General features: G+C 69.4%; 51 protein-coding genes (2 of these 51 cut by a window edge). 13 read left to right on the forward strand and 38 right to left on the reverse strand.

Features of this window, described 5'->3' with window-relative positions:
- A protein-coding gene (locus tag IEZ15_RS23705; RefSeq protein WP_189279260.1) for an alpha/beta fold hydrolase crosses the window boundary here: on the reverse strand, positions 1-117 show its 5' end (the start). 723 nt of this gene lie to the left of the window's left edge; 117 of the gene's 840 nt are visible here — the first part of the coding sequence; the start codon lies at positions 115-117; its stop codon lies off the left edge, out of view.
- Positions 118-174: 57 nt separating this feature from the next.
- Between IEZ15_RS23705 and IEZ15_RS23710 the strand changes: the two genes are divergently transcribed.
- The 3 genes from IEZ15_RS23710 (at position 175) to glpK (ending at position 3,219) form a co-directional block, all read left to right on the forward strand.
- Positions 175-648, forward strand: coding sequence for a MarR family winged helix-turn-helix transcriptional regulator (locus IEZ15_RS23710; RefSeq protein ID WP_189279261.1), 474 nt, complete (start codon positions 175-177; stop codon positions 646-648).
- A 162-nt stretch (positions 649-810) separates the two neighbouring features.
- Positions 811-1,656, forward strand: a complete 846-nt coding sequence (locus IEZ15_RS23715) for an MIP/aquaporin family protein (RefSeq protein WP_189279262.1) — start codon at positions 811-813, stop codon at positions 1,654-1,656.
- Positions 1,657-1,701: 45 nt separating this feature from the next.
- Complete coding sequence (gene glpK / locus IEZ15_RS23720; protein ID WP_189279263.1) at positions 1,702-3,219, forward strand: glycerol kinase GlpK; 1,518 nt, start codon at positions 1,702-1,704, stop codon at positions 3,217-3,219.
- A 64-nt stretch (positions 3,220-3,283) separates the two neighbouring features.
- Here glpK and IEZ15_RS23725 read toward each other — a convergent pair whose 3' ends face one another.
- The 22 genes from IEZ15_RS23725 to IEZ15_RS23825 form a co-directional block, all read right to left on the reverse strand.
- The gene (locus IEZ15_RS23725; protein WP_189279264.1) at positions 3,284-5,557 is read right to left on the reverse strand and encodes a M20/M25/M40 family metallo-hydrolase; all 2,274 of its coding nucleotides are present in this window, start codon (positions 5,555-5,557) and stop codon (positions 3,284-3,286) included.
- Entirely contained in the window at positions 5,554-7,308 is a 1,755-nt protein-coding gene (locus tag IEZ15_RS23730; protein ID WP_189279265.1) for a non-ribosomal peptide synthetase, read from the reverse strand. Before IEZ15_RS23730 ends, IEZ15_RS23725 begins: the two co-directional genes overlap by 4 nt.
- Entirely contained in the window at positions 7,305-10,601 is a 3,297-nt protein-coding gene (locus IEZ15_RS23735; protein WP_189279266.1) for a non-ribosomal peptide synthetase, read from the reverse strand. Before IEZ15_RS23735 ends, IEZ15_RS23730 begins: the two co-directional genes overlap by 4 nt.
- Complete coding sequence (locus tag IEZ15_RS23740) at positions 10,601-11,413, reverse strand: class I SAM-dependent methyltransferase (RefSeq protein ID WP_189279267.1); 813 nt, start codon at positions 11,411-11,413, stop codon at positions 10,601-10,603. The genes IEZ15_RS23735 and IEZ15_RS23740 overlap by 1 nt, the downstream gene beginning before the upstream one ends.
- An 11-nt stretch (positions 11,414-11,424) precedes the next feature.
- Positions 11,425-12,498, reverse strand: coding sequence for an ornithine cyclodeaminase family protein (locus tag IEZ15_RS23745; RefSeq protein ID WP_189279268.1), 1,074 nt, complete (start codon positions 12,496-12,498; stop codon positions 11,425-11,427).
- Positions 12,499-12,553: 55 nt separating this feature from the next.
- Positions 12,554-13,780, reverse strand: coding sequence for an MFS transporter (locus tag IEZ15_RS23750; RefSeq protein ID WP_189279269.1), 1,227 nt, complete (start codon positions 13,778-13,780; stop codon positions 12,554-12,556).
- Between the two features lie 2 nt (positions 13,781-13,782).
- Positions 13,783-14,817, reverse strand: a complete 1,035-nt coding sequence (locus IEZ15_RS23755) for a pyridoxal-phosphate dependent enzyme (protein WP_189279270.1) — start codon at positions 14,815-14,817, stop codon at positions 13,783-13,785.
- A 487-nt stretch (positions 14,818-15,304) separates the two neighbouring features.
- A complete protein-coding gene (gene hypE, locus IEZ15_RS23760; protein WP_114249459.1) occupies positions 15,305-16,360 on the reverse strand; it encodes a hydrogenase expression/formation protein HypE in 1,056 nt (351 codons plus the stop codon).
- 58 nt (positions 16,361-16,418) lie between these two features.
- The gene (hypD, locus tag IEZ15_RS23765) at positions 16,419-17,546 is read right to left on the reverse strand and encodes a hydrogenase formation protein HypD (RefSeq protein WP_189279271.1); all 1,128 of its coding nucleotides are present in this window, start codon (positions 17,544-17,546) and stop codon (positions 16,419-16,421) included.
- The gene (locus IEZ15_RS23770; protein WP_114248118.1) at positions 17,543-17,863 is read right to left on the reverse strand and encodes a HypC/HybG/HupF family hydrogenase formation chaperone; all 321 of its coding nucleotides are present in this window, start codon (positions 17,861-17,863) and stop codon (positions 17,543-17,545) included. The genes hypD and IEZ15_RS23770 overlap by 4 nt, the downstream gene beginning before the upstream one ends.
- A 53-nt stretch (positions 17,864-17,916) precedes the next feature.
- A complete protein-coding gene (hypF, locus tag IEZ15_RS23775; RefSeq protein WP_189279272.1) occupies positions 17,917-20,328 on the reverse strand; it encodes a carbamoyltransferase HypF in 2,412 nt (803 codons plus the stop codon).
- Between the two features lie 23 nt (positions 20,329-20,351).
- On the reverse strand, positions 20,352-21,173 hold the full coding sequence (gene hypB, locus IEZ15_RS23780) for a hydrogenase nickel incorporation protein HypB (protein WP_114248117.1): 822 nt from the start codon (positions 21,171-21,173) through the stop codon (positions 20,352-20,354).
- Between the two features lie 3 nt (positions 21,174-21,176).
- On the reverse strand, positions 21,177-21,569 hold the full coding sequence (hypA, locus tag IEZ15_RS23785) for a hydrogenase maturation nickel metallochaperone HypA (RefSeq protein WP_114248116.1): 393 nt from the start codon (positions 21,567-21,569) through the stop codon (positions 21,177-21,179).
- 122 nt (positions 21,570-21,691) lie between these two features.
- Positions 21,692-21,796 carry a DUF6893 family small protein gene (locus IEZ15_RS47130; protein WP_373302606.1) on the reverse strand — a complete coding sequence of 35 codons (105 nt, stop codon included), beginning with the start codon at positions 21,794-21,796 and terminating at the stop codon, positions 21,692-21,694.
- A gap of 16 nt (positions 21,797-21,812) precedes the next feature.
- Entirely contained in the window at positions 21,813-22,361 is a 549-nt protein-coding gene (locus IEZ15_RS23790) for a hydrogenase maturation protease (protein ID WP_114248115.1), read from the reverse strand.
- Entirely contained in the window at positions 22,358-23,806 is a 1,449-nt protein-coding gene (locus IEZ15_RS23795; protein ID WP_189279273.1) for a hypothetical protein, read from the reverse strand. The genes IEZ15_RS23790 and IEZ15_RS23795 overlap by 4 nt, the downstream gene beginning before the upstream one ends.
- Positions 23,803-24,504, reverse strand: a complete 702-nt coding sequence (locus IEZ15_RS23800; protein ID WP_189279274.1) for a DUF6084 family protein — start codon at positions 24,502-24,504, stop codon at positions 23,803-23,805. The genes IEZ15_RS23795 and IEZ15_RS23800 overlap by 4 nt, the downstream gene beginning before the upstream one ends.
- Complete coding sequence (locus IEZ15_RS23805) at positions 24,501-25,169, reverse strand: DUF5947 family protein (RefSeq protein WP_114248112.1); 669 nt, start codon at positions 25,167-25,169, stop codon at positions 24,501-24,503. Before IEZ15_RS23805 ends, IEZ15_RS23800 begins: the two co-directional genes overlap by 4 nt.
- On the reverse strand, positions 25,166-25,756 hold the full coding sequence (locus IEZ15_RS23810; protein WP_189279275.1) for a NifU-related iron-sulfur-binding protein: 591 nt from the start codon (positions 25,754-25,756) through the stop codon (positions 25,166-25,168). Before IEZ15_RS23810 ends, IEZ15_RS23805 begins: the two co-directional genes overlap by 4 nt.
- A complete protein-coding gene (locus IEZ15_RS23815) occupies positions 25,753-27,537 on the reverse strand; it encodes a nickel-dependent hydrogenase large subunit (protein WP_189279276.1) in 1,785 nt (594 codons plus the stop codon). Before IEZ15_RS23815 ends, IEZ15_RS23810 begins: the two co-directional genes overlap by 4 nt.
- An 83-nt stretch (positions 27,538-27,620) precedes the next feature.
- Positions 27,621-28,700 (reverse strand): NADH-quinone oxidoreductase subunit B family protein, encoded by a 1,080-nt coding sequence (locus IEZ15_RS23820; RefSeq protein ID WP_189279277.1) that lies wholly within the window; start codon positions 28,698-28,700, stop codon positions 27,621-27,623.
- Between the two features lie 48 nt (positions 28,701-28,748).
- A complete protein-coding gene (locus IEZ15_RS23825) occupies positions 28,749-30,563 on the reverse strand; it encodes a hydrogenase maturation protein (RefSeq protein WP_189279278.1) in 1,815 nt (604 codons plus the stop codon).
- Between the two features lie 590 nt (positions 30,564-31,153).
- On the opposite strand from IEZ15_RS23825, the gene IEZ15_RS23830 reads away from it, so the two are divergent.
- Together IEZ15_RS23830 and IEZ15_RS23835 are read left to right on the forward strand one after the other, a co-directional pair.
- Positions 31,154-33,187 (forward strand): transglycosylase domain-containing protein, encoded by a 2,034-nt coding sequence (locus tag IEZ15_RS23830; protein ID WP_189279279.1) that lies wholly within the window; start codon positions 31,154-31,156, stop codon positions 33,185-33,187.
- Between the two features lie 44 nt (positions 33,188-33,231).
- The gene (locus IEZ15_RS23835) at positions 33,232-34,488 is read left to right on the forward strand and encodes a polysaccharide deacetylase family protein (protein WP_229846069.1); all 1,257 of its coding nucleotides are present in this window, start codon (positions 33,232-33,234) and stop codon (positions 34,486-34,488) included.
- A 111-nt stretch (positions 34,489-34,599) separates the two neighbouring features.
- Here IEZ15_RS23835 and IEZ15_RS23840 read toward each other — a convergent pair whose 3' ends face one another.
- From IEZ15_RS23840 to IEZ15_RS23850, 3 genes are read right to left on the reverse strand one after another with little or no spacing between them, the layout of a single operon-like run.
- Positions 34,600-35,637 (reverse strand): ABC transporter substrate-binding protein, encoded by a 1,038-nt coding sequence (locus tag IEZ15_RS23840; RefSeq protein WP_114248106.1) that lies wholly within the window; start codon positions 35,635-35,637, stop codon positions 34,600-34,602.
- A 52-nt stretch (positions 35,638-35,689) separates the two neighbouring features.
- Positions 35,690-36,553 (reverse strand): ABC transporter permease, encoded by an 864-nt coding sequence (locus tag IEZ15_RS23845; protein WP_189279280.1) that lies wholly within the window; start codon positions 36,551-36,553, stop codon positions 35,690-35,692.
- Positions 36,543-37,358 (reverse strand): ABC transporter ATP-binding protein, encoded by an 816-nt coding sequence (locus IEZ15_RS23850; RefSeq protein ID WP_114248104.1) that lies wholly within the window; start codon positions 37,356-37,358, stop codon positions 36,543-36,545. Before IEZ15_RS23850 ends, IEZ15_RS23845 begins: the two co-directional genes overlap by 11 nt.
- A 218-nt stretch (positions 37,359-37,576) precedes the next feature.
- Between IEZ15_RS23850 and IEZ15_RS23855 the strand changes: the two genes are divergently transcribed.
- From IEZ15_RS23855 to IEZ15_RS23875, 5 genes are all read left to right on the forward strand, one after another.
- Positions 37,577-39,175, forward strand: coding sequence for an ATP-binding protein (locus tag IEZ15_RS23855; protein ID WP_189279281.1), 1,599 nt, complete (start codon positions 37,577-37,579; stop codon positions 39,173-39,175).
- Positions 39,172-39,870, forward strand: a complete 699-nt coding sequence (locus IEZ15_RS23860) for a response regulator (RefSeq protein WP_189279282.1) — start codon at positions 39,172-39,174, stop codon at positions 39,868-39,870. Before IEZ15_RS23855 ends, IEZ15_RS23860 begins: the two co-directional genes overlap by 4 nt.
- 96 nt (positions 39,871-39,966) lie before the next feature.
- Entirely contained in the window at positions 39,967-40,437 is a 471-nt protein-coding gene (locus tag IEZ15_RS23865) for a polysaccharide deacetylase family protein (RefSeq protein WP_373302611.1), read from the forward strand.
- Between the two features lie 82 nt (positions 40,438-40,519).
- Positions 40,520-40,858, forward strand: coding sequence for a DUF779 domain-containing protein (locus IEZ15_RS23870; RefSeq protein WP_229846070.1), 339 nt, complete (start codon positions 40,520-40,522; stop codon positions 40,856-40,858).
- A gap of 131 nt (positions 40,859-40,989) precedes the next feature.
- Positions 40,990-41,964, forward strand: coding sequence for an alpha/beta hydrolase (locus tag IEZ15_RS23875; RefSeq protein ID WP_189279285.1), 975 nt, complete (start codon positions 40,990-40,992; stop codon positions 41,962-41,964).
- A gap of 119 nt (positions 41,965-42,083) precedes the next feature.
- On the opposite strand, the gene IEZ15_RS23880 is transcribed toward IEZ15_RS23875, so the two are convergent.
- The 3 genes from IEZ15_RS23880 to IEZ15_RS23890 all read right to left on the reverse strand — a co-directional run bounded on the left by IEZ15_RS23880 (position 42,084) and on the right by IEZ15_RS23890 (position 44,066).
- Positions 42,084-42,278: a hypothetical protein gene (locus tag IEZ15_RS23880; protein WP_114248098.1), complete on the reverse strand. Its 195-nt coding sequence runs from the start codon at positions 42,276-42,278 to the stop codon at positions 42,084-42,086.
- 139 nt (positions 42,279-42,417) lie between these two features.
- The gene (locus tag IEZ15_RS23885) at positions 42,418-43,335 is read right to left on the reverse strand and encodes a phosphatidylinositol-specific phospholipase C/glycerophosphodiester phosphodiesterase family protein (RefSeq protein WP_189279286.1); all 918 of its coding nucleotides are present in this window, start codon (positions 43,333-43,335) and stop codon (positions 42,418-42,420) included.
- Between the two features lie 380 nt (positions 43,336-43,715).
- On the reverse strand, positions 43,716-44,066 hold the full coding sequence (locus tag IEZ15_RS23890) for a transposase (protein ID WP_189279287.1): 351 nt from the start codon (positions 44,064-44,066) through the stop codon (positions 43,716-43,718).
- Between the two features lie 138 nt (positions 44,067-44,204).
- Here IEZ15_RS23890 and IEZ15_RS23895 point away from each other — a divergent pair, with 138 nt between their 5' ends.
- The 3 genes from IEZ15_RS23895 (at position 44,205) to IEZ15_RS47135 (ending at position 48,158) form a co-directional block, all read left to right on the forward strand.
- Entirely contained in the window at positions 44,205-45,434 is a 1,230-nt protein-coding gene (locus IEZ15_RS23895; RefSeq protein ID WP_229846071.1) for a glycosyltransferase, read from the forward strand.
- Positions 45,435-45,624: 190 nt separating this feature from the next.
- The gene (gene helR, locus IEZ15_RS23900; RefSeq protein ID WP_189279289.1) at positions 45,625-47,772 is read left to right on the forward strand and encodes an RNA polymerase recycling motor ATPase HelR; all 2,148 of its coding nucleotides are present in this window, start codon (positions 45,625-45,627) and stop codon (positions 47,770-47,772) included.
- Between the two features lie 50 nt (positions 47,773-47,822).
- On the forward strand, positions 47,823-48,158 hold the full coding sequence (locus IEZ15_RS47135) for a helix-turn-helix domain-containing protein (protein ID WP_373302607.1): 336 nt from the start codon (positions 47,823-47,825) through the stop codon (positions 48,156-48,158).
- 58 nt (positions 48,159-48,216) lie between these two features.
- On the opposite strand, the gene IEZ15_RS23910 is transcribed toward IEZ15_RS47135, so the two are convergent.
- The 9 genes from IEZ15_RS23910 to IEZ15_RS23950 all read right to left on the reverse strand — a co-directional run.
- Positions 48,217-48,729 carry a GNAT family N-acetyltransferase gene (locus IEZ15_RS23910; protein ID WP_189279290.1) on the reverse strand — a complete coding sequence of 171 codons (513 nt, stop codon included), beginning with the start codon at positions 48,727-48,729 and terminating at the stop codon, positions 48,217-48,219.
- A gap of 79 nt (positions 48,730-48,808) precedes the next feature.
- Positions 48,809-49,501, reverse strand: a complete 693-nt coding sequence (locus IEZ15_RS23915) for an ABC transporter ATP-binding protein (RefSeq protein ID WP_189279291.1) — start codon at positions 49,499-49,501, stop codon at positions 48,809-48,811.
- On the reverse strand, positions 49,494-50,411 hold the full coding sequence (locus IEZ15_RS23920) for an ABC transporter ATP-binding protein (RefSeq protein WP_189279336.1): 918 nt from the start codon (positions 50,409-50,411) through the stop codon (positions 49,494-49,496). The genes IEZ15_RS23915 and IEZ15_RS23920 overlap by 8 nt, the downstream gene beginning before the upstream one ends.
- 92 nt (positions 50,412-50,503) lie before the next feature.
- Positions 50,504-51,361 carry an ABC transporter permease gene (locus tag IEZ15_RS23925; RefSeq protein WP_189279292.1) on the reverse strand — a complete coding sequence of 286 codons (858 nt, stop codon included), beginning with the start codon at positions 51,359-51,361 and terminating at the stop codon, positions 50,504-50,506.
- A complete protein-coding gene (locus IEZ15_RS23930; RefSeq protein ID WP_189279337.1) occupies positions 51,354-52,319 on the reverse strand; it encodes an ABC transporter permease in 966 nt (321 codons plus the stop codon). The genes IEZ15_RS23925 and IEZ15_RS23930 overlap by 8 nt, the downstream gene beginning before the upstream one ends.
- A gap of 23 nt (positions 52,320-52,342) precedes the next feature.
- Positions 52,343-53,947 carry an ABC transporter substrate-binding protein gene (locus tag IEZ15_RS23935; protein ID WP_189279293.1) on the reverse strand — a complete coding sequence of 535 codons (1,605 nt, stop codon included), beginning with the start codon at positions 53,945-53,947 and terminating at the stop codon, positions 52,343-52,345.
- 174 nt (positions 53,948-54,121) lie between these two features.
- The gene (locus IEZ15_RS23940) at positions 54,122-55,252 is read right to left on the reverse strand and encodes an acyl-CoA dehydrogenase family protein (RefSeq protein ID WP_189279294.1); all 1,131 of its coding nucleotides are present in this window, start codon (positions 55,250-55,252) and stop codon (positions 54,122-54,124) included.
- The gene (locus tag IEZ15_RS23945) at positions 55,249-56,436 is read right to left on the reverse strand and encodes an acyl-CoA dehydrogenase family protein (protein ID WP_189279295.1); all 1,188 of its coding nucleotides are present in this window, start codon (positions 56,434-56,436) and stop codon (positions 55,249-55,251) included. The genes IEZ15_RS23940 and IEZ15_RS23945 overlap by 4 nt, the downstream gene beginning before the upstream one ends.
- Positions 56,433-57,239: the 3' portion of an NADPH:quinone oxidoreductase family protein gene (locus IEZ15_RS23950; RefSeq protein WP_189279296.1), read on the reverse strand. 162 nt of this gene lie beyond the right edge of the window; the window shows 807 of its 969 coding nt (coding positions 163-969); its start codon lies off the right edge, out of view; its stop codon occupies positions 56,433-56,435. Before IEZ15_RS23950 ends, IEZ15_RS23945 begins: the two co-directional genes overlap by 4 nt.

The following is a 57,239-nucleotide window of genomic DNA, read 5'->3' on the forward strand; positions in this document are numbered from 1 at the left end:
GCCGTGGTCGAGGAAGCCGCCGTGCAGCAGCACCAGCGGTGGGCCCGCCCCGGCGTCGCGGTAGACGAGGTGGCCGTCCCGGGTCTCGAAGGAGAGCAGGTCTGAAACAGCAGTCATGACAACCAAGGTGCCATTTTTCTCCAAAGTTGGCAACCAAGGTGTCATGATGGCGAGATGACCGATACCGATCCGCCCCTGGCTCCCGAGGACCTGGCCGACCGACTCACGGAGGTCTTCGCCCTGGTCGGGCCGCTGTACAGGCGCGTGCAACGCAAGGTGGAACAGGCCGCACCGATCGAGGGCCTGTCCGTCGGCGTGCGCGCCGTCCTGGATCTGCTGCACGAGCACGGACCCATGACGGTCCCCCAGATGGGCCGCGCACAGGCGCTGAGCCGACAGTTCGTGCAGCGCATGGTCAACGACGCCGCGGCGGGGCAGTTGGTCGAGGTCATCCCGAACCCCGCTCACCAGCGGTCTTCGTTGATCCGGCTGACCGACGGCGGCAGGGCGGCGATCACTGCCGCCCTCGACCGCGAGCAGGCCCTGCTGCGCCAGGTGGACGGGAACCTGACCGACGCCGACGTGACGGCCTGCGTGCGGGTGCTCAGCAGCATGCTCGAACTCTTCGACAACGTCGACGTGGACTGACACCAGGCCCTGGTTCGGGCCCCTTCGCGAGGCGAGCCCCGCGCCGACTGCGTGGCTTCCGCCACCACATGGCCACCAAATGCGGAACCAATTCTCTGCGTCTACGCTCATATCTGGATCTATGCCGCCAACGGTGGTGACTCGACAGGAAGCGAGATCCCCATGGAGCGGCTCAAGATGTCGGGAATCGTCGGGGAGCTCTCGGCGGAGTTCCTCGGCACGATGGTTCTCATCCTCTTCGGCTGTGGTGTGGTGGCCCAGGTCGTAGCCGGCGGAGCACTCACCGACCCGCCGGGAGGGCTCGGAAATCACGACAGCATCGCCTGGGCATGGGGTCTCGGAGTCACCCTGGGTGTCTATGTGGCGGGCAGGCTGAGCGGAGCGCACCTCAATCCCGCTGTAACTCTTTCGCTTGCCGCTTTCAAGGATTTTCCCTGGAAGAAGGTGGCACCCTACGCACTCGCACAGCTCGCAGGAGCGTTCGTCGGAGCACTCGTGGTGCGTTGGAATTACACCGAGGCCCTCGCGAGGGCGGACCCGGGGCACACGATCAAGACGCAAATCGTTTTCTCGACGCTGCCCGCCAACGGGAACCCCGCGCTTCCGGTTCACGAATGGGGGGCGCTGCGGGACCAGGTCATCGGAACCGCCATTCTTGTGCTGCTGATCTTCGCGGTCACGGATCTTCTGAATAAGCCGCCGGGCGCCAATCTCGGGCCGTTCATCGTGGGCCTCATCGTGGTGGGCATCGGTATGGCATGGGGCACCAATGCCGGGTACGCGATCAATCCGGCCCGTGACTTCGGGCCCCGGCTCGCGAGTTTCCTCACCGGCTACGGAGGAGCGTGGCGGGACCAGTACGGGAACTTCTACTACTGGGTGCCCATTGTGGGCCCATTCGCGGGTGGCCTGGTCGGTGCGTTCCTCTACAAGACCCTTGTCGGCCGGTTCCTGCCCACCGCGGAGGCGGAGCCGGAGGGCAGCATCCCCACGCCACAGGTGGAGTGACGCCCGGTACTTCGTCGAGCGGGGATTCAGGAGAGGCAGCACGCCATGGCGGACTTCATCGGCGCGGTGGATCAAGGCACCACCAGCAGCCGCTTCATGATCTTCGATCACGACGGGAACGAAGTGGCCAAGCACCAGTTGGAACACGAGCAGATCCTGCCCCGCCCCGGCTGGGTGGAGCACGACCCGGTGGAGATCTGGGAGCGCACCAACTCGGTGATGCAGAACGCTCTGCGCACCTCAGGCCTGAGCGCCACCGATCTCGATGCCATCGGGATCACGAACCAGCGCGAGACCACCGTCGTCTGGGACCCCCGCACCGGTCGTCCGTACTGCAACGCCATCGTGTGGCAGGACACCCGGACCGACTCGATCGCCAAGGCCCTGGAGAACGAGGGCCATGGCGAGGTCATTCGCCGCAAGTCGGGTCTGCCTCCGGCCACTTATTTCTCCGGCGGGAAGATCAAGTGGATCCTCGACAATGTCGAGGGGGTCCGCGAGGCTGCGGAACAGGGCCATGCGGTGTTCGGGAACACGGACTGCTGGGTGTTGTGGAACCTCACCGGCGGCCCCGACGGCGGCATCCACGCCACCGACGTGACCAATGCCAGCCGGACAATGCTGATGAACCTGGAGACGCTCGACTGGGACGACGAGTTGCTGGGCATCTTCGACATCCCCAGGGCGATGCTCCCGGCCATCAACCCGTCCTCCGACGCGGAGGCGTACGGCCGCACGCGCACGTCCCGGCCCCTGCGGGCCGCGATCCCGATCACCGGGGTGCTCGGCGACCAGCATGCGGCCACCGTGGGGCAGGTGTGCTTCGATCCGGGCCAGGCGAAGAACACGTACGGCACCGGAAACTTCCTCGTGCTCAATACCGGTACGAAGCTGATCCGGTCACGGCACGGCCTGCTCACCACCGTCGCCTACCAGTTCGGCAAGAGCCCGGCTGTCTACGCTCTGGAGGGCTCCATCGCGGTCACGGGGTCCGCCGTGCAGTGGCTGCGCGACCAGATGAAGATCATCAGCGAAGCCGCCGAGAGCGAACGGCTCGCCAGAACCGTCGAGGACAACGGCGGAATGTATTTCGTGCCGGCGTTCTCGGGCCTCTTCGCTCCCTACTGGCGCTCGGACGCCCGCGGCGCCATCGTCGGTCTCGCCCGCTACAACACCAACGCCCATCTGGCGCGGGCCACTCTGGAAGCCATCTGCTACCAGAGCCGGGATGTGGTGGAGGCGATGGAACAGGACTCAGGTGTCCATCTCGATGTGCTCAAGGTCGACGGCGGGGTCACGGCCAACGACCTGTGCATGCAGATCCAGGCAGATGTCCTGGGGGTGCAGGTGAGCCGCCCGGTCGTCGCCGAGACCACCGCGCTGGGCGCCGCGTACGCGGCGGGTCTCGCCACCGGTTTCTGGCGCAGTCAGGGCGAGTTGCGGGAGCACTGGCAGGAGTCGAAACGCTGGGAGCCGCAGTGGAGCGACGAGCAGCGCGCCGAGGGCTACGCCGATTGGAAGAGGGCGGTCGAGCGCACTCTCGACTGGGTGAGGGTGGGATGACGTCAGGGGTCCGACGCACCGTACGGGCGTGCCCGGCCGGGCACGCCCGTACGGTGCGGTCGGGTCAGGCCTCGGCGCGCAGTCCGGCCAGCAGCTGATAGACGGTTTCGGTGCCTTGCCGCAGGGCTTCGACGCCGATGTGTTCGTCGGTGCCGTGCATGCGCTTGAGCATGTCCCGGTTCACGGTGAACGGGTACATGCCGTAGACGGGCACGTTCTGTTCCCGGAACGGCACCGCGCTGGTGACCGCCTCGAACTGGCAAGCGGTGGCCCGTACTCCGGGGTGTGTCCTGCGTACGGCTGTCTGCCAGGCACGGAAGACGTCCGTGTCGTAGTCGGAATCGGGCACGGCCAGGTAGCCGCGCAGCCGGTCCAGGGCCTGTTGCTCGCTCTCGCCGGGGTTGCCGACCACGGTCAGCGCCGCCCGGTTGCCGATCAGCGAGCGCAGTTCGGCGACGATGCGGCCGGGGTCGTCGGCCCCGGGGAGGAAGGCGGCCCGGAACTCCGCGGTCGCCGTGCCCGGCACGATGCTCGGGTAGTAGCCGGACTGCGCGGAGGTGAAGGCGAGTGTGGTGCGCAGCATCGCGTTGTGCAGCTCAGGGGTCTCGCTGAGCAGTACCACCGCTTCGCCGGCCCTGTCCCGCTGCTGTTCCGTACGGGCATTGAGCATCTCGCGCAGGGCCTCGGCGAGCGACCGGTCGGTGGTGGCCTCGGCCAGTTCGGCGAAGTACTGCCGGGACAACGCGTTGGGACGGATGTGTGCGCGCCACTGCCCGAGTTGGTCAAGCACCTCCCCCAGCCGGATCACGGCCTGTCCTGTGAATGGCTTGGACGTGTGGGTGGCGTACGAGGAGGTCTCCAGGCGCAGCAGCAGGGAGCGCTTGTCGTTGCAGGTGAGCGAGGCGATCATGGGTGTCCTGCCGTCGCGCTGGTTGAGCACCCAGCCACCCTCGGTGATGACCGCGCCCGCGTCGACCTTGCCGGGGTGTTCCGAGAGGAACCAGCGCACCCCGTAGGGCCCCTGCTCCTCGTCGCAGTCGGACCAGAACACGATGTCGCGGTCGAAGGCCGCGCCCTCGCGGACATGGCGCAGCAGAGCGGCGACGAATGCGGCGTTGACGCCCTTCATGTCGAGCGAGCCGCGGCCGTACAGCTTGCCGTCCTCGATGTCTCCGGCGAAGGGGTCCGTCGTCCATTTGTCACCGATGGCGGGGACCACGTCGGAGTGGCCGAGCAGGACGAGTGGTTTCTTCCGGGCCGGCCCGCTGCCGGGGACACGGGCGAAGAAGTGGACGTTGCCTTCCTTGGGGGTGGGCACGATCTCGGTGCTCACCCCGGCCGCACGGAAGATTCCCTGGAGCATCTGGGCGAACGGCTGGGTGAGGGCACCGTCGCCGGGGTTGCTGGTGTTCTGGCGGATCATGGCCACGGCGAGGCCCACGGCGTCGGTGGGATCGCCCTCGAAGGAGACACCGCCCGCGGCGGTCGGCGCGGCTGCCGACGCTCCGGGTGTCGTGGCCGGGACCGCACCGAGGCCCAGCACCGCGCCCGCGACGGCCGTCGCTCCGGCGCCGAGCACGGAGCGTCGTGACGGCCGGGCCCCGGGAAGTCCGTCCAGGCAGGCGGAGATGACCGCTGCCGGGTTCTCCTGATGGGCATAGTGACCGCCCTCGACGGACAGCAGAGTGCACTCGCCACGGGTCCAGTCGATCCAGCGCCGCACGGTCACTTCGGGCACGTGCGGGTCCTCGGTGGCCCACACCGCGCGCAACTCGACGTGCGGTACGGGACTTCGGCTGCCGTCGTAGTCCGCGGCCAACTGCAGATCGGCGATGACGGGAGGCAGCAGCACCTCCTCGAACTCGGGGTCCGCCAGCAGCTCCGGGTCGGTCAGTCCGGTCCCGGTCGCGAAGGCACGGGCGTCCTCGACGGTCACGTCGCCACCGTCGCCGTGGAAGTCACCGGGGCACTGTCCGGCCACCGCGCACAGCCGCACGACCGGCACCCCGGCGTCGAGCAGCCGGCAGCACGTCTCGTACGCAAGGAGTGCACCGAGGCTGACGCCGATCAGCACCAGTCGCCGCCCTGCCCGCAGTGCGCGTATCTCGGCCGCCACGGCATCCGCGTAGGCGGTCATGTCGGTGACGGGTTCCTCGTCGACGCGGGTACCGCGGCCCGGCGGTGTGATGAGCGCGAGTGCGGTGTCCTCGGGCAGCCGGCCCCGCCAGTTCGCGAACGTCGAACCGTGGGCACCGGTGGGTGCGAAGCAGACGGCGAGGGTGCCGGCCGCGCTGTCCGGGGGGTTTTCGCCCGGCACGCTCAACCATGGGACGTTCATGCCTGTTCCTCCTGCTGGGTCTCGCGGCACAGTGCGGCGATCGCGGTGACGGTGGGTGCGCCGAGGATGCGGCGCAGTGGGACGCGTCGGCCTGCTGTCTTCGCAAGCCGGTTGGCGAGCCGCACGGCGAGCAGGGAGTGGCCTCCGGCGTCGAAGAAGTTCTGGTCCGCCGAGGCCGGTGGGGCACCGAGCAGTTCCTGCCAGAGGGTGGCGACAGCGGCCTCGGTGTCATCGGTCGGGGTGAATCCGGCCGTCCGCTCCTGCCCGATGCTCTCCACGAGCGTGCGCAGGGCGGTGCGGTCGAGCTTGCCGTTGGTGCTCAGCGGAAGCCTCGGGACCTGCTGAATTCGGGCAGGCAGCATGTAGTCGGGCAGCCGGTCGCGTAGATAGCCGCGCAGTGCGGCGGTGCCGCTCTCCTCGTCGGCGGTGAAACAGGCGACGGTGCGTGCTTCGCCGCCCTCGTTCTCCGCGTACGCCCCCGCGTCGGTGATGTCCGGCGCCTTGCGCAGCGTGGCCTCGATCTCCTCCAGCTCGACGCGGTAGCCGCGTACCTTGATCTGGTTGTCTGCGCGTCCGATGATCTCCAGTACCGCGTCCGGGAGTTGGCGGCCGCGGTCTCCGGTCCGGTAGTGCAGGACTCCTGCGTCGTCCGTGGTGAAGCGGTCTTCGCCGTCGCCGCCGAGATAGCCGAGGGCGAGCGGAGGCCCGGAGACCCACACCTCACCTGTCACACCGGATGGCAGCCGTCGGCCGAGGCGGTCGCGGACCGAGAGCGAGGCACCCGCCACGGGCCTCCCGACGGGGACGCGTTCGGCGTCCGAGGGCAGTCGGGCGGTGTCGTACGCGGCGACGTTGGAGGCGGTTTCCGTCATGCCGTACAGGTTCAGCAGCGTGGCGTCGGGCCAGACCTCACGGAAGCGCAGGACCGTGTCCACCGGCAGGGTGTCGGCGCCACTGGTGACCAGCACGGGCCGGTGCCCGCCGGGGCGTCCGGCGCTCTCCTCCAGCAACCCGGCAATCAGCTGCGGGGTCAGGTAGAGATGCGTGATCCGCTCCTGCTCGACGGCGGCGGCGAACAGCACCGGGTCGAGTAGTTCGTCGGTACCGAGCACGACGGACGGAATGCCCTTCAGCAGTCCGCCCAGCAGCTCCCAGGGCGAGGCGACCAGCGCCAGGGATTTCTGGACGGCCAGTACCGCGTCGTCGGGGAACGGGTGGTCCCGCCACATCCATTCCAGCCGTCCGCGGACCGAACGCCGGCTGATGCGTACGCCCTTGGGGTTTCCGGTCGTCCCCGAGGTGTAGACGATGTGGAACAGCGCGTCGTCGTCGGGCTCCTGCCCGGGGGCCTGGTGCAGCGGGCCGTCGGTGAGGGGTGCGAGTGTGACGCGGGGGGCGTCCAGTGTGGGGAACTGATCGAGTCCGGGCTCGGCCAGCACGCAGTGCGGTCCTGTCTCCTCCACCATCCGGCGCTGTCGTCGCACGGGTATCGCAGGGTCGAGCCCGAGGTAGGCGGCACCCGTTTTCAGTACGGCGAGAACTCCGGCGACGGCGGCGGGGCCGCGCTGGGCGGCAAGTGCCACCAGCGAGCCGGGGCCCGTCCCTTTGGCGGCGAGCCGGGCGGCCAGCCGGCCGCTCCACTCGTCGAGTTCGCGGTAGGTGAGGCTGGTGCCGGTGTGGCGCAGGGCGACGGCCCGGGGGTGGGCCGCCACCTGCTCGGCGAAGCGTTCCAGCAGGGTCGGCGTGGTCATCGTTGATCGTCTCCGGGCAGCAGATCGAGGGAACGGATGGTGGTGTGCTCCGCACGCTCCGGGTCGGTCAGGGCCCGCAGAGCGATCAGCGTGGATTCCAGTACGTTGCGGGCGGCCGGGGCGTCGAGCAGCTCCTGCTGGTAGGCGTACTGCAACAGCAGCCGGTCGGGGCCGTGCGGCTGGACGTACAGCGCGCAGTCGTACTTGGTGTAGCCGGTGTCCAGCTCGACGAAGCGGAACCCGACGTCCGAGGCGGTGGTGGCGCGCGCCGGGTACGGCAGCATGTTGAGCATGGTCTGGAAGACCGGTGTCGCCGAGGAGCTGCGTGAGGCGGCCGGAAGCCGCCGAAGCGTCCAGCCGAAGGGGTGATCGGCTGCGGCGTACGCGTCGTACACCGTCTCCCGCACCTGTGCGGTGAACTCCGCGAGGGTCGCGGCCGGGTCGATGTGCAGACGCAGCGGCAGCATGGCGAGCATGAACGCCGGTACCTCGGCCGCCTCCGGCCGCTCCCGGCCCGCCATCGGGGCGCCGACGATCACCTCGTCGGCGTCGCCGTAGTAGCTCAGGGCCAGCGCGTAGGCGGCCAGCAGCGGCACGAACGCGGTGGCGGAGGCGGACAGTGCGGTGTCGCGCAGCCGCTGGGACAGGCGCTCGTCGAGGACCGCCTCGGTCGTCTCGCCCCGGTAGGTGGGCGTGGCGGGCCGCTGTTTCTGCGCGATCTGCAGTGCCGGGAGATCGCCCGCGAGCCGGCGCAGCCAGTACTTCCCGGCCTCGGCGACCTCCTCGGTGGCAAGGCGCGCCTCCAAGTGGTCCAGATAGCGGTCGTACCGGGTGGCGCGCTCGGGGTCGGGGCCGGCCGGCTGCTGTTCGTACAGTTCGGCGAGCCGCTGGAACAGCACGGTGGCGCCCCAGCCGTCGAGGAGCAGTTCGTGCATGGTGACCAGCAGCCGGTGCTGTCCGCCGGGCAGTCGGAACAGCTCGGTCCGCACGGCGGGTTCGGCGAGGAGGTCGAAGGGCTTGGCAGCCTCCTCGGAGGCCACTGTGCGGAACTCGTCCGCGGTGATGTCCCGCGCCCGTCCGGGCGGCAGCACTTCCCAGTGCGGATAGTGGTGCACCACTGCCTGTGCGCCCGGCTCGTCGGTCTCGGCGAACCGGGCGAGGAGCAGCGGGTTCTCGGAGAGCAGCAGCTGCCAGGCTCGCGCCAGCCGTGCCACGTCCAGTGGCCCGTCCAGTTCCAGGGAGCCCTGGTAGCTGTAGTAGGGGCTGAGCGGGTCGAGTCGCCAGTGGAAGTAGACACCGGCCTGCTGCGGGGTGAGCGGCCGGGTCCTCGGGGCGTCCCAGGCATGTTCCGTACGGGTGCCGGCCGTCTGCTGCCGGTGGCGGCCGAGCACGGCCAGTGCGGCGGGGCTGCCGTCGCGCAGCACGTCGCGCAGGCCCGCGGCCGATCCCTCCTCCCGCAGTGCCGCGACCAGCCGCATGGCCAGCAGCGAGTCTCCGCCCAGCTCCAGGAACGAGTCGTCCCTGCCGACCCGGCCGGTGCCGAGGATTTGGGCGACGAGGGCCGCGATCGCAATCTCCGCGTCGCCGCGCGGTGGTGTGTACGGGCGGCGGTCGGGGCGGCTGCGGCGCGGTGGTGCGGGGAGCGCCTTGTAGTCCGTCTTGCCGTTCCGGGTGAGCGGAAGGCGGGGCAGGACGACGAAGGTGTGCGGCACCATCGGCGCGGGGAGCCGTTCGGCCAGATGAGCGCGGAGTGATTCCTCCGCCACCTCGTCGCCGGAGGCGGTGACATGGGCGACGAGCCGTGGCGGCTGGGCGGCCACAAAGATGTGGGCGCTCTCGCGGGCCACCAGGGCGCCGGTGTCGTCGGGGGTGTGGACGGTGACGGCGCAGGCGGCGATCGCGGGGTGGCCGCCGAGGACCGCTTCGATCTCGGCGAGCTCCATGCGCACGCCACCGAGCTTCACCTGCCGGTCGACCCGGCCCAGATACTCCAGCCGGCCGTCCGGCAGTACGCGTACGGCGTCCCCGGTGCGGTAGAGGCGCCCGCCGCCGTCGCCGAAGGGGTCGGTGAAGAAGGCGCGAGCGGTGCTGTCCGGTTCTCCGAGGTAGCCGCGGCCCACGGGGAGTCCTCCGACGAACAGCTCGCCGGTCTCCCCGTGCGCACAGGCGTGCCACTCCCCCTCCTCGCAACGAAGCACATACAGCGCTGCGTTTCCGATGGGAGAACCGATCGGCAGATGGCGTACTCCGGCGGCCGGCGGGCCGAGTACGGCATGGGTGACATCGTCCGAACACTCGGTGGGGCCATAGGCGTTGAGCAGTCCGACGCCCGGCATGGTCTTGTGCCACCGCCGGGCCAGGGCGGGTGCCAGCTCCTCGCCGGTGGCGATCATCCAGCGCAGCGCGCCGGGCCCGGTCCCTGCTCTCTCGTGGGCATCGAGCAGGAAGCGGATCAGTGTGGGTACGGTTTCCAGCACCGTGGTTCCGTGGCCGCGCAGCTCCTCCAGCAGCAGTGCGCCGTCCTGCGCCTGCTCGTCGCCGAAGATCTGTACGCGGCCGCCGACGAGCAGCGGAGCGAGCATCTGCCAGACGGAGATGTCGAAGCCCAGCGGTGCGGTCTGCGCCAGCCGGTCGTCGGCGGTCAGTCCGAGGTCGTCGACCTTGGCCCACAGATGGTTGAGCATCCCTTGGTGTTCGACGATCGCGGCCTTGGGGCGGCCGGTCGATCCGGAGGTGTAGAGGACATAGCGCACCTCGTCGGGGGCGGGTGGTGCGGTCCGGGTGTACGGGGGGTCCGCCGGTTCCGGTGCCGTGGTGGGGACCCCGGCCGCCTGGGCTCCCTTGATCAGTTCGCCGCTGTGCGCCGCTCCGCCGGTCGTCAGCATGAGCACGGCGCCGCTGTCGGTGAGGAGGGACTCGACGCGGGCGGCGGGCCAGGCGGCGTCCACCGGCAGATAGACGGCGCCCAGCAGCTCCAGTGCGAGAAAGGCCGTGATGACGTCGCTGCCGCGACGGCCGCCGACCGCGACGATCTGCCCGCGCGAGATTCCGGCAGCCGCCAGTTGTGCGGCTGTGCGACGCATCCGGTCTGCCAACTGGGCGTAGCCGATGGATATTTCGCCGTCGTCGATCGCCGCGCGATCAGGGTGCGTGGCCGAGTACCGCTCGACGTACGTGTGGACTCCCTCGCCCAGCTCGTACGGCTCGCTGCGGGTCAGCGCCAGGGCGACGGCCCGCTCCCGTGCCCCTTCGGCCAGCGGGAGCGTCGGATAGTGCTCGGGTATGCCGGTCACTACGCCCCCTTCTTCTCTGCGACGACGAGCAGGTACTCGACGGGCACGCCTGTGCCACGCTCATCGGTGGTGTGGAAGCCCTCGGTCATCTCGGCCATCTCCGCGCGCAGTTCCTTCCAGCGCGAGGGCGGCGAGATGGTGTTCTTCGCTGCGATGCAGGGACCGAAGCAGTTCTCGAAGAAGGCGACCAGATCCTCGGCTGTGTCGAACGGGTAGAAAAGTTCCCGGCGTTCGGACGTGACGGTGAATCCGGGGCCGAAGAGTTCGGCGAGATAGTCCGGGGAGCCCCACAGCATGGGCTGCCCCTGATGGCCGTTGGGCGAGGGGAAGTAGGCGGAGAGGATCTCCTGGAAGTGGGCGGTCCAGCTGCGTGCCGTCCAGTTGCACATGCCGATCCGGCCGCCGGGCCGCAGCGCCCGGGCCATCTCGCCGGATGACGCGGCATGGTCGGGCGCGAACTGGATCCCATAGGTGGAGGTCACGAGGTCGAACGACGCGTCGGCAAACGGGAGTTCCTGCGCGTCGCCGCGGCGCAACTCCACCTCGACACCGGCCCTTGAAAATCGTGCGCGCGCGTCGGGGAAGAACTCGTCGGTCAGATCCAGCCCGGTGACGTCACAGCCGCGCAGGGCGGACAGCAGCGCGACGTTGCCGTTCCCTGTGGCGACGTCCAGATGGCGGGTGTCCGGCTCCGGGGCGAGCCGGTCGACCAACTCGACGGCGCCGGGCCGCAGCAGATCGGCGACATGCCGGTACTCACCGTAGGACCACATGGTGCGGTTGATCTCCTGGATGTTCTGATCGATCGTCATGCGGATCCCCCTCAGAGTGTGAGCCGGACGCCCAGACCGGCGGCTTCGGCGCGGGCGTGGATACGGTCGGCGACGGCGACGTCGAGGATCGACATACCGAACGGGTTGCTGATCACGATCTCGTCCCGGTCTCGGCGGCCGGGGTGCCGCCCGGCGAGCACATCGCCGAGCGTGCCGTCGACGCGGCGGGCACCGGGCCGTGCGGTGACTCCTTCTCGCGGGGTGCCGTCGGGGCCGAGCAGGGTGCCCGCCCGGTGCATCCGGCCCAGCAGCCGGCGCGGGTCGTCACGGACCAGGCTCCAGTCGTCGACGATCACCGTGCCGGCCGAGAGCACCGCCGCCTCGGTGAGGTCGTCCAGCGAGACATGACAGACGAGCGCGCCCGGCCGCAGCCAGCCCGGCTCGATGTAGCCCCGGGTCACCGTCGTGACGGGCACGACGAGTTCGGCGTCCCGCACAGCCTCGCGCGGACCGTCGGCGAGCACCGTCTCGACGTCCGCGGCCCCGGGGAGCGAAGCGATGTAGCGGGCGACGGACTTCGCGCGGTCGGGCGCCATGTCGTACAGCGAGATTCGGCGCAGGGTGGGCACGGTGCGCAGCAGCAGTGCCACATGCGCCTGTGCGAGCGCGCCGCAGCCGAGGAGCGCCAGCTGTCGAGGCTCCTCCACCGCCAGATGGCGAACGGCGAGCGCGGTCACCGCCGCGGTGCGCATCGCGCTGATGTACGCGGCCTCCAGCAGTGCGAGGGGGCGAGCGGTCTCCGGGTCGAGGAGCATGGTGAAGCCCTGGGAGCGCGGTATGCCGCGTCCCGGGTTACCGATCGAGGCGTTGATGGTCTTCATGCCGATGACCGGTGGCCGGCCGTCCTGGACCAGCGCGCCGGGCATGGCCAGCAGCCGGGCCGGGTCGCCCTGCGGCGTGGTCCAGCCGAGGTAGGCCTCCTCGGGCAGGACCGACTGTCCGGCGGAGTGCAGCATGAGCGCCTCGGCCACCGCCGCCACGATGTCCACGTCGCGGGCCGCCACGATGACGTCCGCACGGGTCAGATAACGGAAGTGGCTGTCGGGGTATTGCTCGAAGTCCATTGCGGGCGAAGCTCCTTGGCGAGAGGGTCGGTGGTGGGCAGAGTCCGGGGGCGGTTCAGTCGCCGGCGCCGCGCGGCCCGCGCAGCATCGCGAAGGGGACGAGCGCACCGAGCAGCAGTACGCAGGCGAGCGCGACCCAGCCGGCCGTGCCGAGGGCTAGGACGACGCCGGTCATCAGCACCGGGCCCACGACTCGGTTGGCAACGGTGCGGCTGGTGTTGAACAGCACCAGGTAGGCGCTGCGCGCCCGCTCGGGTGCCAGGTCGAAGGAGAGGGTCCACGAGGCGCCGACCTGGAGCAGTTCGGCGAACGTCAGGAGGACGACGGCGGCACCGAGCACCAGCAGTGCTTCCCGTGTTCCGAGGCCAGGGGCGGCGGCGAAGGCCAGGGTGCCGCAGCTGAGCAGCAGTGCCGCGGTCGCGTACGAGTACCACGCCCGGCGCGTTGTGCTGTAGCAGCGGTTGAGCGGGTACTGAAGGACGATGCACAGCACGGTGTTGACGGCGTACAGGATTCCGACATAGCGCTCCGGTACGTCGGTCCCGGTGACGAGCCACAGGGGGAAGGCCACGTTGAGCACCGGCATCCAGAGCGACACCAGTGCGTTGTACGCGGTGAAGCCCAGCAGCCTTCGGTCCTTGAGCAGTTCCGCGACGCGGGCGCTCTCGACAGCGGTCGCGGCCTCCTCTCCCTGTGCGGTGGCGTACACCACGGCCACCACCACATAGGCGAGTGCGCCACCGATCAGCAGCGGCCGGAAGGCTCCGGGCGCTCCGGAACCCAGGGCGACTCCGGCGATCAGCCCGCCCAGACTGATGCCGAGGTTGACGACGGTGCGCTGCACGGCCATCACCTTCGCGCGCAGGCTCTCGGGGGCTCGCGCACCGACGTACGACTGCACCAGTGGGGGCGAGGACTGCTCGGTGACGGCGATGACGGCGACCACGAGGAGAAAGCTCCACCAGCCGTCCACCCACAGATAGCCGACGGTGGCCAGGGCGCGCAACAGCATCACACCGATCAGCACCGGCTTCGGCCCGAAGCGTCCGGCCAGCCGGGCGATGGGCACGGCGGCGGCGATGGCGACGGCTCCGCCGATCGTCAGGCCGGTGCCGACGGATGACGTGCTGAGATGAGCGACCTTGACGAAGTAGATGGTCGAGACGGCGAGGAACAGTCCCGTTCCGGTCCACTCGATCAGCGTGGCGCCCTGGACCAGCGGCAGGAACTGCCGGTAGCCGGTGCCCGTCCGCCGCCGGTCAAGGGTGGTGCTCGTGCCCATGGTCAGTGCTCCTGGTGCTTTCGGTCGAAGAAGAGGCCTTCGCGGCGCAGTTGTTCCACGGCGGCCGTGATCTCCTTGACGATGCCCTGCTCGGTCGCCCAGTCGTCGCAGTAGAGGGTGTCGCGGTATTTGCCGCCGCCGTCGGCGGCCAGGCAGACCGCGAGCCGGTCGTCCATGCGGCCGTTCTCCAGGTCGGTCAGCAGCGCGCGTACGGCGCAGCCGCTGGATCCCCCGAGGACAAGTCCCACGTCCTCGGCGAGGATCCGGCAGACGGCGATCGCCTCGATGTCGTCGACGTGCACGGCACGGTCGTAGCCGTGCGACCCATGCAGGAAGGTGGACGGCCGACTGGCTCCGATGCCCGGCAGCAGCCGGCGTCCGGCGCTGCCTGCGACGGCCAGCGAACCACGTACGTCCACGGCGACCGCGGCGACGTCGGGCCGGTGCCGGCGCAGATGTGCGCTGATGCCGGCGAGGGTGCCACCGGTGGAGACCGGCACGTACACCGCGCCGAGATCCAATCCCGCCTGCTCGGTGATCTCGGGTCCGGTGGTGCGGCGGTGGATGTCGGGCGAGGCCCAGTTCTCGTACTGGTTGGGCCAGCGGTACCCGGGGTTGCGGTCGCACAGCTCGCGCACCCTGCGCAGCCGGCTCAGCAGGTAGCCGCCCTGTCCGTCCGGTTCGTCGACGACGATCACCCGGGCGCCGCGTTCGGTCAGCGTGGTGCGGGTGGCGTGCGGGGTCTTGAGATCGACCACCGCGAGGAAGACGCAGTCGATGGAGGGCAGCAGCCGGGCCAGGGCCAGGCCGAGATTGCCGGAGGTGGATTCCACCACCACCGCGCCCGGGGTGAGCGGTCGTTCGTCGTGCAGCGCCTGTAACAACCCCACGGCGCTGCGGTCCTTCACCGATCCGGTGGGGCCGTGTTCCTCAAGTTTCAGTCCCAGACGCCGCACCCGGCCCCGGTGGGCGACGTCCAGGTGGAGTAAGGGAGTCTTGCGGAGGGCCCGTGCCAGGACGGGTTTGACACGCGGCACTGCTTCCCCCTGTGCGATGCGTCGTTGACCTTTTCCATGGTTCGACCGGTCTGCCCCGCTGCGCGCACTCCGACCTTAGGCATGCACCCCCCGGTGTCACCACGCCACTGCCCGGCGTGCTTGTCGCTCTTGGCCAGAACAGCGCTTGACGCCTCTTCGCGCTCCTCCGTTTCCCCGCTGAGGATCCCAGCGCCGACGGGAGGGACGGCTCAGTGGTCCGCCGCGCGCGGGGTACGGTCGGCAATTCGAAATGGCCGGTTCGGTACAACACCCGTCGGTGCTGCCGGACCCACACGACGAGAACCGTCCCGGCCCTGTGCCGGAAAGGTTCCGTCGCTGTGCGGTCGGAGCCCCACGTGGTGGCCCGGACTGCCGGACAGAGGCCGGCCGGGCCGCCGACATGGTCAGTGAACTCCCGTGCCCTGCCACCGGATCCGGCGTGTGCTCGGCGGGCATGCCGTGGGATCCGGCGCAGGGTGGCGGGTCGTCAGCAGATCCGCGGCAGTTGCTCCCCGACGGGCAGGTCGACCACCCGTGTACCGCCGAGCCCGGTGCGGGCCACCACCATGCCCGGGTGGGCATCCACCACCTCACCGATCACTGCCGCGTCCCCGCCCAGCGGGTGTGCACGCATCGCGTCCAGAACCGCATCGGCGTGTTCACGCGGTACGAACGCCACCAGTTTCCCCTCGTTGGCGACGTACATCGGATCGAGGCCCAGGATGGCGCAGGCATTGGCCACCGGCGGCGGGACAGGGACGTGTCGCTCCTGGATCACGACGCCGGTGCCCGACGCCGCCGCGATCTCGTTGAGGGATGCGGCGAGCCCGCCGCGGGTGGGGTCGCGCAGTACATGCAGATCCGGGGTGACCGCGAGCATGGCCTCCACGAGTCCTCCCAGAGCCGCGCAGTCGCTTTCGATCTCGACGCCGAACTCCAGTCCCTCGCGCACGCTCATGATCGCCACGCCGTGGACACCGATCGCCCCGCTGACGATCACGACGTCACCCGGGACGACACGCTGTGGACGCAGGTCGACGCCGGCCGGGATGAGGCCGATGCCGGCAGTGTTGATGAAGATGCCGTCGCCGTGACCGGCTTCGACCACCTTGGTGTCCCCCGTCGCCACCTCGACGCCCGCGTTCCGCGCGGCGGTGCCGAAGGCGTCGGCCACGCGCGCGACGACGGAGAGCTCGACGCCCTCCTCCAGGATGAATCCGCAGGACAGATAAGCGGCACGCGCACCGCTCATGGCCAGATCGTTGAGGGTGCCGTTGACCGCGAGGTCGCCGATACTGCCACCGGGGAAGAACAGCGGTCGCACCACGAACGAGTCGGTGGAGAAGGCCAGGCGGGCGCCGCCCAGCGACACCGTTGCCGAATCGCCCATCTGCGCGAGCACCTCACCTCCGAACGCGGGGGCGAAGATGTGCTGGACCAGCTCGGCGGAGAGCGCGCCGCCACCACCGTGGCCCATCACGATGCGCGGGTGATCCCGCAGCGGGGCCGGGCACGTCCATGCCGTGGGATCGAGCGGCGGGATACCGGAGGGAGGCGTTGCCGAAGCGGTTACGTCACCGCGCGTGGGGGTCTCGACGGTCTCAGCCAACGGAGCTCGCCTCCACAGGTGCGGTCTTCTTCATGTCCAGCCGCCGGTAGAGGTAGTACGCGGCGCAGGCGCCCTCGCTGGAGACCATGGTCGCTCCGAGTGGGGTGCGAGGAGTGCAGATGGTGTCGAATGCCTCGCATTCATGGGGCTTCAGCAGCCCCTGCAGAACCTCTCCGCTGCGGCACTGAGCGGGCTCGCGGGTATCGATACCGGTCACCGAGAAGCGGTATTCGGCGTCGTAGTCCCGATAGCGCGGGGAGAGCCGCCAGCCGCTGCCGGGGATGACACCGATGCCGCGCCAGGACCGGTCGGTCACCTCGAAGACGTCCTCCAGCATGGCCAGAGCGGCGGGGTTTCCCTCTGGGCGCACTGCGCGCGGGTAGGCGTTGTCCACCGTGTGTTCACCGCGTTCCAGCTGGGCCACGGTACGGCGCACGCCTTCCAGAATGTCCAGCGGTTCAAATCCTGTCACCACGATCGGGACGCCGAACCGTTCGGCCAGCTCGGGATACTCGCCCACGCCCATGACGCTGCACACATGTCCTGCGGCAAGGAATGCCTGCACCCGGCAGCTCGGCGACTGCATGATCGCCTCGATCGCCGGTGGCACCCGGACATGGGACACCAGCAGACTGAAGTTTCGGATGCCGAGCCTGCGCGCCTGATAAACCGTCATCGCGTTGGGAGGCGCGGTGGTTTCGAAGCCGATTCCGAAGAACACGACCTCCCGATCCGGGTTCTGCTGGGCAATCCTCAGCGCGTCGAGCGGGGAGTAGACGACCCGTACGTCGCCGCCCTCGCTGCGGACCCGGAACAGGTCCCGGCCGGTGCCGGGGACGCGGAGCATGTCACCGAAGGAACAGAAGATCACCTCCGGGCGGGATGCGATCTCCAGCGCCTTGTCGATGACCTCCAGCGGGGTGACACACACCGGGCAGCCCGGCCCATGGATCAATTCGACCTGGTCCGGCAGCAGTTGGTCGATGCCATGCCGGATGATGGTGTGGGTCTGCCCGCCACAGACCTCCATCAGCGCCCACGGCCTGGTCACGGTGGCGCGGATCTCGTCGAGCAGCCGCCGGGCCAGTGCGGGGTCCTGGAATTCGTCGATGTACTTCACCGCTGCGCCTCCTGGGCTGCTTCACCGGAACCGGGCAGCGGCAGCCCGCCCGCCTCTGCCGCCATTTCCCACGGGTCGCCGAACTCTTCCTGAAGCATGCCAAGTTGGGCGAACAGCTCCAGTGTCTGCCGGGCCGAATCCTCGTCCAGTTTCTGCAGGGCGAACCCCACGTGGACGATGGCGTACTCGCCGACCTGAAGGTCCGGCAGGTACTCCAGACATGCTTCCTTGACCACTCCGCCGAAATCGACGGTGGCCATGCGGGTGCCGTCCCGTTCCTCGATTTCCAGTACTCTGCCGGGCACCGCCAGGCACATGACTTCTCCTTGCTGTGGTTGATCCGCCTGCCCGGTCCTGCCGGGACACGCCGTCAGTGGATGGCCGCACTCCCCTGCGCCGCGCCGATGCAGCCATCAAGTGTTCGGGCGGCGCGGGTTCGGGCGGCCACCATCACCTGCCCCAGTGCCAGCCCTCCGTCGTTCGGGGGGACCTGGTGGTGCAGCAGGACGGTGAAGTCGTGTCCGCGAAGCGTCCGGGCGCAGGCCGAGGAGAGCCGGGTGTTGGCGAACACTCCGCCGGTCAGGGCAACGGTGTCCAGGCCGTACCGCTCACGCGCCAGGACGCAGGTGCTGCGCACGAGGGCGGTGACCGACTCGTGGAAGCGTGCCGCGATGACGCCCGGCGCAGTACCCGCGCGCACGTCCTCCACCACCGCCGACAGTACGGGCGCGGGGTCGGCGATCAGCGCGCCCCCGCTGTCCGGTGCGGGAGAGCGCAGCGCAAAACCGTATCCCGCGCAGTCGCCCTCGGCCGCCCGGAGCGCGGCGGTTTCGAGTTCGACGGCAGCCTGGGCCTCGTATCCGGACCGGTGACAGATACCGGCGAGGGAGGAGACGGCGTCGAACAGCCGACCCATGCTGGAGGTGGGGACACAGTTGAGATTCCGTTCCAACTGCCTTGACAGTACGTCCAGTTCGTCGGACGGGCAGGCCACGGTGCACGGCAGGTCCTGCGCCCAGCCGATTCCTGCCGCGTGCAGATGTGCCAGGGCCATGCGGTAGGGACGCCGTACGGCGGCGTCGCCGCCCGGCAGAGGGACGTACGCGAGATGCCCGAACCGGTGGTAACCGTCGTAGTCCGCCAGCAGGATCTCTCCGCCCCACACGGCTCCGTCGTCGCCGTAGCCGGTGCCGTCGAACGCGACGCCGATCACCCGCCGGCTGCCGTCCAGGCCGTTTTCGGCCATTGCGGAGGCGATGTGTGCGTGATGGTGCTGTACGCGTACCAGCTGCCGTTCACCGGCCAGACGGCGGGTCAGCTGTCCCGAGCGGTATCCGGGATGTCTGTCGACGGCCAGGACTGCGGGTCGCACCCCGGTGATGGTCTCCAACTGCTGTCCGGCGTCCTCGAAGGCATGTTGTGTGGCGAGGTCGTCCATGTCACCGATATGGGCGGACAGCCAGGCTCTGCGCCCCTCCGCCAGGCACAGGGTGTTTTTGAGGTCGCCGCCCGCAGCGAGGATCGCCGGTACCGGGAGAGGCAGTTCGACGGGCCGGGGGGCGTAACCGCGTGAGCGGCGGACAGTCAGCAGTTCCCCGTCGCAGACGCGTACGACGGAGTCGTCGCACGGTACCTGGATCGGGCGGTCGTGGGTCAGCCAGGCATCGGTCAGACGGGCGAGCCGGTCCAGCGCCTCGGCGTCGTCGGTGACGATCGGCTCCCCGGCCACGTTGCCGCTCGTCATGACGAGAAGGCGTGGCCCGGCCGGGTCGCCGGGCAGGCCGAGGAGCAAGTGGTGCAGGGGGGTGTAGGCAAGCATGACGCCGAGATCGGGGCTGCCCGGGGCGACGTTGTCCGACGGTGCCGGGGTGTCCGGCCCGGGGAGGGCGCGGCGGCGGCGCCTCAGCAGGACGATCGGCCGGACGGCGCCGGTGAGCAGCGCCCGCTCCTGCGCACCGACATGGACGAGGTGTTCGATGTCGCCGATGTCGCGGGCCATCAGGGCGAACGGCTTGTCTCCACGGGCCTTGCGGCGGCGGAGTGCGGCCACGGCCCCGGCGTTGGTCGCATCGCACGCGAGGTGGTATCCGCCGAGCCCCTTGACGGCGAGGATCGCTCCGCCGGTCAGGAGTCTGCGGGCCTCGGCGACCGGGTCCGCTGCGGTGATACGTCGTGGGGCCTTGCCCGGGTCCGGGTACGCCACCAGCAGATCGAGGCGCGGCCCGCATCGGTGACAGGCGACCGGCTGGGCGTGGAAGCGGCGGTCTGCGGGGTCTGCGTACTCGCGGGCGCAGTCGGGGCACATGGGGAAGCGGGCCATGGTGGTGTGTGCGCGGTCGTACGGCAGATCCATGACGATGGTGAACCGCGGCCCACAGTTGGTGCAGGTGATGAAGGGATGCCGGTGGCGCCGGTCCGCGGGGTCGGCCAGCTCGGCGAGACAGTCGGCGCAGGTGGCCACGTCCGGGGGGACCAGCGTGCGGGAAGGTCCGCCGGTCCGGGAGGCGACGATGGTGAATCCGGCACCGCCCTCGGCGGGGACTTCCCGGTGCTCGACGGAATCGAGGACGGCCATGGGCGGTGCGTTCGCGACGATCCCTTCGCAGAACAGGGCCACGGCAGCAGGTGAGCCCTCGACTTCCGCGACGACGCCCTCGGGGGTGTTGGTGACGTGTCCCGCCAGGCCCATCGCGAGGGCGCGCGTGTACAAGTAGGGCCGGAACCCGACGCCTTGGACGACGCCCCGGACGGTGACCCGGCGACGTTGCGCCGGCTCACCCATGAGCGGGCCGGACCGTTGGGCCGTCACCCGCGGGTCTGCGCCATGGCGCCGGACGCATCCGTCGCAGCTCCTGGCTCGCCCCGACCGGCATGCGTATGGAGGTGGTCGTGAGAGGTCTCGCCGGGTTCTGCGTGTGTGTGAGTGTGCGTGGAGTGGTGCTGCTGGGCCATGACGGGCCGGTGGACCGGGGCTCCGTTCGCGGCGTCCAGCGCCCGTTCGAGGAGCGCCCCGACGCCGTCACCGCGCCGGGCAGAGGTGAGAAGCACCTCCACACCGGGATTGACCTGCTCGACGTTGGCGCGGAACGCGTCCTCGTCGAAGGCCGCGGCCTCGGCGATGTCCGTCTTGGTGACGAGCACCAGGTGCGCCAGCCCAAAGGCGGTGGGGTATTTCAGCGGCTTGTCCTCGCCCTCGGTGACCGAGGCGAGGACGACCCTCAGAGTTTCGCCGAGATCGTACGAGGCCGGGCAGACCAGGTTGCCGACGTTCTCCACGAAGAGGAGCCGGGTGTCCTCGGGCAGCCACCCGTCGAGGTGTCCGCCCAGCATCCGTGCCTCCAGATGACAGAGGCCGTCGGTGAGCACCTGCTTGACCGGGGCTCCGGAGCGGGCCAGGCGCATGGCGTCGTTCTCGGTGGCCAGGTCGGCAGTCAGCGCCGCGACAGGGACGCCCGTCTCACGGGCCAGGACCAATTCGCGTTCGAGCAGTGCTGTCTTCCCACTGCCCGGGCTGGAGAGCAGATTGACGACCGCGGTGCCGCGGGCGGCCAGTTCGGTGCGCAGGTGGTGCGCTGTCGTGTCATTCTTCGCGAGTACCGCCTGCTGCAGATCGACCACACGGCACATGGTTCAGCGCTCCTCGGAAATCGGTTCACGGGTACGTCTCTGCGCAGGTCCTTCGTCCCAGTGGACGTCGGCGATCTGCAGTTCGCGGCCCGAGAGCAGCTCCGCGGTGGCCTCGCCGCACAAGGGGCAGCACAGCTGCGGAGGCATTCCGACCGCCCATTCGTCCGCACAGGGCGCGCAGCGTGCTGTCGCCCGTACGGAGTCGACCACCAGCTCCGCACCTTCCAGAACGGTCCCGTCGCAGGCCAGTTCGAAACAGAAGGACAGTGCGTCGGGGACCACTCCGGCCAGCTCGCCGACCTGGAGCCGGACGGATGTGACGGCGACGGCGCCGCCGGCTCGGGCTGCTTCTTCCACCTGGCCGACGACGGCCATGGCGATGGACATCTCGTGCATGGGTCTCCGTCCTGCCCACGTCATTACACCGGGGGATTGCGGCCGCAGCCGGGCTGGCTCGCCGACGCCGGACACTACGTACGCCATTCGGTGCAGCCCGGACCTGACGGATCGGGGTGCCCTCACATGCACCGCATGCGCACATAGCGCTTGAGGTCGGGCAGTACCTGGACCACGAGTGCGGCAACGGCGGCAGCGACCACGCCGCCGATGATGATCTTCTTCATGACGGTTTTCGTCTCCTCAGTTGTTGGCCTGGCCGACCGCCGACTGTGCGGTGGGCGCTATCCGTTCGTCGTCCCGCAAGAGGCGCAGGACCATGTTCACGGCCTCCGGTACGGCAGCGGCCACGGGACCGCTGAGGCCGATGCCCTCTTCGACGCAGGCGGGTTCGCATCCGACGACCAGCGTGCGTCTCGGGGGGATGCAGCCCGTCCCGGCACACAGGGTCTCCAGCAGGGCCAGGACCGCGTCGGGGGACATGCGGTGGCCGTCGAGCAGAGCTTCCTGCGGCGCGATGCGGCCGGGCCGGTCGGCCTCGATCAGATACAGCGTTCCGGGATCGCCGCCGCGTTCGGTGGCATCGATCAGGACCAGCGTGTCGTATCCGTCGAGGAGCTGGTAAGCGAGGTGGACTCCGCGCACCCCGATGTCCACCGCTTCGACGTGGCCGGGCAGGGGTCCTGACGCCAGTCGTCGTACGGTCTCGACACCGAAGCCGTCGTCGCCGAGGAAGATGTTGCCGACGCCCGCCACCAGAGTCGTCGCTCTCTGCTCCGAGGGCGCTGTCATGCGTCCTCCAGTGGTGCGACCTCGTCGGGCTGGAAGTACAGGAACCGGCCCTGCTCACGCCGGATGTCCGCACCCGGATCGCCCTCCACGGTGACCGCGAGGTGCACTCCCCCGTCCACGTCGTGGAGTACTGCTTCGACCAGTGCGCTGCGACCTTGCAGAAAGAGGTCCTGGGCGTCGGTGCGGCGCAGACCCGGCCGCAGGAGTACGCGGCTGCCCGCGCCCACCGACCGGCCGTCCACCAGGATCCGGTCGCGAGCCGGGTCGGCGCCGGCGTCGGCGGCCGGGTCCCACCACGGCTGGTCCGGCCGGATCAGGTCGTACGCATCGGGCCCTCCCGGCATGTGCGGAAATCCGTCGGACGCAACGGCCGCGGGCGCACCGGGCTCGGTGACTTCCCGTAGGGCCCGCACCGCGCCGTGCAGCCGCTCCAGGACCTCGGGGGGCATCGAGTCGGCCAGGTCGATCACGGCGGCCGCCCGGTCGTCCGTCCCCCGGGCCTCGCGCTTCTCCTGGTCCGTCAAGGCGGCCGTGCGCAGCGCGAGGATCTCGTCGATCTCCGTGGAGTCGTACAGCGCTCCGGGGCTCTCCGGGGCGATGGCCGGGTGGTCCTCAAGGATGATCGGGGACGAGAGCACCAGGTCCGCGCGGCCGGGCTCCCCGGCCAGTACAGGCCAGGTGTGCAGATTCCGGCAGCCCGCGACTGCTCCCTCGGCCCACTCGGGAGGGTCCGTCATCGACAGGAACGAGCCTGCGCTCAGGCCCAGGAGGAGATGGGCGGCCACCAGTGACCTGGGCAGAGCGGCGTCGCGGTCGGCGTCACCGGCGCCCGGCGTCCACGTGCTGGTGTTCTCCACGACGGCGGTGAGTCGCATCGCCCGGTACGGGCCGTCGAGTTCGACAGCGGACAGCCGCACCGTGCCGCTGATCTCCTCGCAACGGCGCACCAGGCGGCCCACGATCCGGCCGTCCTCGTCACGGACGGTTTCGTGCTCCTCGCGTGCCGGGCGTGTGAAGGGGACGACGACTCCGTCGCCGGTGAGCTCGGCCACGGTGGCGAGTACTTCGACCCGTTCCTCCGCACCCTCGTCCCACGGAACCAGGACCCGGTCGGTGAGGTGGAGTTCGGGGACGGTCTCGAAGGTGCCGTCGTCGCGGAGCTGCTGCACGGTGCGCCGTTGGGCGTGCAGGAACCGCGCCTCGGCTGCCAGAGTCGCGCCGGCCTTCGGTTCCATCAGACACTCGGTGTGCTGGAAGTCGTGCTCTTCGGCGGCTGCCGTCCAGGCCGGTGGTACAAGCACCCCGAACTGCCAACGGAGCCGGTTCTTGGCCGCCGACGCCCGGTACGGGTACAGGACGTAGCCTTCGAAGAGGACGGCGTCGGCCACGCCCCGGGCAGCGGCGAAACGGGATTCCAGCGCGGGAGTCAGCGCGGATGAGGTCATTGCGCCGTCCTCTCGGCGAGCCCGGCGAGCCCGGCGTCGGCGAACGCCCGGTCCGCCGGCGGGAGGGCCGTGGTCCCGGCCGCGTCGAGAAGCGCCCGGACGGTCGCCTCCCACGAGGGCAGTGCGTGCCGGGAGCGGAATGCGATCAGGTCACTCATGGTGTCGCGGGGAAGCCGGATCCAGCCGCACCCGGGGAAGTGCTGGTCGATCATCTCCTGCCACACCGCCACCGGCATCCGCAAGGGCGCCTCCAGGTCCCAGGGCACCGGCTCGACCCGGAATCCTCCGGAACCGGTGAAAGCGGTGCCGGAGAAGAGCATGAGGAGCGGTACCTCACCATCCGTCAGCGCGTTCAAGTAACGTGTTGCGGCGATCTCCAGGTCATAGGTGCAGGGCACGACGACGTCCGTCTCGGTCGCCCCGGTGAACGTGGGAACCATGACCGGGACCTGGGCGAACTGCACGGGCTGGAGTGTGCTGCCCCAGCGTGAGCGCTCTCCGAACAGGTCCGTCAGGCCCTCGGCCTCAGTCGTTTCGTAGCCGCGCCGGGCCGGCTCGATGCGGATCTGGCAGCGAAGCGCGAGTGCGTGCACCCGCGCCTCTTCGGATGCGGTGATGCGCAGCCGGAAGACGAGGGTGGGGCCGGCGGCGTACGGGTCGGCGCGTACGCCGGTGCAGGTGAAGGTGAAGTCCGTCATGGTCGTCGCTCCCCCACCGTTGCCTCGGCCCGGCGTTCGACGTGTTCGAAGAAGGCCTGCAGATCGGCACGGGCCTCGGCTCCGCCGTCGAAGCCCTGCCACAGCAGGCGCATGCGTCCCACCAGCTCGTAGCAGATGTCGATCGGCACCAGATAACACTCGGCCCGGCCCTCGGTGCGGCGCAACAGCAGTGCTTCCACGTCGGGTTCGAGCAGCTGGGAGAGACGGCTGCCGCCGAGGACCGACTGCCAGGTCGACGGATCGAGTTCGCTCTCGGTGGCTCCGGCGGGGCTCGGGTAGAGCGCCACCAGCCGGCCCAGTGCGGCGTTGCGGAAGAAGAAGGCGACGCTGACCGGGATCTGCAGGAGTTCCCACGCGTTGTCGTCGAGACGATGGTCGTGGTCGGCCAGATAACGGTCCGGGACACTCAGGAACCGGCCGTGGGCGACGCCGGGCCGCTCGAAGAGCAGGGCGCACGGGGTGCAGGCGCACGCCAGGGAACGCTCCTCGGTGTCCACCAAATGCCGGTGGTTCCCCTCGGCCACCGGTACTCCGCACAGTTCGCAACGCTCCTGCCGGGGTTCACGCGGTGCCGCGAACCGCCGCAGCGTGTGCACGCCCGAGGCGGGCGCGGGCCGCCCGGCCCACGTCATGGGCGCGCTCATGGCGTGCCGGCCGGGGCCGGCCGGGCGGTTGCCACGCCCTGCGGCGGGCGGGTTCCGATCTGAAGGAGTGCCGGCTCCTGAGTGGCGGAGGCGGGCTCCATCTCGACCGTGGTCACCTCCGGTGCGAAGCAGGCCAGGGCGTTCTCGACGGACTGCTGCGCCGACGACGCGCCGGTGCAGCCGCATCCGCCCGTGCCGGCGCTCCGCAGGCGCAGAGTGCCTGTGCTCTCGTCGAAGGTCACCACTTCGACGGGATCGCGGACGGCCGCGAGGGCCCGCCCGATGCGCGTGCCCATGTCCTCGGGGTGCAGGTCATGCAGGACCAGCAGGCTCGATACGAGTTCGTCGCCCAGGAGTTCGTCCAGCGTGTCACCGGTTTCGCGGCCCGGTGCGGCCCGGAGCCCGTCGAGGATCCGGGCCAGCCCGGCGCCGTAGAAGTCCATCAGGACCCGCACCAGTTCCTCGGCCGCCGCGGAAGCCTTCCGGTCACCGGCCGCCGTCAGTTGCTCGAGCATCTCCTCGATGCGACGACCGGCCTGCTCCGCGTCGAGCGCCTTCGCTGCCGCGGTATGTGTTGTCACGCTCATCCGCCCAGTCCGCTCAGCCCGGTGGGCACGTGCATCTTCTGCACCGTCTTGCCCCCACCGACATACATGTGGACACCGCACGGGAGACAGGGGTCGAAGCTGCGCACGGTGCGCATGATGTCGATGCCCTTGAAGTTCTCCGGCGGGTTCTCCTCGAAGATCGGCGTGTTCTGCACGGCGTCCTCGTAGGGACCGGGAGTTCCGTAGGTGTCCCTGGTGCTGGCGTTCCACGGCGTCGGAGGGTAGGGGTGATAGTTGGCGATCTTGCCGTCCCTGATCACCATGTGGTGCGACAGCACGCCCCGTACGGCCTCGGTGAATCCGACGCCGATGCTCTCGTCCGGAACGTCGAACTTCTCCCAGGTCTGCGTACGTCCGGCGCGTACCTCCTCAAGCCCCTTCTCGGCGCAGTGCAGCGCGATCGCGGCCGAGTACGCCTGGAAGTAGGTGCGGGCGCGGTTGCGCTCCAGCGCGTTGCTCCACTTCGGGATCTGCCACTCGAAGGTGGTCTCGGGCTTGGTCATCGTGCGCGGCAGGTTGATGACGACACTGTGGCCGGTGGCCTTGACGTAGCCGACGTCGACGAGCCCGGAGAGCGCGGTGGACCACAGCCGGGCGAGGGGGCCGCCGCCGGTGTCGAGGGCCAGGTGGTCCTTGCCGTCGAACCAGCGCGGCGACATGACCCAGCTGTACTTGTCGTCGAAGTTCCGCTTCTGCGGCGCCGGGATCGTGTGCTGGTTCCACGGGTGGCGGGGGTCGACCGGGTTGCCGAGCGGGTCATGGGTGACGAACTGCTCCTTGCCCTCCCAGTCGTCGTAGTACGAACTGCCCAGCAGGATCCGGATGCCGAGGTTGATCTCGGTCAGGTCATTGGTGACCAATTTGCCGTCCACGATCACACCGGGGGTGACGAACATCCTGCGTCCCCAGTCACTCATGTTGGCGTACGTGAAGTCGCAGTGCTCAGGGTCGTTGAGCGCTCCCCAGCAGCCGAGCAGCACCCGTCGGCGACCGACCTCTTCGTACCCGGGCAGGGCCTCGTAGAAGAAGTCGAACAGGTCGTCGTGCAGGGGCACGACCCGCTTCATGAACTCCACATAGCGCATGAGGCGGCTGAGGTAGTCCGTGAAGAGCTGGACGGAGGCGATGGTGCCCACGCCGCCCGGGTAGAGCGTGGACGGGTGCACATGGCGCCCCTCCATCAGGCAGAACATCTCCCGGGTGTAGCGGCTCACCTGGAGGGCCTCGCGGTAGAACTCGCCCTCGATGGGGTTGAGCGACCGCATGATGTCGGCGATCGTGCGGTAGCCGTGCTCCCCGGCGTGCGGCGCTTCGGTGCGCTCGGCCAGTTCCAGGACGCCGGGATTGGTCTCGCGGACCATCTTTTCGCAGTAGTCGACCCCGACCAGGTTCTCCTGGAAGATGTTGTGGTCGAACATGTACTCCGCGGACTCGCCGAGGTTGATGATCCACTCGCCGAGGTGCGGCGGCTTCACCCCGTACGCCATGTTCTGCGTGTACACGGAACACGTGGCGTGGTTGTCGCCACAGATCCCGCAGATGCGGCTGGTGATGAAGTGCGCGTCCCGGGGGTCCTTGCCCCGCATGAACACGCTGTAGCCGCGGAAGACCGACGAGGTGCTGTAGCACTCCGCGACCCGCTTCTGCTTGAAGTCGATCTTCGTATGGATACCGAGACTGCCCACGATCCGGGTGATCGGATCCCAGGCCATCTCCACCAGGCCGCTGCCGTCGCCGGCCGCCTTCGTTTTCGGTGCCATCGTGTGTGCCGTAGCCCTTCTGAGAAGCGTGAGGTGGGGTCGTCACCGGAAGGTGTGGAGTGCGATCGGAGTCCTCGGCGTGTTCACCACGGGGGCCGGTAGCCGGTGGTCAGCCGACCCCTCTTGTGCCGCCACTTCGGCTCCGTGTCCAGGGTCTTCGCCGTGATCGCGCGGAGCCTGCGGATGACCGCCCCGTACGCGCCGCTGGCAGTGGCGGAGACCTTGGCGCCCGGCGGTTCGTCCATGAACGGCATGAACTTGTCGGGGAAGCCCGGCATGGTGCAGGCGATACAGATGCCGCCGACGTTCGGGCAGCCTCCGATGCCGTTCATCCAGCCGCGTTTGGGTACGTTGCACTTGACGACCGGACCCCAGCAGCCGAGCTTGACCAGGCACTTGGGCGAGTCGTAGGTCTGGGCGAACTCGCCCTGCTCGTAGTAGCCGGCCCGGTCGCATCCCTCGTGCACGGTGGCGCCGAACAGCCAGGCAGGACGGAGCTTGTCGTCCAGCGGGATCATCGGAGCGGATCCCGCCGCCTGGTACAGCAGGTACGTCAGGGTCTCCGAGAAGTTGTCCGGCTGGATCGGGCAGCCCGGCACGCACACGATCGGGATACCGGCCTTCGACTTCCAGTCCCAGCCGAGATAGTCGGGCAGGCCCATGGCCCCGGTCGGGTTACCGGCCATCGCGTGAATGCCGCCGTATGTGGCGCAGGTGCCGATGGCGACGACCGCAAGGGCTTTGGGCGCCAGCCGGTCGATCCATTCGCTGGTGGTCATCGGCTGGCCGGTCTCCGGATTGTCACCGAAACCGCACCAGTACCCCTCCGGCTTGATCGTCTCGTTCGGGATGGAACCCTCGACGACCAGGACGAAGGGATCGATCTCGCCGCGCTCGCCCTTGAAGAACCATTCGATGAAGGTGTCCGCACCGCCCACGGGACCACATTCGAAGTCGATCAACGGCCAGTGGACCTCGATCTTGGGCAGACCGGGCAGCGCACCGACGACGATCTCTTCGATGCTCGGCTGCATCGCGGCAGTCAGGGCCACCGAGTCGCCGTCACAGCTCAGCCCCGCGTTGATCCAGAGGATATGGATCGGGGACTCTTCTCCGGTGGGCGCAGCGGGTGCGTCCACGGTGTTCGACGTTGCTGCATCCATGAGGATGCCTCCCTGGAAAGAGACATACGAAGGCCGACAAATCGACCTTCACTGTTCTTGGTACCAAGCACCCGGTGCGAGTACGGCATGGTGTGCCGCCAGTCCGGTGACGTCGGGCTCCCGGGCGGGCCGGTCCCCCGCAGATCTGCCGGTCGAGGCGGGGACGAGGTACGACGGCCGGCCCGACGGAGGATCCTTGAGCACGAACGCACGCCGCAGTGCGTGATAGGAGGACCGAGGGTCGAAGAAGGTCCGCCGCATCACGGTCAGCTCCTCCTCCCGGTAATCGGCCAGGGGTCTGTCGGCCTCGTCCCGGTCCCGTTCGGCCTTCTTCGCCGCAATCCGCGACGGTGCCGCGGGCGACGCGGCGAGGCGGGCCGCCAGCCGGACGACCTCGCCCTCGAACGACTGCGCGTCGCAGTCGACCGTCCGGTCGGCCAGGCCGAGCCGCACAGCGGCCTCGGCGCTCACCGGCAGCGCCTTGCTGGTGAGGCGCGCCGCCGCGGCGGCGCCCACCCTGCGCGGCAGCGTGTACGTCCAGTACTCGGAGCCGTACAGCCCCATCAGGCTGTAGTGCGGGTTCAGCACCGCCCCCGTCCTGCACCAGACCTCGTCCGCAGCCAGGGCGAGCATCACCCCGCCCGCGGCCGCGTTGCCGCCCACGGCGGAGACCACCAGCCGGTCGGTGGTGGTCAGCACGGCCTCCACGAGGTCGTCCATGGCGCTGATGTTGGCCCAGGACTCCTCGCCGGGGTCGGCGGCGGCCTCGATGACATTGAGGTGGATGCCGTTGGAGAAGAAGTCACGGCCGCCTCCCAGTACCAGCACCGAGGTGGGCCGTCGGCAGGCCAGCCGGTAGGCGTCGTGCAGCCGTCGGCACTGCGCCGTGCTCATCGCACCGCCGGGGAAGGAGAATGAGAGGAAACCGGCCTGCCCCACCTCCCGGTAGCAGATGTCGCTCCAGCCATGTCGCCGCCCTTCCTCGTGCAGCGGCACAGGATGCTCAGGCAGTGCGGGCAGACGCCCGGCGAGCGCCGTCACAGCGGGCAGTTTGAACGTGGCGGGCCCTCCCGGCCTGCGGCGGGGCCGAAGCTCGGGGATCCACACCGCGCCGTCGGTCGTCGCCCGGCAGACCGCCCCTGCCCGTACGGCCACCAGCTCGCCGGGTCCGCCGCGCAGTTCGTGCTCCGGGTGCCCCCCGTGCAGAAACCATTCGTCCCCCAGCAGTTCGTCGCGCACGCCGGGGTACGAGTCGGCGGCCCGCAGCTTGCGCAGGACCGCTTCCGTGGAGTCCGACTCCCAGTCGATGCGGCGGTGCTCCTGGCGTAGGTACGGTCGCGTACGGATGCGCAACTCCTCGTCCCCGCCGGTCTGCGGTCGAGGAACGTACGTACCGGACGAGAAGCGCTCGACGGCGAGGTGCACGGCCTGCAACGCGGCATCGGAGACTTCGTTGCGGTACAGGTCGCTCTTGCCCACCGGGGGCACCGGGAAGGTGGCCGATGCCCAGATGTCCCCGGCATCCATTTCCTCGTCGGCCTGCAGAACCGTCACGCCCCATGTGTCCGCGCCCTCGTGGATGGCCCAGTCGAGGGAGGAGGGCCCGCGGTCGCCCGGGGGGCCGGGATGGACGACGAGGCAGGTGTGCGCAGCCCAGACATCCCGGGGGATGGCGGTCTTCAGCAACGGGGCCAGGATGAGGTCGGGCGCGAAATCGCGCACAGCCCGCCGCAGCGACTCGTCGCGCACGGACGGCTCCGGAGCCGCGAGTTCCACCGCCACGGTGTGGCCCCGGTCCCTCAGTTCGGCATGAACACGCTGAGTAAGGCTGTTGAACGCGCTCGCCACGAGCAGGATGTGCACAACGATCTCCCAACGCCGGCCGGATCCGGCTGGTTGCGATGGTGGGGTACTGCGGGCGGGGCTCCTGCGGCAACCGGCCGCGAAGTCACCCGAAAGCGAACACATCGGCGACCACTCAGTGGAACCCGTACCGCGAGCCCCGCGCCCAGTGGATCGGAATGAACCGAGCAGCGACATGACGCGGAGCCGGGCGCTCGATACGAGCCCGACTACGCACCCCACCGAGACCGGTCGGGGCCACTCGGCGTGATCCGCTCCGGCGGCCTGTTATCTTTACGTGACTTCGCGCCGCAACTCTCGGTCACGCTTTGGCCTTTGCTGTGGTGGAGTCGGCGAGGGGGAAGCGTGTGGCCGCCGTCCGGGCGATTCGGTCCGGTCAGCAGCCGCACGGCCTGAACTGAACCTGGGGATGCCACATGCCATATACCGGCCGAGACGAATGACTCTGCCGCCCGCCTGACGCGGGCAGACGTCCGCAGGGCCCCGGGGGCGGCCGAAATGGAGTGTGGCGGCGGACGAGCAATGACCACTACACGTGTACGGGCACGGTCGTAGTCTGCGGCCGGCCCGGCCTGTCATGGCTGGACGGAATGACACAGCACACCTTATTCAGCAGAACGGCGCATGCCGCTCGGTCTGCACTGCGCCCCGGGACGGGGTGCCGGAAACAGGCGAAGCGACCGCGCCTGCGCCTGCCGCGCAAACCGGACTATCCGCGCACGGGCCGGCGCGGCTGGCGAAGATGGGTGCCCTCGTGGCGGCTGGTCGCGGGTTCGTTACTGATGTTCATCGCAACGCTCACGACCGTGGTGGGCATCGCCTACGCGCGCACGGACATCCCCAAGGACCTCAACGCCTTCGCCACTCAGCAGGACACCGTCTACTACTGGGCCGACGGGACCCCCATGGCCCGCACGGGCTGGGTGAGCCGCCAGGAGATGCCCCTGTCGAAGATTCCTGACGATGTCCGGTGGGCCGTACTGGCGGCCGAGAACGCCGACTTCTACTCGGACCACGGCATATCGACGCAGGGAATCACCCGCGCGCTGTGGCGCACGGTCGGCGATGGGGACACCCAGGGCGGATCGACCATCACCCAGCAGTACGTCAAGAACGTCTACCTCTCGCAGGACCAGTCCTTCTCCCGCAAGTTCACCGAGATGCTGCTCGCGGTCAAACTCGACCGCCATGTGAGCAAGGACGAGATCCTCGAGGAGTATCTGAACACCAGCTGGTTCGGCCGTGGCACTTACGGCCTCCAGCGCGCGGCCCAGGCCTACTACGGCAAAGAGGTCACCCAACTCAACGCCAGCGAGGGCGCGTTCCTCGCCTCGCTGCTCAAGGGGGCCTCGCTCTACGATCCCGCCATCAACCCCCGCAACCACAAACGTGCCGTCGAACGGTGGAAGTGGACGCTGGACCGCATGGTGGAGATCGGCAAGCTGAGCGCGGCCGAGCGTGCCCGGTACACCACCTTTCCCGAGCCCAAGCCCCCTCACAAGCCGAACAGCACTGCCGGGCAGGACGGTTACCTCGTTCAGCTCGCCGAGTCGTACGCCAAGCGTGCCGGACACATCTCCGACGCACGCTTCGACCTCGGCGGCTACCAGATCTACACGACGTTCGAGAAGCCGCGGATGACCGCCCTCACCCGGGCCGTGAAGGAGGCGCGCGACACGCTCGATCCCAAGCAGCGCAAGGCCGACCGCCATGTCCGGTTCGGGGCCTCGTCCGTCGCCCCGGACGGCCGGATCCTCGCCGTGTACGGCGGACCGGACTTCGAGCGGCAGGCCTTCAACGAATCCAACGCGAGTACTGTCCCCGCCGGTTCGGCGTTCACCCCGTTCGTCTACGCCGCCGGCCTGGAGCACGGCATCTCACGCACGCGCAACGGCCCCCGGACCAGCGTGACGCCCTCGACCGTGTACGACGGTGACGACGACATTCCGGTCATGACGCACGAAGGTCCCTACTGGGACCGCAACGGCAAGATGGTCAAGGGCCAGAACGACGGCGACCGCTCCTACGGCCGCATCAGTCTGCACGACGCCATGGCGAAGGCCGCGAACTCCCCGTTCCTCCAACTCGGTATGGATGCGGGACTGAAGCAGGTCCGCAGTACGGCCGAGGCATCCGGGCTGCTCCCGTCCAGCTTCGGCCCACCCGTTCCCGCGTTCTCGATGGGCAACTCCACACCGAGCGCCATCCGCATGGCCGACGCGTACGGCATGTTCGCGGCCCGCGGCGTGCACACCGATCCGTACTCGGTACGAAAGGTCACGCGCAACGGCGAGCCGATCCGGCTGGATCTGCCGAAGGCGAAGCGCGCCGTGCGGTCCGACGTCGCCGACGAGGTCACCGCATCGCTCGCACGGCCCGGCGGGGAGAGCGGCACCGCCCTCGCCTCGCCGGTCGCCGCCAAGGCCGGAACCACCGAGGACGACACGGCGCGCTGGTACGTCGGTTACAACCGGGCCGCGTCCACGGCCGTCGTCGTGTACCGCATGGACCTGACGAAGAGTCTGGCGCCACTGCCTCTGAAGGGGCTCGGCGGCGAATCGGCGGCCGGCAAGAAGCTCTCGTCCCAGATCTGGAACACATACACGGAAGCCATGACGAAGTGACAGATACCAGAGAGAAAACTGCCGTTCGCCGAATACGGGCCCGCTTGACGCCCCGTATCGTCCTGGGGCTCGCGGCATGCTTAGTCGCGTCGGGTTCCGCGGCCCTCATCCCGCTGGCGTCCGACGAATCCTCCGACAACCGGACCCCTCAGCAGGGCACACGCACCGTCGCGGCGCCGACGCCCACCGCCCGGGAGCATCGCGGGGGTGACGGAAAGAAGACGGAAGAGGAGAAGTGGGACGGGAAGGTCAAGATTCTGGGAGACGGTTCCACGTCCTACACCGGGCCGCAGAAGGGCCAGTTGAAGGCCCGGAGACTCAAGCCGGGTGAGAAGCCGCCCCAGTTCGTGGTGTTCTCGTGGGACGGCGCGCTGGAGGGCGACGATCGCATGTTCTCGCGCTTCCGCCGTGCGGCGAAGGAGAGCAATGCGCACATGACGTTCTTCCTCACCGGTATCTACCTGCTCCCGGAGGAGAAGAGGAACCTCTACGAGCCGCCCCAGCACAAGCCCGGAGCGGCCGCGATCTCGTACCCGACGCGCGAACACATCCGCATGACGCTGGAACAGCTCGGCGACGCCTGGCGGGAGGGCAACGAGATCGGGTCCCACTTCAACGGCCACTTCTGCGAAAAGAAGGGCGGTGGGGACTGGAGCACGGACGAGTGGATGAGCGAGATCAACCAGTTCTACTCCTTCGTGCAGAACTGGAAGACGAACACAGGCTTCAAGGACCTCGATCCGCTGCCCTTCGACCCCACCCGCGAGGTCGTCGGCGGACGGGCCCCCTGCCTCGAAGGCCAGAAGACCCTACTGCCGGCGACCAAACCCTTCGGATGGCGGTACGACGCGAGCTCCCCGGGAGACTTCCAGATCTGGCCGTCCAAGAAGAACGGTGTCTGGGACCTTCCGCTGCAGATGCTGCCGTTCCCCGGCAAGGACTTCCAGGTGCTGTCCATGGACTTCAACTTCCTCTACAACCAGTCGGAAGGCAGCACCGAGGGCGACCCCGGGAAGTACCAGACGTGGCGCAAGGAGGCGCGGGACTCCTACGCCGCCGGATTCGAGCGGGTTTTCAATGGCAGCCGCGCACCGCTGTTCATCGGAAATCACTTCGAGGACTGGAACGGCGGGATCTATATGGATGCCGTCGAGGAAACGATGCGAGAGGTCTGCCCGCGCAAGGAGGTGCGCTGCGTGTCCTTCCGCGAACTGACCGACTGGCTCGATGCGCAGGACCCCAAGGTCCTCGCCCATTTGCGGACACTCGATCCCGCCCAGCCGCCGAACTGGAAGCAGTAGCCGGCTGAACGCGGAAAGCGGAGCTCCGGCTGAACAACTCGCGTGATGTGACGAACCGTTCAGGTCGGGGCTCCGCGGTCCGGCGTGCGCAGGCTTCGTCGACGCCCTCGGTCAGCCTGCCTTCTTGACGAACTCCGTGGTGTACGTCTTGGCGAGGTCCACCTTCGCGTTCTTCAGGTTCGGGTTGAAGGCCTTCAGGACCCGCTCGACGGTGGCGGGGCCGTCCGCGGGCATGACGCCGTCCGTGGTGAACATGGGCAGCGTGCTCCTGATCGCCTGTGCGTACAGAGCCTTGCCGCCGCCCTGGGCGTAGTCGGCGGGCATCTTCGCGGCGATCTCGTCGGCGCTGTGCGTGGACATCCACTTCAGGGTCTTGACGAAGGCGTTGGCCAGCTTCTGGACGGTGCCCTTGTGACTGTTGACCCACTCGGTCTGCATGTAGAGGCTGGAGGACGGGTAGAGCCCGCCGAGTGCCTGCTTGGAGCCCTCGGGGGTCCGCATGTCGATGAGGATCTTGCCGAGCTTCTTGTCCAGGATGGTGGCGACCGTCGGATCGGTGGTCATACCGCCCTGGATGGAACCCTGCTGAAGCGCGGAGATGAACGTCTGCCCCGCTCCGACCGCCACGGGCGTGAATTCGCTGGTCTTCACATCGTTGCTCACGGCGAGGTACTTCGTGAGGAAGTCGGTCGAGGAGCCGATGCCCGTCACACCGAGCTTCTTGCCCTTGAAGTCCTTCGCCGACCTGACGTCCCCCGCCGCCTTGTTGGACACGATCTCGACCTCGCCGGGAGCCTGGGAGAACTGGACGACCGACTCGACCTGCTTGCCCTTCACCTGAAGGTCGAGGGTGTGGTCGTAGAAGCCCACCGTGCCCTGGACGTCGCCGGAGACCAGTGCCGTCTCTGCCTGGACGCCCGCGGGCTCGGTCAGGAGCTGGACCGACACTCCCTCCTCCTTGAAGTAGCCGAGCCGCTCGGTCAGCATCGCGGGCAGGTAGATGACCTTGTCCAGGCCCCCGACCATGATCTTGACCTTGTCGTTCTTGCCACCGGAGGCCGAGGTGGAGTCGCCGCCACAGGCGGTCAGGCTGGTCAGGGCGAGTGCACCGGCGACGGCGACGGCCGAGATCCGGGTGGATGTACGCATCTGATTCACGTCCTTGTGAAGAAACAGTCGGGTGTGCGGATGACGGTCGGTGTCAGCGGCCGGTGTCGGCCTCGGCCGGCTTCCAGCGGAAGAGCCGCTTTTCGAGGAAGGTCAGCAGGCCTTCGGCCAGCAGCGCGACAATCGCGAGGATGACCATCGCGGCGTAGACACCGGCGGCGTTGAACGTGCCCTGCGAGGCGGCGACCAGCAGCCCGAGTCCCTTGGTGGCCCCGATGTACTCACCGACGATGGCGCCGATGAGGGCAAAGCCGAAGCTCACGTGCAGGCTGGTGAAGATCCAGGACGTGGCCGAGGGGATGACCACCTGAAGCGTGACCTGGCGGTTGCTGGCGCCCAGGATGCGGGAGTTGGCCACGAGATTGCGGTCGACCTCCCTTGCCCCCTGGAAGGCGTTGAAGAAGACGGGGAAGAACACGAGGACGACCGCGGAGGCGACCTTCGAAGCCGGGCCGAGGCCGAACCAGATGAGGAAGATCGGGGCGAGCACGATGCGTGGCAGGGCGTTGAGCACCTTGATGTACGGGCCGAGGACATCGGCGGCGAAGCGGACGCGGCCCAGCGCGATTCCGAGCAGCACACCGGCGATCACACCGATGACCCAGCCGAGCAGCGCTTCGTAGAGCGTGTACCAGATCTGCTCCCACAGGGAGCCCTGGGCGGTGCCGTCGACGACCCAGGTACGGATCTGGTCCCAGATCTTCGACGGCATGGAGAAGTTGAACGGGTCGATGACCGACGTTCGGGCCAGCCACTCCCACAGTCCGATGACCGCGAAGAGCACCGCGACCCGGCTCCCGAGCACCAGGTACTTGCGGTTGCGGGCGGCCCGCGCCCTGGCCCGGGTCCGCTCGGTCTTGGTGACGGCGGCGTTCGCGGTGATGGTTTCAGGCGACATCGAGGGCACCCCTTTCGCGGGTGATGCGGACCTCTTCGCCGAGCGAGGACCAGATCTCCCGGTAGATCTCGATGAACCGGGGCTCCAGACGCACCTGCTCGACCTTGCGGGGGCGGGGCAGATCGATCTCGAAGACCTCCTTGACCGTGGCCGGTCCCGCGGTCATGACCACGACCTTGTCGGCCAGTGCGATGGACTCCTCCAGGTCATGGGTGACGAAGACGACGGAGGCTCCGGTGCCGGCCCACAGCTCCAGCAGTTCGTCCGACATCAGGGCCCTGGTCTGCACATCGAGCGCGGAGAAGGGTTCGTCCATGAGCAGGATCTCGGGGTCGTTGACAAAGGTGGCCGCGAGGGCGACGCGCTTGCGCTGACCGCCGGACAACTGGTGGGGATAGCGGTCCTCGAAGGAGGACAGCCCGACCCGGGCGAGCCACTCCCTGGCCCGCTCCTTCGCCTCCGCCTTCGGCACGCCGCGGAAGCGGGGGCCTGCCATCACATTGGACAGCACGGTCCGCCAGGGGAAAACCGCGTCCTGCTGGAAGACGAAGCCGACCTTGTCGCCGATGCCGCGCACCGGCTCGCCGCCCACCAGCACCTCCCCCTCGGTGGGCTCCTCCAGACCGCTGACCAGAGTCAGTGTGGTCGACTTGCCGCATCCGGTGGGGCCCACCACGGCGACGAACTCACCGCGCCCGATCGTGAGGTCCAGATCCCGTACGGCGGTGTGGAGCGCCCCCGACGGAGTCCGGAACGCTTTGCTCGCCCCCCGCAGCTCGATGGCGGGGCTCGTTTCGCTGTTCATGGAGCGGGACGCTAAGTGTGCCCCGGGGACCTGGGCACCCTTGCGCCCACAACTCCTGCTTCTGCCCATAAACCGCAGTTCTGCTCGTTCTGCTCGCGCTGCGGCAACGAATGCGCCACGAGGACTGGTCATCGGCGACGGCGACGTTTACGTTGCGTTCACACAAGGACGAAACGGAGCATCAGGTTCCTGGCCGGCGGAAGGCAGAGAGCGAGCACATGCGGATTCACTGGCCCCGTCGTGTCTTCGCCCAGGTGCTCCTCACCCAGGTGACCATCACCACCGGCGTGATCACGCTCGTGACAGGTCTCTTCCTCGCCCCCCTCAGCCACCAACTCGATGACCAGGCGATGCACCAGGCGCTGTCCATCGCCCAGACCGCCGCCGCCGAACCCGGTCTGGTGCACAGCCTGACCAGTACCGACCCCAGCCCCACCGGACCGGTGCAGGCCGAGGCGGAACGGATCCGGCGAGCCACCGGAGCGCTCTACATCGTGGTCATGGACACCCGCGGGGTGCGCTGGTCGCACACCGACACCGCGCAGATCAGCAGACACGTCTCGACCGATCCCAGCACGGCTCTGGGCGGCCGCGAGATCATGCAGATCGACGACGGAACCCTGGGCCGCTCGGCACGCGCGAAGGTTCCTCTGCGCGACAGGGACGGGACCATCGTGGGGGCCGTCTCGGTGGGTATCGCCTACGACAGCGTCCATGAGCGGCTGCTCGGCGCCATTCCCGGTCTGCTGCTCTACTCCGGAGCGGCGCTCGCCGCGGGCGTGCTGGCCGCCCTGGCCGTCTCACGGCGGCTGCAGCGCAGCACCCACGGACTCGCCTTCGCCGACATCTCCGCGCTGCTGGACGAGCGCGAGGCCATGCTGCACAGCATTCGCGAGGCCGTTCTCGCCCTCGACGCCCAGGGCCGGATCCGGTTGCTGAACGACGAGGCGCAGCGTCTGCTGGAGCTGGACCAGGACGCCGTCGGACGGGCGCTGGGTGAGGTGCTGCCGCCGGGCCGTACGACGGAGGTGCTGGTGGGACGGGTCGACGGCGACAACCTGCTCACCGTCTGCAATGGACGCGTGCTGATCGCCAACCGAATGCCCACCGGTGACGGCGGAGCCGTCGTCACCCTGCGCGACCGTACCGAGCTGGAGCTGCTCGGCCGTGAACTGGACTCCACTCACGGTCTGCTGGATGCGATGCGCGCCCAGGACCACGAGCACGCCAACCGGCTGCACACCCTGCTCGGACTGTTGGAACTCGGGAGGCACGATGCCGCGGTGGAGTTCGTCGCGGAGGTGGCCAATGGTCACCGGGCCTCGGCGGAGCAGGTCGCGGAACGTGTCAACGATCCTCTGCTGTCGGCGCTGTTGGTGGGCAAGTCGGCCATCGCGGCGGAGCGGGGCGCCTCCTTGCGCATCTCACCGGCCACCCGGCTCCCGGACGTGGTGGTGGACCCGCGCGATCTGGTGACCGTCCTCGGCAACCTCATCGACAACGCGCTGGACGTCGCCTCGCTCATCGAGGTCGAGCTTCTCGCCGAGGGCACCACCGCGGTCCTGCGGGTCAGCGACAACGGTCCCGGGGTACCTCCCGGCATGCGCGAGCAGATCTTCACCGAGGGCTGGTCCACCAAGGAGTCACCCGCGCATCGAGGACGCGGTCTGGGTCTGGCGCTGGTGCGCCGGCTGGCCGAGCGCTACGGTGGCGCGGCTCGTGTCACGGCCCGGGCCGGCGGTGGCGCGGTCTTCACCGTCGTCCTGCCAGAGGCACTCAGCGTCCGGCCGCTGTCCGAAGTGGGAGAGTTGCGATGATCGATGTCCTGGTGGTCGACGACGACTTCCGTGTGGCCGAGATCAATGCCGCATATGTCGCCAAGGTCCCCGGCTTCCGTGTCATCTCACGCGCACACACCGCCGCGCAGGCGCTCGCCTTCCTGGAGCGTGACCATGTAGACCTCGTGCTTCTCGATCACTATCTTCCGGACGAGACGGGGCTGACACTTGTTCGGCGGCTGCGCCAGCTGGGCCACCCGGCCGACGTGATCATGGTGACCGCGGCCCGTGATGTGTCGACTGTCCGGACCGCCATGCGGTACGGCGCCCTGCAGTACCTGGTCAAGCCGTTCAGCTTCGCCGGTCTGCGGTCCAAACTGGAGAGTTACGCGGCCCTGCGCCGCACCCTCGAAGGCGTGGGAAACGGCCGCGGCGAAGCGGGACAGGAGCAGGTCGACCAGATCTTCGGCGCCCTTCGCACCGCAGATTCCGGTCCCGCGGCAGCCCTGCCCAAGGGCCACTCCGCACCCACGGCCGATGTCATCCGCCATGTCCTGTCGGCCGCCGACGAGCCGCTGTCCGCCCATGAGGTCGCCGCCCGGGCCGGCCTGAGCCGCTCCACCGCCCAGCGATACCTCAAATACCTGGAGGGCGCGGGCCGCATCAGCCTCAGTCTCAAATACGGCGACACCGGCCGGCCCGAACACCGTTACGCATGGGCGAGGGCGAGCTGAGCAGCGTACGGGGCCACAACCGATCTCAGGCGTTCGACTGCTCTCCCCGGGCGGTCCTCCATACTTCGATGCAGGTCGTGCACGCCGGCCCCTCTGCTGCGTGACATGGCGGCGGCCGGACACGAGATCGGTATCCACGGATGGCACCACCGGCCGCTCCCGCTGCGCGGGCCGAAGGCCACCTTCGGCGAACCGCGGCGCGCACGCGACTTCGTCGCGGACGTCACCGGAGCTATGCCTCGTCTCTTCCGGCCTCCGTACGGAGCGATGAGCACCGCGGCACACCCGGCCACCCTGAGCCAGGGACCCGCTCCGGTTCTCTGGACCACCTGGGGTCGCGACCGGACCCGGCAAGCAACCGCCGAATCCGTCCATCGCACCGTCACCGCGCGGTTGAGCGGCGGAGGCACCATCCCGCTGCACGACAGCGACGTGACCTCCGCGCCCGGCGCCTGCGTTCGCACACCCCTTGCTGAACGGAGCCGGACTGGTAGCGTTCGCCCATATCGTCCCAGCCGACCGGTGCGCCATCCGATGCGACAAGGGCTGATGCATGAACCGAGATGAGACGAAGAATCCACCCCCCGGCCAACTGCGTGATGAGCCGCCGTTCGGGGCATCCCGGACGAGTCCGCAGGACGCTCCGCCGGTGGAGCTCACCCCCGCAGCCGCCGATCTGGTGCGTCGACTGCGCGAGGCCCACGGCCCGTTGATGTTCCACCAGTCGGGCGGCTGCTGCGACGGCAGTGCGCCCATGTGTTTCCGGTACGGAGAATTCCGTACCGGCGGTTCCGACGTGCTGCTGGCCTCGCTCGATGTCGACGGGGTGGCGGAGAGTGTCCCGTTCTGGATGTCGAAGAGTCAGTTCGAGCTGTGGGCGCACACCCGCCTGATCGTCGACGTGGTGGAGGGTCGGGGCAGCGGTTTCTCGCTGGAGGCTCCGGAGGGGGTGCGGTTCCTGATCCGGTCCCGGCTCGTCGGCCCTTGAGGCGGCACCGGCATACTGCGGGTTTGCCTTAACGGCAAGAATTCTTGTGGGCGAGATGGCGGTGGCCGAATGATCGTGGCACAGGTGGCACCGAAGGACGAGGCGCTCCCGGCCGGGTGACCCTCGCGTCGATGGCCACCGCACAGGAACCGGTCGCATCCGCGAGCAGGAACACATGCCGCCCACCGACTTTCCCGCCGCTCCGCTGCCGGACGCCCGTCCACCGGCTGGTGGAGGTGCCCGAAGGCCGTATCCACCTGGTGGAACAGGGCACCGGCCCGCTGGTCCTGCTGGTCCACGGCTTCCCCGAGTCGTGGTACTCGTGGCGCCACCAGCTTCCGGCCCTTGCCGCAGCAGGTTTTCGTGCGGTCGCCATCGATGTACGCGGCTACGGGCGCTCGTCGAAGCCCGGCGATGTGGAGGCGTACCGGATGCCGGATCATGTCGCGGACAACGTCGGTGTCGTGCAAGCGCTCGGTGAACGGACCGCGACGATCGTGGGCCACGACTGGGGTTCGACCATCGCCGCGGGCAGTGCGCTGCTCATGCCCGATGTCTTCACCTCCGTGGCACTGCTCAGCATCCCGTACGCGCCGCGGAACGGTCACCGGCCGACCGACGTCTTCAGCCGCATCGGAGGTGCCGAGGAGTTCTACGTCAGTTACTTCCAGTCCCCGGGACGGGCCGAGGCGGAGATCGAGCCCGATGTGCGCGGCTGGCTTGCCGGGTTCTACGCCGGGCTCTCCGCCGACACGATGCCTTCGGACGGTGGGGACGGTCTCTTCTTCGTCCCGCCGGGGGCACGGCTCCGCGACCGGTTCGCCGCCGGCACCCTCCCTTCCTGGCTGAGCGAGGCCGATCTCGATTTCTACGCGGCGGAGTTCGAGCGGACCGGCCTGACGGGGGCGCTCAACAGGTACCGCAATGTCGACCGGGACTGGGAAGACCTCGCCGCCTGGGACGGTGCGCCGGTCACCCAGCCCTCGCTGTTCATCGGCGGAGGGCTCGACGCGTCGACCACCTGGATGGCCGACGCCATCGAGAGCTTCCCCGAGACCCTTCCCGGTCTGGTCTCCTCCCACGTCCTGCCGGGGTGTGGGCACTGAATCCAGCAGGAGCGCGCCGCCGACGTCAATCGCCTGCTCACCGAATGGCTGCGCTCCCCGCAGGTGCGCGCCACCCGGTGAGCCGCATCCGGTCCCGGTCACCGAACGGGCTGCGGAGATCAGGGCTTGAGGCTGCTGACGACGTCGGCCGTGGCCGTCAGACCGTTCTGAATGGTCGGCGCCATGCTCGTACCCGCGAGGAAGAATCCGAGCATGCCGCAGACCAGCGCATGCGAGATCTTCAGCCCCCCGTTGCGGAGGTAGATCACCGCAAGGATCAGCAGAAGCAGCACCAGTGAGATCGAAATGGCCATGGCCAACCTCCTCCGCCGCGCCGGATTGCGGCATTCGGCCGCCAGTGTGGCGTAGCGGAGAGGCCATCCGGCGGACTGGCATGTCCGCCATACGGGTGCTGACTGGCTGTCACGGTCCGGACGGTGCGCCCGCGTCCGGTCAGCCGCCGAGGCCAGCGGCCTCGGCCCTGGCGTCCCTGTCGTATGTGCGCAGGAAGTGTTCGAGCCCTGCGAGGTCGTCGGTGTTGAGGTGGTCGACCCCGGCAGCCAGCAGTTCGGTCCATACGGCGTCCCGCTCCGGTCCCGCGACGTCGGGCGTGGCCCAGAAACGGACGCGTTGGCCGCTTCGGTGGGCCGTGGCGACGAGCGAGCGCAGTTTGTCCCGCTCGGCCACGGGGAAGGGACCCGCGCCCAGCCAGCTGAAGTTGTCGCTCCAGCTGCTGCTGATGAGCGGAATGAACGAGGCGGTGGCCGCGGTCCCGAGGTCGTCCGGCCGGCCGTCGTAAAACGCGTACCGCGTGCGCTGCGCCTCCATCGGGACGCGAGCGGCGCGGTCACCGGAGATGACGGGCGTGATCGCGCCGGGCCGCACCCGGCCGTGGTGGTACGCCGTCAGCATCTGCCGATATCGCCCGAGCTGCCGGTCGAGCTCGAGGTAGGCGGCGGCCCCGTCGGTCTTGATGTCGATCAGCAGCTGGACGGGTTCGCGGTAGCCGGGGTGGACCGTGCCGTGGTTGGCCCGGACCCTGGCCAGCAGTGGGTCGAGATAGAGCGAAGCAAGGGTTCGGGTGGGGTCGAGGTCGGTGGCCTCGTGGGCGACCAGCAGCTCCCCGTCCACAAGGAATATATCCGCCTCGACGCTGGTGAAGCCGTGAGCGAGCGCGTCGTGGAGGGGGTGCGTGTGCAGGTAGTCGTTGTGCGCGTGGGCCCGGCGCAGCGGGCACGGACGTTGGCGGCCTGCGGCCGCGGGCGCGGCGGACGCCTCGGACGCGACGGCCGTCTGCAGGGGCAGCACTGCGCCTGCGGCGACGGTGGCGAGCGCGGTGGTGACGACACTTCGGCGGGTCGGGAACGCCATTGATTCTCCCGGGAGCGAGGGGCGGATCGGACGATCGGACGCGACCGAGTATGCGATGTGATCGCTGCAACGGGCAGTCACTTCACAAGAGTTGATCGGGTCGTCGTCCGCTCGTCGACTGCCGTTCCCCTTGCCGCCGACACCGTTCAGCGGTGGTGCACACCGTCGCTGCCGGTGCCGAGCGGACTTCGTCGGGGCAACGGCGCGCAGGTGGTACACGCAGCCCTTGTCGCCGAGCAGGGTGTCGTGGCGCCTGCGCGGACGGCCGCGGCGATCGGCGATCGGCGGGATGCTGTCGACCGGGGCGAGGGTCCGGGAGACGTCGTTGACGTTGGCCGCGGTGGTGATGGCCTTGAGCGGTGTGCCGCGCCCGTCGCGGATCAGGTGGTTCTTGCTGCCCGTCTTCCGGCGGTCGACCCGCGACCGACCGGTGTCGGCACCCCCTCCTTCGCGCGGACGTGAGCCCCCTCCACGCACACGCGGGGCCGGCCAATCGCGCCGACGGCGTCCATTTTTTCGGCGAGCAGGAAGCAGTGCAGCCGGTCGAAGACCCCCGCCCTCTGCCACCGCTCCAGGCCGCGCCGGAAGGTCTGTCCGGAGCCGAACCCCAGCTCGGGCGCCGACAGTTGTCGGACGACGTCGTTGCGCGGGACGTACAGGATGCCCTGAAGGAAGAGCCGGTCCGACCCCGGCCGGGCCCCGGAGCCTTGTCTGTCCAGAGCGGACGGCAAAGGGGAAAGGAGAGTACCCACTCCTTTCCACTCTCAACATATAGCGCATGGGGGGCCTTGCGGCAAGACCCGGTTCATGCCGCAGAATCGGCGGCCGAAGCCAAGAACCCACGGAAACAGGAGAGTCACGAAGTGCGTGTGTTGTTGTCTACGTATGGCTCGCGCGGGGACGTCGAACCGCTGGTGGGACTCGCGTTGCAATTGCGGGCACTTGGCGCGGAGGCGCGGGTGTGCGCGCCGCCTGACGAGGACTTCGCGCAGCGGTTGGCCGGTGTCGGCGTGGAGCTGGTGCCGGTCGGCCGGTCGGCGCGCGCGCTGACGACCGGGACGCCACCGCCGTCATCCCTGCCCCAGCGCGCGGCCGAGTTGATCGCCAGTCAGTTCGACGCGGTCACCGCGGCGGCCGAGGGATGCGATGCGTTGGTGGCGACCGGCATGATGCCGGCCGCAGCCGGCGCGCGGTCGGTGGCCGAGAAACTGGGCATCCGCTCCGTGTCCGTGACCTTCCAGCAGCTCACCCTGCCGTCGCCGCACCACCCGCCGCTGGCGTATCCGGGCCGGCCGTTCCCGCCGGAGGTGACCGACAACCGGGCGCTGTGGGACCTGGACGCCCAGAGCATCGACGCGCTGTTCGGTGCCGCGCTCAACACGAACCGGGCGTCGATCGGCCTGCCACCGGTGGACAACGTCCGCGACTACGTCATCGGCGACCAGCCGTGGCTGGCGACGGACCCGATCCTGGACCCGTGGCAGAAGACACCTGACCTCGACGTCGTCCAGACCGGCGCGTGGATCCTGCCCGATGTTCACCCACTCCCGGCCGAGTTGGTGGAGTTCCTGGATGCCGGCACACCACCGGTGTACTTGGGCTTCGGCAGCATGCCCATGCGCACATCGACGGACGTCGCCCGGGTGGCCATCGAGGCAATCCGAGCGCAGGGCCGCCGCGCAGTCGTCTCCCGCGGCTGGGCCGACCTGGCCCTGATCGACGACCAGGACGACTGCTTCGTCGTCGGCGAGGTCAACCATCAGGCACTGTTCGGCCGGGTGGCCACCGTCGTGCACCACGGCGGCGCGGGCACCACGACGACGGCCACCCGGGCCGGCGCGCCCCAGGTGGTGGTACCCCAGGCGGCAGACCAGCCGTACTGGGCCGGCCGGGTGGCCGACCTGGGCATCGGCGCGGCACACGACGGTCCGACCCCGACCACCGAGTCCCTGTCGGCCGCGCTCAGGACGGCCCTGACCCCCGAGACCCGCGCACGGGCGAGGGCCGTGGCCGGCACGATCCGCACCGACGGAGCGATGGTGGCCGCGAAGCTGCTGCTCGACGCGATCAGTCGAGGAGAGTCGCCCATGTCCGTATGAAGCACACGGGGTCATCGAGCCAGGACCCAGAACACGAGAACCCACAAACCCTGGCGACCTGAACCGACAACGTCCATGGGGTCCACGTCAGGCGGAGCGTTGCTCGCCATGGCCACCAGGTTCGTCACGCCGGTCCGGGCGCCTTGCTTGCGCCCTTGATTGCAAGCGACCTCAGATCGGAACTGCTGACGTGAAACCCCCGACCACCAGCGCGTTCAACCTTCCCGGCCACCTCTCCCCCAAGGCCGACCCGGCGTTGATCGTCGGCGATGAGCAGCACTTCGCAGCCATTGCGGAGTGCCTCGAGCAGTCGATCGCCAACCTGTCCGACCGCCTCGCTGCCGAGCGCAGGGCGCCCGGCGGCCTGGGCCGGCAGGCGATGGACCGGGACATGGAGATCCACCGGCTGACCGTTCGCCTGCGCGCACTGCGTCGCTTCGGTCTGGATCTGTGCCTCGGACGCATGGTCGGCGCAGACAACTCCGAGCCCGTGTACGTCGGACGACTTGGCCTCAAGGACAGCGCGGGTCGTCGGCTGCTGCTCGACTGGCGCTCCCCCGCGGCTGAGCCCTTCTTCGGAGCCACCCACGCCAACCCGATGGGTCTGGCAAGCCGCCGCAGGTATCGCTGGACCCGCGCCCGGGTCAGCGACTACTGGGACGAGGTGTTCACTTCGGACGGGTTTGCCGGGCACGCCGCGCTCGACGACCAGTCCGCCTTCATCGCCGGCCTGGGCAGCAGCCGGTCACCACGGATGCGAGACGTGCTCGGCACCATCCAGGCCGACCAGGACGCCATCATCCGCGCGGGATCCCGCGGCGCTCTCGTCGTCGACGGCGGTCCGGGTACGGGGAAGACCGTCGTCGCTCTGCACCGCTCCGCCTACCTCCTCTACTCCGATCCTCGCCTCGGCCACCGCCGGGGCGGCGTACTGTTCGTCGGTCCGCACCAGCCCTACCTGGGCTACGTCGCCGATGTCCTCCCCAGCCTCGGAGAGGAGGGCGTGCAGACCTGCACTCTGCGGGACCTCGTCGCCGAGGGAGCCGCAGCAACGCTCGAAGCCGACCCGGACGTGGCTCTCCTGAAGTCGTCCGCGAATCTGGTGAAGGCGATCGAGACGGCCGTCAGGTTCTACGAGGAGCCGCCCACCAAGGGGATGACGATCACGACCCACTGGTCCGACATCTGGCTGAGCGCCGACGATTGGGCCGTGGCGTTCGAAGCAGCAGGACCCGGTACTCCGCACAACGACGCGCGCGACCAGATCTGGGAGGAGCTGCTCACGATCCTGGTGGACAAGCACGACGGCGACGCCTCGGCCGACCTGCTCCGCAAGTCGCTGCTGCAGAACAGGGAACTGCTCACGGCCTTCGACCGCGCGTGGCCGCTGCTCGAAGCGGCCGACCTCGTCGGAGATCTGTGGTCGGTACCCGCCTACCTGCGGAAGTGCGCTCCCTGGCTCGGCCCCGACGACGTGTCGCGGCTGCAGCGCGGGGACGCCCAGGCCTGGACGGTGTCCGACCTGCCGCTCCTGGACGCAGCACGGCAGCGGATCGGCGACCCGGAGGCGTCGCGACGCAGGCGTCGGCACAACGCCTCTGTCGCCGCCGAACGCGAGCACATGGCCCAGGTCGTCGACGCCCTGCTCGAGGCCGATGACGACGGTGAAGGTGCGGTGACGATGCTGCGCGGACAGGATATGAAGGACACCCTGGTCGACGAGACCGCACTGCCCAGCAGCGAACCGGACCTGCTCGCCGGCCCGTTCGCGCACATCGTCGTGGACGAGGCTCAGGAACTGACCGACGCGGAGTGGCAGATGTTGCTGCTCCGGTGCCCGTCCCGGAGCTTCACCATCGTCGGGGATCGTGCCCAGGCCAGGCACGGGTTCACGGAGTCGTGGCAGGAACGGCTCGAGCGGATCGGGCTCGACCGGATCAATCTGGCCTCCCTGAGCATCAACTACCGGACGCCGGAAGAAATCATGGCGGAAGCCGAGCCGGTCATCCGGGCCGTGCTCCCGGACGCCAACGTGCCGACCTCCATCCGCAGCAGCGACGTCCGCGTCGTACACGGATCTGCTTCGGATCTGAGCTCGATCCTCGACACCTGGCTCGCCACACATGCTGACGGGACCGCCTGCGTCATCGGCGATCCCACATTCCGGGCGACGTCCCGCATCCGGTCGCTGACCCCGGAGCTGTCGAAGGGACTCGAGTTCGACCTGGTCGTCCTCATCGACCCAGAGGCGTTCGGCAAGGGAATCGAAGGAGCGGTCGACCGCTATGTAGCGATGACCCGAGCGACCCAGCAACTCGTCATCCTCACGAGCTCCTGACGTCGGCCGGACGCATCGGCGATCGGCTCCGCCTGCGTTCCGCTCCGCAAGTGGCGGGCCTGCTGGGGCTGCATGTCAGAACCGTGCGGGGCTGTGTGCGGGACGGGCGGCTGAAAGCGACCCGGGTCGGCAGGCAACGCCGGATCACCCGCGAGGACCTGGAGGCGTTCACGGGCAACCATGCGGTACGCGACGGGGCTGCGGTCACTGCCCAAGTGCCACCTTCCTCAAGCGGGCAGGCATCCTGCAGCGTCGGACTCCGAGACGGCGGCGGGCCTCCTCAGCGAGAAGGCCGGCCGTCCCGTCCTTTCGCCGCCCGCCCGGCCATACGTGCGGTGGCGTACAGCAGCCGCATCGCCTTTCGCGAGCGAGGCCATGCCCAGTGACGTGGTTGCGCGGCGCAGTCCCGACCGGGCGACGGGTCTTCGCCGCTTCCCCGTCAGGTCAGTCGGCGTCGACGAAGCCCATCGTCCGGTTCATGGCGATAGCGCTTGTGTTCGCCGGATGGTGGAATGTGCGGATCGTGCGCGCTCCGCACATTCTGACGAAGCCCATCCCGAACGTCTTCATGGCAATGGACACGCCGCGCCCTCGGTACTCGGCCTTCACTCCGGTCATCTCGTTGAAGACGAAGTCCCCATGGTCGGAAGTCGCCGCCATGCCGACCCAGGCTTCGCCGTCCAGTGCTATCACGACACCGCGCGGATCATACGAAGGGACTTCCAGCCGGCGCTCGGTGTATTCGTCGAACGAGTAGAATTCGCCCCGCTCCGGGATGTCGGCGGCACACTCCTTGTTCAACTCGTACAAGACGCGGCGATGTTCCGGTGTGTCTCCCAATTCGGCAAGAGTGGTCAGCCGGATGCCGCCGGCGCGACACCTCGTCACGTACTCCTCAAATCGGTCCGCGTCGAACGCGCTGACATCGAGTTCGAGCTCCACCCACTGACCAGCCATGCTTTTCCTCCGCCTGGATCCGCCGGATGCGGGGCTCGTCCCAGGACCCCCATTGTCGAGTGCGCGCAGGGCATGGGCCTCATCCGGTCGGGCTCATGGACTCCTGCGTCGCGACGCGCCCGGAGATTCCCTGCCAGCCGACCGTACGGTCGCACCAGCGTTCCAGCAGCACCCGGTCATGGCCGACGGCCAGCAGCCCGGCGCCGGACTCGCGTCGGTAGGCCTCGACCACCGCGACCAGGGCGGCGGTCGTCGACGCGTCGAGCATCGCGGTCATCTCGTCACAGATCAGCCAGCGCGGCCGCAGGACCAGCGCCCTGGCCAGACAGGCGCGCTGCAACTGGCCGTCGCTCACCTCGTGGGGACGCCGGTTCAGCAGTTCGGCCGTGAGACCGACGGCCGGTGCCAGTTCGGCCACCCGGTCCGTCACCTCCGCGCGCCGGCCTGTCGCCCGCAGCGGCTGGGCGATGAGTTCGCGCAGGCTGAGCCGGGGGTCGGCCGAGAGCCGGGGCTGTTGGAAGACGACGCCGACCGCGGTGCGCTGCGCCCGCGGGGCGCCGTGCCGCCAGCCCCGCACCGGCCGGCCGTCGAGTACGACCGTGCCCGCGTCCGGGCGATGCAGCAGGGCGGCGACCTTGGCCAGGGTGGATTTGCCGCAGCCGCTCGGGCCGAGCAGTCCGACGGACTCCCCCGGCGCGATCGTCAGGGATGCATCGCGGACGACGGGGTCGCGGGGGTCGTATCCGGCGGTGATACGGGTGAGTTCAAGCATGGGCGGACTCCTCCGTGCCTGCCCGCACACCGTGGTGGCAGGCGAGATGGCCGTCGAACGGGGGCGGTGCGGAGCACCGGTCGTCGGCGCGGCTGCATCGGGCCGCGAACGCGCACCCGTCGGGGAGGGCTCCGAGCTCCGGCGGCATTCCCGGGATGGGGGCGAAGGCGCGCTCGGGCAGGGCGTCGAGGAGGCCGCGCGCGTACGGATGGCGTGGCCCCGGCTCTCCGAAGAACCGGTCGGCTTCGGCGAGTTCGACGATGCGGCCCGCGTACATCACGGCGACGCGGTCGGCGATCCGCTCGGCCGCGGCCAGATCGTGGGTGATGATCAGCAGCGCCCTGCCCCCGTCGGTGTGGCGGCGCAGTTCGTCGACGGTTCGCTCGACCAGGTCGCGGTCGAGTCCGGTGGTCGGCTCGTCGGCCAGGAGGAGGGGTGCGTCGCCGATCAGGGCGAGCGCGGTCGCGGCGCGCTGGGCGAGACCGCCGGAGAGCTCGTGCGGATACCGGTCCAGGTGGCCGGCCGGGAAAGCGGCGCGTGCGGCGGCCTGCTCCGCCGCGGCGCGCAGTGCGGGCTTTCGGATGCCGGTCAGTTCACGAAGGGTCTCCTCCAGTTGGGCGCGCACCGTTCGGACCGGGGTGAGGTGGGCTGCGGGGCTCTGCGGTACGAGTCCGATGCGGCGGCCCCGTACCGTCCGGGCGAGGGTGCGTTCATCGGCGGTGAGGAGATCGGTCCCGTCACCGAGCACCGCCGAACCCTCGGTCTGTGCATTGCCGGGCAGCAGCCCCAGCAGCGCTGAGGCGAGTACGGATTTGCCGCAGCCGCTCTCGCCGACCAGGGCCAGGCACTCCCCCGCCGCGAGGTCGAAGCATGCATCGCTGACGGCCGCGATGTGCCGCCCGCCACGCATCCGGAAGCGGACGGAAAGCCCACGGACGGAGAGGACCGGAGTCTGCGGGTCCGGGGTCTGCGGGTCCGGGGTCTGCGGGTCCGGGGTGGGCTTCACAGCATCAGCTCCGATCGGCGGCGCGGATTGATCCGTTCCCGCCAGGCACCGGCGAGGCCCGCCAGGGCGAGTGTCGGGATGATCAGGAAAAGGCCGGGGAAGAGCGTCGGCCACCAGTCCCCGGCAAGCAGCGAACCACGCGCCGTCTGCACGAGGTTGCCGAGGCTCGCCTGGTGGGTGGGGAGTCCGAGCCCCAGGAAGGAGAGCGCGGACTCGTGCCACATGGCGTGCGGCACCATGAGCACCGCGGCGAGGCCCGCCTGCGGAAGCACCGCGGGCAGCAGATGCCGGACGATGACCCGCCCACGCGAGGCGCCGCCGGAGATCGCCGCGTCGATGAACGGGCGCGAACGCAGCGACAGCACTTCGGAGCGGACGATCCGTGCCGTCGAGAGCCAGTGGGTGAGGGCGACGGACACGATCACGGGGCCGACGCCGGGCCGGAACATGGCGACGATGAAGATGCCGAGCAGCAGATGCGGTACGGACGAGAAGGTGTCCACGAGCCGCATGACGATCCGGTCGGTCCAGCCCCCGAACGCGGCGGCGAGCGCGCCGACGGCGGTCCCGATGACGGTGGCGGTGAGCCCGGCGACGACGCCGACGAGCAGCGAGACGCGGAGCCCGTAGACGCAGCGCAGCAGCAGGTCGCGGCCGACATCGTCGGTGCCGAACGGGTGCTGCCAGGAAGGTGGTTGGAGTTTGGCCGCGAGGTCGACGGCCTGCTGGTCGAGCTGGACCAGCGGCGGTACGAGGAGTACCGCGAGCAGCACCGCGGCGACGATCCCGGCGGAGCTGACCACGCGGATGCGGCGGGTGGTGCGGCGGGCGGGTCCGAGGACGGATTCAGCCATCGAAGCCCACTCGCGGGTCGGCGATCGCGTACAGCAGATCGGAGAGGAGGTTGCCGAGGACGACCGCCACGGTGGCGAGCACCGTGAGTGCCGCGAGCAGCGGGAAATCGACGGAGGTGGCGGCCTGCACGGTGGCGGCGGCGATGCCGGGCCAGCTGAAGACCGTCTCGACGAGCAGGGCGCCGGTGATGAGTTCGGGGACGCGGGAGCCGATGAGGGTGAGCATCGGCAGCATCCCGGAGCGCAGTGCGTGGCCGAGCAGCACGGTGCGTTCGCGCAGTCCACGGGCGCGGGCGCCGCGCACCGGGTCCTCGTCCAGTGCGTCGGCGACGCCCTGGCGTACGTAGAGGAAGAACCACGGCAGCTGGGAGATCCCGAGCACGGCCGCCGGGAGCACCAGATGGGTGGCGACCTGGCCGGGGGTGACCGTGTCGCTGGCCGCGTCGGTGAGACCGCCTGCCGGGAGCACATCGAGCTCCACGGCGAAGAACCAGATGGCGAGCAGGCCGAGCCAGAAGGCCGGTGCGGCTTCGAGCGTGTACGCGGCGGAGCTGACGCACCGGTCGAGCAGGCCGCCTGGCCTGCGTGCGGCCAGCACGCCGAGGCCCGTACCCAGGACGACGGCGACGGCGAAGGCGCTCGCGGCGAGCAGCACGGACCAGCCCAGGCGTTCGCCGATGACATCGGCGACCGGCTGGCGCATCACGCTGGAGTCGCCGAGGTCGCCGCTCAGCGCCGAGGTCAGCCAGTTCCACCAGCGGGTCACCAGGGGCTGGTCGACGCCGAGGTTGACCCGCAGCTGATCGAGGTTCTCCTGCGAGGCGGTGAGGCCGGCGGTGCCCGCGTACGCCTTGACCGGGTCGAAGGGGGAGGCGGCGGCGACGGCGAAGACACCGAATGTCACGGCGGCCAGGACGGGGACGGCGAGCAGTGCCCGCCGTCCCGCCATCCTGCCCATCGGCCCCCAGGGGAGGCGGTGGTTCACTTCTTCGGCGTCCAGTCCTCGATGTTCCACCACGGGCCGGATGCCAGACCGTGGTCGTGCGGTTCCACCTGGGTGGTGAGCGCGCCGAAACGGTCCTTCACGACGTAGAGATGATCGATGTGGGTGAGGAAGGTGTAGCCGGGGTTCTTCACCAGTTCGCGCTGGACGGTGTCGTAGGCGGCCTTGCGCTCGGCCTCGTCACCGCTCCTGCGGCCCGCTTCGAGGGCCTGGTCCACGGCCTTGTTGTCGTACCACGCCATGTTGTTGAAGCCGTCGCCCGCGAGCGAGGACTTCAGCAGGGTGTACTGGTCGAAGTCGGGGTCGGCGGGTGATCCGCCGCCCGCGAGGACCGCGTCCTGCTTCATCCGGGGCTCGATGACCTCCCAGGTCCCGGCCTCGGTGGTGATGTCGATGCCGGCCTTCTTGGCGTCGGAGGCGTAGGCGAGTGCGTGGTCCTGGCGAAGCTTGTCGCCGGTGAGGTACCAGAGCGGGAACGCGGCGCGGACGCCGTCCTTGGCGCGGATGCCGTCCTTGCCGGGCTTCCACCCGGCGTCGTCGAGGATCTTCTTCGCGGCGTCGAGGTCGTGGGTGCGTTCGGTGCCCTTGGCGAACCACTCGCTGTCGGTGGGGACGGGACCGTAGGCGGCCCTGCCCTCGCCGTTGAGTATGGAGTCGACCATGGCCTGCCGGTCGACGGCGACATCGAGGGCGCGCCGGATCGCGGTGTCGCCCGCCACCTTGTTGTGGGTGGGCAGGGTCACGGTGCGGTAGTCGTACGTCGTGGCGGCGTACGTGCGCGTGCCGCTGTCGCGGGCGAAACCCTTGGCCAGGTTGGGCGGCAGGATCGCGCCGTCGAGCTCGCCGGAGCGCAGCCGGGTGGCGCGTACGTCGTCGTCCTTGATGATCGCCATGGTGAACTTCTTCACCTTCGGTGCGCCGCCCCAGTAGTCGGGGTTGGCCTTGAAGCTCAGCTTCTCGCCCTTGGACCACTTGGTGAGGACGTACGGTCCGGTGCCGATGGGGTGGGTGGTGAAGGTGCCGGTGTTGACGTCCTGCCTGCCCGCGACGTGTTCGGGGGCGATGGGCAGGACGGTGCGCTGGGCGAAGGGCGCATAGGGGTACTTGAGCGTGAAGACGACGGTGTCGTCGCCGGTCGCTTCGACGCTCTTCACCGCGTCGAGTTCGGTCCGGGACGCGTTGTTGGTCTTCTCGTCCAGAATGGTGCGGTAGGTGAAGACGACGTCCTCGGCGCCGAACGGCTTCCCGTCGCTGAACTTCACGCCCCGGCGCAGCTTGTACGTGTACGTCAGTCCGTCGTCGCTCACCTCGGGCAGGGCGGTGGCGAGCGCGGGCCGCAGCTTCATGTTCCCGTCGAGGGCGAGCAGCCCGTCGAAGATCTTGGAGTTGCCGTCCTTGCCGTAGCCGAGGAGCGGGCTGAGGCTGTCGGGCTCGTAGGCGATACCGACCACCGCCGAGTCCCCGGCACCCGAGCCGGAGTTGCTGCCGTCCGAGCCACCTGGTTGTGAACAGGCTGCCGCGGTCAACGACAGCACGGTCGCCAGTGTCGCGGCGACCGCTCCCCGTATCGATCGGGCCGTCATACTCTGCACATCCCTTATTGAAGATCGACTGTTATTGCGAGTCAGTCGCAATTAAACAACAGGTAAAGGGATGCCCGGTACCCCGCCGGACGGGGAAACGGCGGAGCGGAGGTGCGTGAACACGCACCTCCGCTCCCAAGTCCCGCTGTGTCGCGGGCCGTTCCCTGCTTCCGGTTACGGCGCGGGCAGTTCCACGAGTTCGGCAATGACCTCGCGATGGTGTCCGGCCGTGCCGTACGCGATCGAGTCGGCCTTGGCGCGCTTGAGGTACAGATGCGCCGGGTGCTCCCAGGTCATGCCGATGCCGCCGTGCAACTGGATGCACTCCTCCGCCGCGTGCACCGCGACCTTCGAGCAGTACGCCTGCGCGACGGCCACCGCCAACGGCGTGTCGGGGCTGCCGGTCGCAAGGGCGTCCGCGGCGTTTCGCGCGGCGGCACGGGCCGACACGACCTCCAGCCAGAGCTGCGCCATGCGGTGCTTCAGGGACTGGAACGAGCCGACGGGCCGGTTGAACTGGTGTCGTTCGCGGGTGTAGCGGACCGTCTCGGTCAGGCACCACTCGGCGAGTCCGAGCTGTTCGGAGGCGAGCAGTCCAGCGCCCGCCAGCAGCCCTCGGCGCACGGCGGAGACTGCGGACGCACCGTCGGCCAGGCGGGTTCCGGCGGCTTTGGCGAGGCGGACGGTGGCGAGCGGGCGGGTCAGGTCGAGCGAAACGAGCGGCTCGACGCTGACACCGGCGGTGCCGGTCTCCACCGCGTACAGACCGTCGGTCGTCGGCACCAGCAGCACATCGGCCGTGACCGCGTCGGCGACGCCGGTCACCATCCCCTCCACCGCGCCGGCCACGACACCGGCCGGCTGCGCGGCGTCGGGCGCCGCGGCGGAGAACGGCACGGCGAGGACCGCGATCCTGCGTCCGGTGGCGAGGTCGCCGAGGAGTCCGGCGACCGGTCGGTCCTGCGCCGCAAGCGCGAGAAGGGTCTCGGTGGCGACGACCGCACTCGTCAGATACGGCGCGGGGGCGACGCTGCGGCCCAGCTCCTCCAGCACCACCGCGGCCTCCCGGTGTCCTGCACCCTGCCCGCCCAGCTTCTCCGGCACCAGCAGCCCGGCGGTGCCGATATCGGCGGCGAGGGCCTTCCAGAGCTGCGGGTCGTACGGCGCGTCGGACTCGACGCGGGCGAGCACCGTCGGCGCGTCGCACCGGTCGGCGAGCAGCGAACGCACCGCTGCCCGCAGATCGTCCTCGGCCTCCGAGTACAGCAGATCGGGTGCCTGGTTCTCTTCGGTCGGTGCGGTCATCGGGCCAGGTCCTTCCAGGCGACGTCCTTGTCGTTGCGCGGCTCGACGGGCAGGCCGAGGACGCGCTCGGCAACGATGTTGAGCAGCACCTCGCTGGTACCACCCTCGATGGAGTTGCCCTTGGAGCGGAGGTAGCGGTAGCCGGCGTCACGTCCGGTGAAGTCGACGAGCTCCGGGCGGCGCATGGTCCATTCGCTGTACAACAGCCCTTCCTGGCCGAGGAGTTCGACTTCCAGGCCGCTGATCTCCTGGTTGAGGCGGGCGAAGGCGAGCTTCATCCCGGAGCCTTCGGGGCCGGGCTGTCCGGCGACGAGCTGCTGGCGCAGCCGGGTGCCGGTGAGCCTTGCCACCTCGGCCTCGACCCAGAGGGTCAACAGGCGCTGATGGAGGTCGTGGGTGCGCAGTTCGGGACGCGCGCGCCAGGTGCGGGCGACCGGGCCGATCATGCCGCCCTCGCGCGGGATACGTGCTCCGCCGATGGAGACCCGCTCGTTCATCAGGGTGGTCCGGGCGACCTTCCAGCCTTCGCCGACCGGACCGAGGCGCCTGCTGTCCGGGATGCGCACGCCGGTCAGGAAGACCTCGTTGAACTCGGCCTCACCGGTGATCTGGCGCAGCGGCCTCACCTCGACGCCGGGGTCGGTCATGTCGCAGATGAAGTAGCTGATGCCGCGGTGCTTGGGCTGGTCCGGGTCGGTGCGGGCGATGAGGATCGCCCAGCGGGCCAGATGGGCGCTGGACGTCCAGACCTTCTGTCCGTCGACCACCCAGTCCTCGCCGTCGCGGACGGCGCGGGTGCCGAGTGCGGCGAGGTCGGAGCCGGCGCCCGGTTCGCTGAAGAGCTGGCACCAGACCTCCTCGCCGACCCACAACGGCCGCAGGAAGCGCCGCTTCTGCTCGTCCGTGCCGTAGCCGAGGATGGTGGGGGCGGCCATGCCGAGGCCGATACCGATCCGGCGCGGATCGTTGTCGGGGGCGCCCGCGGCGGCGAGTGCGGCGTCCACGACGGGCTGCAGGGAACGCGGCGCGTCGAGGCCGCCGAGGCCGGCCGGGTAGTGCACCCAGGCGAGTCCGGCGTCGAAGCGGGCTTTGAGGAAGTCGGTGCGGTCGGTGGCGGCCGGGGGGTGTGCGGCCAGCAGGTCCTGGGTGCGGCGGCGGAGTTCGTCCGCGTCAAGGGTCGTCATCGGGCGGCTCCTGTCGGGAGGACGACGATCCGGCCGGTGCTGATGCCGTCGGCGACCCGCTGGACGGCGACCGCGGCCTCTGCCAGCTCGACCCGCTCGCTGATCAGCGGCTTGATCACGCCCTGAGCCGCGAGCCGGGTGAGTTCGTCGTGGCAGGCACGGACCGCGGCCGGGTCCTTGGTGTTGTACAGGCCCCAGTGGAGTCCGAGGACCGAGTAGTTCTTGACGAGGGCGTGGTTCAGCGCCGGGGTGGGGATGACGCCGCTCGCGAAGCCCACGACGACGACCCGGCCCTCGAAGGCGATGCACTTCACGGACTTGGCGTACGCGTCGCCGCCGACCGGGTCGTACACCACGTCGGCGCCGCGTCCGCCTGTTGCTTCCTTGACCGTGGCGACGATGTCCTCGCTGCGGCGGTCGATGACCAGGTCGCAGCCGAGCTCTGTGGCGATCTTCGCTTTCCCGGAGCCGCCGACGACACCGATGACGGTGGCTCCGGCCGCCTTGCCGAGCTGGACGGCCGCACTGCCGACACCGCCGGCCGCAGCGTGGACCAGGAGGGTCTCGCCCGCCTGGAGCTGCGCCCTGCGGTGCAGGCCGAACCAGCCGGTCTGGTAGCCGATGTGCAGGGCAGCGGCCTCGGCGTCGTCGAGGGCGTCCGGGGCGGGCAGGAGGGCCGCCTCGTCCGCGACGACGTACTCGGCGAATCCGCCGTTCGGCAGGGCGGGGGTGGCGAGCACCCTCCGTCCGTCCGCCGTCCTGCCGCAGATCTCCACGCCGGGCGTGAACGGCAGCGGCGGCCG

It is taken from the genome of Streptomyces atratus (genome assembly GCF_014648655.1).
GTDB lineage: Bacteria > Actinomycetota > Actinomycetes > Streptomycetales > Streptomycetaceae > Streptomyces > Streptomyces atratus.

Bases quoted from the DNA above. Each gene is read 5' to 3' on its own strand.
- IEZ15_RS23850 (WP_114248104.1), bottom strand. From the start codon at position 37,358: ATGAACAGCGAAACGAGCCCCGCCATCGAGCTGCGGGGGGCGAGCAAA.
- IEZ15_RS23930 (WP_189279337.1), bottom strand. From the start codon at position 52,319: ATGGGCAGGATGGCGGGACGGCGGGCACTGCTCGCCGTCCCCGTCCTG.
- IEZ15_RS23810 (WP_189279275.1), bottom strand. From the start codon at position 25,756: ATGAGCGTGACAACACATACCGCGGCAGCGAAGGCGCTCGACGCGGAG.
- IEZ15_RS23725 (WP_189279264.1), bottom strand. From the start codon at position 5,557: ATGAACGTCCCATGGTTGAGCGTGCCGGGCGAAAACCCCCCGGACAGC.
- IEZ15_RS23800 (WP_189279274.1), bottom strand. From the start codon at position 24,504: ATGACGGACTTCACCTTCACCTGCACCGGCGTACGCGCCGACCCGTAC.
- IEZ15_RS23940 (WP_189279294.1), bottom strand. From the start codon at position 55,252: ATGACCGCACCGACCGAAGAGAACCAGGCACCCGATCTGCTGTACTCG.
- IEZ15_RS23820 (WP_189279277.1), bottom strand. From the start codon at position 28,700: ATGGATGCAGCAACGTCGAACACCGTGGACGCACCCGCTGCGCCCACC.
- IEZ15_RS23770 (WP_114248118.1), bottom strand. From the start codon at position 17,863: ATGTGCCTGGCGGTGCCCGGCAGAGTACTGGAAATCGAGGAACGGGAC.
- IEZ15_RS23790 (WP_114248115.1), bottom strand. From the start codon at position 22,361: ATGACAGCGCCCTCGGAGCAGAGAGCGACGACTCTGGTGGCGGGCGTC.
- IEZ15_RS23925 (WP_189279292.1), bottom strand. From the start codon at position 51,361: ATGGCTGAATCCGTCCTCGGACCCGCCCGCCGCACCACCCGCCGCATC.
- glpK (WP_189279263.1), top strand. From the start codon at position 1,702: ATGGCGGACTTCATCGGCGCGGTGGATCAAGGCACCACCAGCAGCCGC.
- IEZ15_RS47130 (WP_373302606.1), bottom strand. From the start codon at position 21,796: ATGAAGAAGATCATCATCGGCGGCGTGGTCGCTGCCGCCGTTGCCGCA.
- IEZ15_RS23855 (WP_189279281.1), top strand. From the start codon at position 37,577: ATGCGGATTCACTGGCCCCGTCGTGTCTTCGCCCAGGTGCTCCTCACC.
- IEZ15_RS23885 (WP_189279286.1), bottom strand. From the start codon at position 43,335: ATGGCGTTCCCGACCCGCCGAAGTGTCGTCACCACCGCGCTCGCCACC.
- IEZ15_RS23815 (WP_189279276.1), bottom strand. From the start codon at position 27,537: ATGGCACCGAAAACGAAGGCGGCCGGCGACGGCAGCGGCCTGGTGGAG.
- hypF (WP_189279272.1), bottom strand. From the start codon at position 20,328: ATGGGTGAGCCGGCGCAACGTCGCCGGGTCACCGTCCGGGGCGTCGTC.
- IEZ15_RS23795 (WP_189279273.1), bottom strand. From the start codon at position 23,806: ATGACCTCATCCGCGCTGACTCCCGCGCTGGAATCCCGTTTCGCCGCT.
- IEZ15_RS23740 (WP_189279267.1), bottom strand. From the start codon at position 11,413: ATGACGATCGATCAGAACATCCAGGAGATCAACCGCACCATGTGGTCC.
- IEZ15_RS23915 (WP_189279291.1), bottom strand. From the start codon at position 49,501: ATGCTTGAACTCACCCGTATCACCGCCGGATACGACCCCCGCGACCCC.
- IEZ15_RS23840 (WP_114248106.1), bottom strand. From the start codon at position 35,637: ATGCGTACATCCACCCGGATCTCGGCCGTCGCCGTCGCCGGTGCACTC.
- IEZ15_RS23875 (WP_189279285.1), top strand. From the start codon at position 40,990: ATGGCCACCGCACAGGAACCGGTCGCATCCGCGAGCAGGAACACATGC.
- IEZ15_RS23910 (WP_189279290.1), bottom strand. From the start codon at position 48,729: ATGGCTGGTCAGTGGGTGGAGCTCGAACTCGATGTCAGCGCGTTCGAC.
- IEZ15_RS23880 (WP_114248098.1), bottom strand. From the start codon at position 42,278: ATGGCCATTTCGATCTCACTGGTGCTGCTTCTGCTGATCCTTGCGGTG.
- IEZ15_RS23935 (WP_189279293.1), bottom strand. From the start codon at position 53,947: ATGACGGCCCGATCGATACGGGGAGCGGTCGCCGCGACACTGGCGACC.
- IEZ15_RS23745 (WP_189279268.1), bottom strand. From the start codon at position 12,498: ATGGACTTCGAGCAATACCCCGACAGCCACTTCCGTTATCTGACCCGT.
- IEZ15_RS23805 (WP_114248112.1), bottom strand. From the start codon at position 25,169: ATGAGCGCGCCCATGACGTGGGCCGGGCGGCCCGCGCCCGCCTCGGGC.
- IEZ15_RS23860 (WP_189279282.1), top strand. From the start codon at position 39,172: ATGATCGATGTCCTGGTGGTCGACGACGACTTCCGTGTGGCCGAGATC.
- IEZ15_RS23830 (WP_189279279.1), top strand. From the start codon at position 31,154: ATGACACAGCACACCTTATTCAGCAGAACGGCGCATGCCGCTCGGTCT.
- hypA (WP_114248116.1), bottom strand. From the start codon at position 21,569: ATGCACGAGATGTCCATCGCCATGGCCGTCGTCGGCCAGGTGGAAGAA.
- IEZ15_RS23710 (WP_189279261.1), top strand. From the start codon at position 175: ATGACCGATACCGATCCGCCCCTGGCTCCCGAGGACCTGGCCGACCGA.
- IEZ15_RS23715 (WP_189279262.1), top strand. From the start codon at position 811: ATGGAGCGGCTCAAGATGTCGGGAATCGTCGGGGAGCTCTCGGCGGAG.
- IEZ15_RS23750 (WP_189279269.1), bottom strand. From the start codon at position 13,780: ATGGGCACGAGCACCACCCTTGACCGGCGGCGGACGGGCACCGGCTAC.
- IEZ15_RS23945 (WP_189279295.1), bottom strand. From the start codon at position 56,436: ATGACGACCCTTGACGCGGACGAACTCCGCCGCCGCACCCAGGACCTG.
- IEZ15_RS23920 (WP_189279336.1), bottom strand. From the start codon at position 50,411: ATGCGTGGCGGGCGGCACATCGCGGCCGTCAGCGATGCATGCTTCGAC.
- IEZ15_RS23730 (WP_189279265.1), bottom strand. From the start codon at position 7,308: ATGACCACGCCGACCCTGCTGGAACGCTTCGCCGAGCAGGTGGCGGCC.
- hypB (WP_114248117.1), bottom strand. From the start codon at position 21,173: ATGTGCCGTGTGGTCGATCTGCAGCAGGCGGTACTCGCGAAGAATGAC.
- IEZ15_RS23845 (WP_189279280.1), bottom strand. From the start codon at position 36,553: ATGTCGCCTGAAACCATCACCGCGAACGCCGCCGTCACCAAGACCGAG.